The following is a 57,671-nucleotide window of genomic DNA, read 5'->3' on the forward strand; positions in this document are numbered from 1 at the left end:
GATAAATTGTGTATGTCCGTCTTCTACGGAATAATAAAAATAATCTTTTCCAATATGAGCATCCCCTCGTACTTTGTAATTTCCACTCCCCCCATCTACGATAATATTTTTAAAAGCAGATTCTTCTTTTGCAAAGCCAATTGTTGGAATGAGCATAAACATGATGGTGAGCATAAAAAGCAATTTTTTCATGATTTTCCCTCCTGTAGTTATTCTTTTCGAAAGAAACCAAAGATCCCTGCTGTTTGAACAATATTAGTAAAGGCATTGGGATCAACTGACTTAATGATTCGTTCGAGATCAAATAATTCATAACGAGTAATGACTGTTATTAGCATTTCTTTATTTTCGTTTGTAAATGCACCCTTTGCAGGTACAGTTGTAATCCCTCGAACAAGCTTTGAATGAATGGCTTGTTTCATTTCATCCGACTTTTTAGTTATAATCATGGCTGTCAGCTTTTCATGACGAGTGTGAATGGTATCTATCACCCTTGTAGAAACATATAAAGTGACTAGCGTGTATAAGGCCTTTTCCCATCCATATAAAAAACCTGCGGTTACAATGATTGCGCCATTTAAAATAAAGAAATACGTTCCTACGGGCTTATCCTTCATTCTCGATAAAACCATCGCGACTATATCCATTCCTCCTGTAGACGCTCCCCACTTTAAGGTAATCCCTGTGCCAATAGCCGCAATAACTCCTCCAAAAACCGCATTTAGTAAAATATCTTTAGAAACATTGATGATTGGGACAATTTCTAAGAAAAAAGACATTAGAAATACACTAATAAAACTGTAGATGGTGAACGATCGACCTACCTTTTTCCAAGCTAAAATGGTCACAGGAAGATTAAGAATAAATAACCAAACCCCAGTTGTCATGAAATTTCCAAAGACACTTGATATTAGCTGTGCTACTCCCACGAAACCACTGGAGTATACATTAGCCGGGATTAAGAAAAAATTCATTGCCACTGCATTTAATATAGCTCCGATGGTCACAATGATTATTTTTTTCGTATGCAGATAAATCAATGACATTCCCCTCCTCGAAAACTCTATTTTCCCTATTATGAGCAAACTCCCCCGCATTTAATTGTAATTCACTTATAATTTCTTTAAACTAAAGATAAGATTACATAGTTATTGGAGTGTGATAGGCATGTCGATTAAATTAATGGCTGATTCTGCTAGCGATTTGCCGCTTAACTTTTTTGCTGAACATAATGTAACCATGTTACCGTTAAAGGTACATGTAAAGGAGCAGGAGTTCGAAGATTTACTAACCATTAATCCCGAAATGGTTTACGAGTCCATTCGAAACGGAGATATACCCAAAACATCTCAAGTGTCTCCATCTATATTTGAAAAACACTTTACCGAGCTAGCCATCAACAAAGAATCTGGTCTATACATCGCTTTTTCTTCCGAATTATCGGGAACCTATTCAACAGCAGTGATGATACGTGACCAAGTGAAAGAACAATATCCTGATCTGGACTTGACTATTATTGATACAAAATGTGCTTCACTTGGATGTGGATTGGTTGTTATGGAGGCAGCCAAACTCCTAAAAAATGGTGCTACTAAGGAACAAGTCATTGCGTCTTCAGAATTTCTATGTAAGCATATGGAGCATCTCTTTTCAGTTGATGATCTTGACCATTTAGCTAAAGGCGGAAGGGTTTCTAAGGCTTCTGCTTTCGTTGGAGGTCTGTTAAATATTAAACCGCTCTTAAATGTGGAAGATGGGAAACTCGTACCTATTGAGAAAATACGAGGAAAGAAAAAATTAATGCGTCGAATCATTGAAGTTATGAAAGAACGAGGAGTGTCTTTAGATAAACAAGTTATTGGAATTAGTCATGCCGATGACAAAACAACCGTGGAAGAAATGAGAACCATGATAATTGACGAATTCTCACCTCAAGATGTTTATATCTCAGATATTGGGGCTGCAATTGGGTCACATACAGGGCCAGGAACGATTGCCATATTCTTTCTAAATAAGCTTCATTCGTAACTTGCATACTTCTCTTTTTCCAACAGAAACTAAAAGAAGCCTTGTATTATGAGGTAGATTGTTTTATCTAGGAAAGGGGATTATTATGCCACATACTTCAGATAATGATAAAAAAGCACAAGACAAAAATGCACTCAGACATGAGAAAAACATGGTAGAAGAAAAGAACAGAACAGCAGGAAAAAAATCATTTTCAAAGAAGACAGATCATTTGTAAATAGAAAAATGACGTGGTTACTCCACGTCATTTTTCTCTTCTTTTTTATATGTCCAAAAATCCTCTTGATAAACTAACCCATTCTTCATCAATTTTCCTAATGCACGCTTAAAAGCAGCTTTACTTAATCCAAATCGTTCTAGAATGTCCTCTGGCATGCTTTTATCACTATAAGGCATTGCCCCATTTCTTAGTAGGAGATACTCATAGATCTTATTTGCATCCTCGTCGAGTGCTTCCTGTTTACGAGGAATTAAAGAGATATTAACGGTTCCATCTTCTTTTACATCAATGATTCGACCTTCTACTTTTTCACCTAGTCTAGGCTCCACTTTCCGCTGCGACTCATGAACAAAGCCTTTAAACCCTTCAACCGTATATACCCAAGTGCCAACCTTTGCTGTTCTGTAGACATGTCCTTGTATATTTTTATTAAAGTCCTTTGATGTAGCTTTAATACTTATATCTGTAATAATAGGATCAGTCGCAGCTTTTACATAAATTCGGTTATTTTTATTTACACGAAGTGAGATGTATAAAAGATCATCCACATTTGGCCAAACAGATGTATGTACAGGAAGGTCCTCTTCTCCTAGTAACACATCCTTTTTTATACCAATATCAAGAAACACACCAATTCCAGGCTTAACTTCGACCACCTTCGCCCAGCCATACTTGCCGACTTGAACTTCTGGTATGTAAGTGGTTGCTGTAATACGATCACGAGAGTCGATATAAAGGAAAACCTCAATTTCTTGGTCCTCCGATAATTCCGCATTTTCAACCATTTCATTTTCATGTAAAAGAACGTCTTCTTCCCCATTAGTTAAAAAGTAGCCAAACGCAGCCTGCCTTGCTACCGTCAGGGTTGTGACCTGTCCAATGTAATCAGTTAGTGACATACACTACCTCCTAAAATTTATCTATATCTATACATTAACCTTATCTATCGTTTATAAAACGGCGAGAAAGTTGTTTGAACTGCTATATTTTACTATAATGAACCCATAAAGGGAAACTGAATAAAAGATACATAAAAATTTTTTGATTGTAGGAGGCTCATATGTCTAAAGAAAGTTCATTCGATATTGTATCAAAAGTTGATTTTTCAGAAGTAACAAATGCCATTACCCAAACGATGAAAGAAATTTCTACTCGCTATGATTTTAAGGGTAGTAAAAGTGAAGTATCACTAGATAAGGAAGAATTAGTACTTATTTCAGATGACGAGTATAAGCTAGATCAACTCAAAGATGTGCTTCTAAGTAAATTAATCAAACGTGGAGTTCCAATCGGTAATCTCGATTATGGGAAGCTGGAAGGGGCTTCTGGCGGAACAGTCAGACAACGTGCGAAGCTCGTTCAAGGAATTGATAAAGAAAATGCCAAAAAAATTAATACGATTATAAAAAATAGTGGCGTAAAGGTAAAAAGCCAAGTTCAAGATGATCAAGTTCGCGTCACTGGTAAGAATCGTGATGATCTTCAAAAGATTATTGCTCTTGTAAAAGAAGCAGACCTAACAGTAGAAGTACAATTTACAAACTATCGCTAGTATAATAAAATCTGCCGACAACTCCGGCAGATTTTTTTCGTATGTCTTACATTATGTATCCTTTTTTAATATCAAAAAGTTGTATACTAAATATAAGAACATGTTTTGGAGGCTCTTCCTTTGAATTACAAAAAGATAAAACCGAAAAAAATTTATGAAGAAGTTGCCGATGCCATACACGATATGATTAAGGCAGGGCAATTTAAGCCTGGCGATAAGCTTGATTCCGTCCAGCAACTAGCCGAAAACTTTCAGGTTGGACGCTCAACAATTAGAGAAGCATTAACCGCTTTACGTGCTATGGGATTAATAGAAATTCGACAAGGCGAAGGAACATATGTAAAGGAGTTTGAATCGGGACAAGTAAGTCTTCCCCTCTCTACCGCAATATTAATGAACTTACAGGATACTCAAAATTTACTCGAGGTCCGAAAAATTTTAGAAGCAGGAACATGTTACACAGCTTCCCAAAAAAGAACAGAGGAACATCTGCAAACCATCGAAGCCGCTCTTAAAGAAATGCAGCTCGCTAGCGGCAATGAAGAGCTTAACGAAAAAGCAGATCTTGCCTTTCATATGTCCATAGCCGAAGCAACTCAAAATCCTTTACTTGTAAATTTAATGAACCACGTATCAGGACTTATTGGTGAAACCATTAAGGAAACACGTCGTCTTTGGCTCTTTTCTGAACAAATCACTGTTGACCGTCTATATGAAGAACATCGCAAAATTTATTTAGCCATAAAAGAACAAGACGGAGAAAAGGCACGTGCACTTATGCTTGATCATCTTGAAAATGTAGAAAGTGTTCTTTATAAATACTTAAAATAATCTTCATGCACTTCTATTAAAAAATGAATGAAGTGCATTTTTTTAGAAAATTTCGTGTAATCCCTTTCAAGAAATACTATAAATATAGTATTATTGTTATTAAATAATCTATTTTGAACAGGTCATCAGATGACCTGATTTTTAAAAGGAATAGGAGATAAACAATCATGAAAGTTACCCTTTTTGCCACATGCCTTGTTGATATGTTTCAAAGCAATGTAGGAAAAGCAACGGTTGAATTGCTAGAGCATTTAGGCTGTGAAATTGATTTCCCAACTTCTCAAGTTTGCTGTGGTCAGCCCTCCTACAATAGCGGATATGTAAAAGAATCGAAGGAAGCAATGAAGACAATGATTAACACGTTTTCACATGCTGAATATATCGTTTCACCTTCTGGCTCCTGCGTTGCCATGTTTCATGAGTATGAGCATATTTTCAAAGATGATCCGGTTTGGGGCCCAAAAGCAAAAGAACTCGCTTCCAAATCATATGAATTAACTCAATTTATTGTTGATGTATTGAAAATAGAAGATGTTGGTGCTCGCTTTAAAGGAAAAGTTACGTACCATACTTCTTGCCATATGACTAGATTACTAGGTGTAAAAAAAGCTCCGATGGTCCTTCTATCAAATGTGAGAGATTTAGAGTTTACTGAGTTACCAGGAAAAGAGCAATGCTGTGGATTTGGTGGAACATTTTCTGTAAAAATGGCACAAATCTCTGAACAAATGGTCGATGAAAAAGTAGCTCACGTGGAAGAAACCGGAGCAGATTATTTAATTGGTGCTGACGCTGGTTGTTTAATGAACATTGGCGGGCGTATTGAACGGAATTTAAAACCAATTAAGGTGTTACATATAGCCGAAATATTAAATAGTCGCTAATGGTGAACAAGGAACCTTGGGGAGGGATAAAGAGATGTCAATGAAAATTAGCACAACTGACTTTAAAGAGCGAGTGGATAAAGGAATTCAAGACTCATTCATGCGAGGAGCAGTAGTTGGAGCTCAGGAAAGAATGGGTACACGCAGATTAGACGCAACAATCGAACTAGGAAACTGGGAAGAATGGCGTAACCACGGTGAGGAAATTAGAAAGCATGTACTTGACCATCTTGACTATTATTTAGAACAGCTTAGTGAAAATGTTGCTAAGCGAGGGGGCCACGTATTTTTCGCCCAAACAGCTGAACAAGCCAATGAATATATCAGTGGAGTTATTAAAGAAAAGAACGCCAAAAAAGTGGTGAAAGCTAAATCGATGGTTACGGAGGAGATTCACCTTAACCAGTGTCTTGAAGATGCGGGTTGTGAGGTAATCGAAACCGACCTTGGAGAGTATATTTTGCAGGTTGATGACCATGACCCTCCTTCTCATATCGTTGTTCCCGCTCTTCATAAAAACAAAGAGCAAATACGTGACGTGTTTTCGGAAAAGCTGGGCTATAAAAAGACTGAAAAACCAGAAGAACTCGCCTGGCACGCTAGAGAAATGCTTCGTCAAGAATATTTAACAGCTGATGTAGGAATTACTGGTTGTAATTTTGCCGTTGCAGAATCAGGATCAATCAGTCTAGTCACGAATGAAGGCAATGCGGATCTTGTCACTTCCCTTCCGAAAACGCAAATTACCGTTATGGGGATGGAAAGACTTGTTCCGACCTTTGAAGAAATGGAAGTTCTGGTTAGTCTTCTTACTAGAAGTGCGGTTGGTCAGAAACTGACTAGCTACATTACTGTGTTAACTGGCCCTCGTGAAGAACATGATGTTGATGGTCCTGAAGACTTCCATCTCGTTATCGTAGATAATGGCCGCTCTAGTATACTCGGTGGTGAATTTCAATCTATCCTTCAATGTATTCGCTGTGCAGCTTGCATAAATGTATGTCCTGTCTATCGACATGTTGGTGGCCATTCATATGGATCCATCTATTCGGGACCAATTGGTGCTGTATTATCCCCTTTATTAGGCGGGTACGATGATTATAAAGAATTACCATACGCATCAACACTTTGTGGAGCATGTACTGAAGTTTGCCCAGTAAAAATACCTTTACACGAGCTGTTGCATAAGCATAGACAAACGATTGTTGAAAAAGAAGGCAAAGCACCAATTTCCGAAAAGTTAGCTATGAAGGCATTTGGTTTGGGTGCTGCGTCCCCTTCCCTTTACAACCTGGGATCTAAGTTCGCACCGACGGCCATGCTACCTTTTACTTCAGGTGACAAAATCTCTAAAGGTGTTGGTCCTTTAAAGGCATGGACAGAAATTCGGGAGTTCCCTGCACCAAACAAGGAAAGATTTAGAGATTGGTTTAAAAATAGGGACAAAGGTGGAGAACCATCATGACTGGAACAATACAAAATAAAGATGTTTTTTTAAATCAAATAGCTACCTCACTTGGTCGCGAAAGACGTATCCAAAACGCACCTGTTCGTAACTGGAAGCATCAGCCCCAACACCTCGTGTTAAAGGAAGCATCCGTTGATGACTTAGTAGAAGTTTTGAGGTTACAATGCGAAAAAATTCATACTACTCTCGTTGAAACAAATCTCAAGGAACTAGAGAATACACTTAAAGAAACGGTTGCCGTTCATGGCGGTGGGCCCATTGTATCTTGGAAGGATGAACGTTTTTCAAATTGGGGTCTTTCTCCTCTTATGAATGAAACTTGGCCGAGCGAAGGAGTTTCTATTCATGAATGGGATTACACAAAAGAAATGGAAAACATCTCTCTTGCTGAAAAAGCAAACGTAGGAATCACAATTAGTGAAATAACACTTGCAGAATCAGGTACGGTTGTTTTACTAAGTGACAAGGATAAGGGGCGGACCGTTAGCTTTCTTCCTGTTACACTCATCGTTTTAGTTCCTAAAAGCACTCTAGTACCGAGAATGACGCAAGCTGCGCAAAAACTTCGTTCCATACATGAACAAGGTAAGCAAGTTGCTTCATGTGTAAATTTTATTACTGGCCCAAGTAATTCTGCTGATATTGAATTAAATTTAGTAGTTGGAGTTCATGGCCCCGTTAAAGCTAGCTATATCCTTATTGACGATTTATAAATAACTTTTAGCAAAACAAGTAAAGCCGAACCCCAAGTTTTTGGGTGTTCGGCTTTTTTCGAAAGGATTTTTCACAACTACTAACGTCTACCAAGGTATTTGTTTCCCATCTTTAAAGAACCCTCCGTTTGGTCCTTCAGATCCAATCGTCGCTAACCACAGGATAGACTCGGCTGCTTCCCTTGGTGTTCTTGGGGCAGATGGTCCCCCCATATCTGAGCTTACCCATCCCGGATCAACTGCATTTATTTTAATATCACCTTTAGTTTCTGCAGCTACTAATCTTGTCAAAGCATTTAAGGCAAATTTGGACAACTTATAGGCGCCAACTCTAGGAGAGGACATTTCGCTCATCGCCCCATATTCTGAGGAAATATTAATAATTCTCCCATATCCTTGTTTTTCCATTAAGGGAATAAAGGAACGCATGACATGGTAGACACCCAAGAAATTAGTTTCCATTGTTTTCTGGAGAATGCTAGGATCCATAGTCAATAAATTTTCATTCTCATCTAAATACACGCCTGCATTATTAATTAATACATCTAATCTTCCATATTGCTCATTTAGAGTAATTGCAGCTTGGGTGATGCTTTCGTGATTTGAGACATCCATCTCAATACACGAAACATCCAGGTTTAACTCCTTAAGTTTTTGCACAGCCTTATTACCCATTTCATGATCCCGACTTGCCAAAACGACATTAAAACCAGACAAACTCAATTGTTTGACCAGCTCATACCCAATTCCTCGATTCCCTCCAGTTACAAGCGCCACTTGTTTATCATGTGTCATTTAAATCCTCCCTTTCTCGTTCTTTGATTGAGTTAACATTCTTATATGGAGAGTTGTTTTGTAGAACTATACATATAATTTCTTAGAAAAATAGATATGGAACCTAGTAGCAATGATAGGATTCCCACTAATACAACGTATTCTGTACCCAAACCTGATATAAATAATCCACCTATAGCTGCTCCAATTGTTGTTCCTAGATTAGCCGCTGTTAAAAATAATCCATTAGCGAAATCAGGTGCTTCGGGAGCTGAAGACATAATCCAATATTGATTGATATTTCCTCCTACTCCTGCTAAGATTCCCCAGAATAAAGTAATGATTGCCATAGGTACGGATAAATGTCCAAAAAGGAATAATAAGATATAAACTGCTCCTAATACGAAAGGAAATAACACTACAGAACTTAAGGCATTTTTAGTAAGTAGCTTCCCTGCCAAAACATTCCCAATAATATTGGCGCCACCGAATACAAATAACATAATCGTAATTGTATTCGAAGACATATTCGTAACAGTTTTTAAATACTCAGCCAAATAACTATAAACCCCGAATATGGCTGAGTTCAGAAAAATGACTGCTACAATGGACTGCCAAGTAACGAATTTTTTTAATACGGATAATTGTGCTCCATAAGAAAGTTTTTCAGTTACAGGCATAGATGGTACAAATAGAAAGGTAGCAAAGAATGCAATAGCATTTACAACAGCAAAGAATACCATCGCCATATGTAAAGAAATTGTACTGGCAATAAAACTAGCGATTGGTACGCCAACTACCATACCAGCGGATACACCTATAAATACTTTAGAAACAGCTTTAGGAGCTTCTTCTTTGCTAACTGAGGCAGCAGCCACTGAAAAAGCCAATGAACAATAAATGGGATGAAAAAGGGCTGGTATCACACGAGCAATTAATGCAATGCTGAAGTTAGTTGTAAATATAGAAACAATGTTCCCTACAACGAAAACACCAAGTACGAGTAACATAACCTTCTTCCGATTGATACCTGAAAACAATAAAGGCATCGTTGGACCAGAGACTGCAATCACTAGGGCAAAAAGACTCACCAGCAAACCAGCTTTTGATACACTAACATTAAAATGTTCAGCAAGGGAAGGCAGTATACCGATAACTCCCATTTCAGTATTTAAGATACCGAATACTCCTATTGTTAATATGAAAATCAACAAATTATTTTGTTTAGCCAAAAAAACAACTCCTTCCAATAAATAAATAGCCCCATTCTTAGGGGCCATTTTTTTTAAGTTTTATCTCAAATAATCTCACTGTTTACTCATCCTCGTATGCGAGAGAGGTAGACAAGTCACGATAGGCGTTGATCTGATGTTGAAGTTCTACAACTTTTTGTTCTGCACCAGCAAGGGCATCTGCACCAGCGATCCAGCGAGACGGTGGTTCCTCCTGATTTACGATGGTGATCAAAGCCTTAGCAAGTTTGGTAGGATCGCCTTCCTGCTTTCCATTTTTTTCTTCCCAAAAAGCATGGTATTGTGCATTACGCCCTGCGTAATCATCAATAGATGCCTCAGCAAGGAATTTTGATTCTAGCTCTAAAAATTTAGTACGGAAGAAACCTGGTTCTACAATGGTCGTTTTAATACCAAAAGGGGCAACATCATGATGTAACGACTCCATAAAGCCTTCAAGACCGAACTTCGAAGCACAGTAAGCAGCATTGTATTCAAATCCAGCTAATCCTGCAAGAGAAGAAATTGATATAATATGTCCAGAACGAACCTTACGCATAAATGGCAACACGGCACGGGTGACGTTCATAGGGCCATACAGGTTGGTCGTGATTTGACGTTCAATCTGTTGTGGTGTCAGTTCCTCGAAGAAACCACCATAGAAGCTACCTGCGTTGTTGACCAACACATCAATACGGCCAAAACGGTCGACGGCTAACTTCACGGCAGTCTCGGCATCTAATGGGTCAGTAATATCCAACTTCACAATCAACAGATTTTCGTGATTGCCAAGGGCTTTGGCTACCTTGTCAGTATTACGACCAGTGGCGACAACCTGGTATCCTGCTGCAAGTGCTGCTTTTGCGAAATCAACACCCATTCCACGTCCAGCACCTGTGATAAACCAAACATTTTTATTGTTAGTCATACTTATTTCCTCCCTTTCACACTACTTGATATTTATTCGGTGGTTATCCCTACCCCCATATTACTTCCTTGTTATTTATTCTAACGCGCTCTATTTTACATATCCAATACTTATATCATATATCGTGATATGCTTGATAGGCATTTCTGTGTTGTATATACTAAAACATGATAAAGGAGGAGTAAAGAATGGAATTAAGAGTTTTGCGATATTTCCTTACGGTGGCAAGAGAAGGAAGCATGACGGCTGCTGCTGATTTTTTACATGTCACACAGCCAACCTTGTCCAGACAAATAAAGGATCTTGAACAAGAGTTAGAGAAAAAACTATTTATTCAGTATCATTCTCACAGATGAAGGAATGCTCCTGCGAAAAAGAGCAGAAGAAATTAGGTTATCCAAATATACGGTATCACCTCTACAGCGGAAACGAAGACGATGTGACTGTACGGCTTGACAAGGGATTGCTTGACTTTGGTATTTTAATTCAAGCAGCGGATTTATTAAATGTTCCTCTAATTTGTTCAAGACAGGCTATAAAACAGGCATTTTCTAAAAATGAATTTGCGGATTGGTTTGGTGAAGATTTTGAAAAATTAAACGTTGTGACTACTTACAATCTTGCATTTAATGCTTCCCTTATGGTTAAAGAGGGCATTGGTTATGCCATAACCCTTGATAAAATAGTGAATACATCTAGTGATAGTAACCTTTGTTTTAGACCGCTAAAACCAAGACTTGAATCTGGCCTAAATATCGTTTGGAAAAAACATCAGGTATTTTCCGCTGCTGCTGAGATGTTTTTAAAAGAAATTCAGGCGAAGTTTACAAATTATTTTTAAATAAAAATATGGTGAAATTTACTAATAAGTACCATGAATATAAATTGGACAGCCCCTTTTTTTATTATTGTGATATCTGTTTATACTTGTCCATCTTTTTTACATAGGATGTATTTTGTAAGGGGCCTCTTACAGTATTTCTTTTGTAGAAAGGAGGCAAGAAAAATGGCGTTAATTCCTGATAGCACAATTGGAGGAATTGTCCAAGGACTTCTTTGTGAAATTGGAAGACTTGTTTTACAGATTCTAATTGCGGTTGCTATCGCAGTTGCAAATTTATTTGGTTTTACAGAGGTTGCAGCTAGACTTGCACTAGCTCAAGAAGCACTTAATGATGTTAACTGCTTCTAATCCAGCCTACTCGCGCAATTAGCGAATCAATTTGGACCTAGCTTTCTAGGAAACCCTAGAGATTATTTTAAAATAATCTTCTAGGGTTTTTTATTTATGCGATTTAGATGACTTGAACAGAGATATTAACACACTACATTTTTAATTAAAAAGCATAAGATGGAAAGAATTTAAATTTATTGTTAAATAAAATGAATAAGGTGGGAAAAAAATGAGTGATAACATAAATGAAAACAGAGAACAGAATACAAGTAACAATATGGACAAGGATCCTAAGAATATTGCTAACCAACTTCTTAAAAATCAAAATACGCTCGATTTAGGATCTATGATGCAACTGGCATCAACTCTTCTTAATAATGATGTTATTATGAATTCGGTTACCGAACAACTTAGTAAAAATAAGCTAATCGCCGCTACCCAAGCATCAAAAGTATCTGAGAAACCAGAAAATGTGCAGATGTCTACTTCATATGAAAAATTAGTAACTATCTCTAACGAAATCTCCGAATTAAAAGAAGAATTCAGAGGTCTAGCTACTCTTTCTGAAAAGATTGAGAATCTCACTAATGAAATTTCCGAATTAACAAAGGTACTTAAAAAAGTAAAAGAATAAGAATTAGATCATAATACAGAAAAACTATAGTATAACAAATAAAAACCTTGAGAAAATCAGGGTTTTTTCTTGCTTGATGCCTTTGTATAAAAATCAGTATTTCTCCTATTTCCTTCATACGCTCATTGGATTATTTTAATCCTGAGAGAAACATACTCTCTATTGAAATTGGAAATAATACTTGGGAGGTGAAGATATGGAAAAGTTGAAACTTACTTCCTCTGAAATAGGTTCCTTATGGGGGGAGTATGTAAACGGAACAGCGACACATATAGTAATTACATATATGTACTCAATTATTGAAGATGAAGAAATAAAAGCGGTATTCAAAGATGCAATCCAGACATTCGAAAAACAAAAGGAACAAATAAAGATTTTTATTAAAAATGAAGGATTTCCCGTTCCGGTTGGATTTAATGAGACTGACCTGTATACAGGAAAAGAGAGATTGTTTTCAGATGCATTCTGCTTGAATTATTTACACATAATGACTTTACATGGTTTATTAGGGCATAGCACTTCATTATGCATTTCTGTAAGAAAAGATTTAAGGGATTTTTACGACTCATGCGATAACGATGCGAAAAGGATGTATCATCAAACTATAGAGTTATTGCTGGAAAAAGGGCTTTTTCAGAGAGACCCAATATTTTATGCATATGAACATCCTGAATATATTTCAAGTAAAGATTTTAAAGATGGTTTTTTTGGAAAGGGTAGAACTCTTGCAGCGACTGAAATCATCAGTATATCTTTAAACCTTAAAAAAAGTATTATGGCTAAAACCCTTTCTATTGGATTCAGCCAAGTGGCTCAATCGCAAGAGGTTAGACAATTTTTAAGTGAATCTGAGAAGACTGCTGATGATCAAATAAAAGCATTCGCAAAAATACTGCAAGCTGACAATTTACCAGTTCCTAAATCTTTGGAAACAGAAATAACCATTTCAACAGACTCTCCATTTTCTGATAAGTTATTAATGTATCACATGGGTTTTTTGTTTCAAGCTGCACAAACTTATCATGGCGCAGGTCTTGCGGCATCCATGCGAACAGACCTCGTGGCCACTTTTGAGACAATTATTTTACAAAACCTTTTGGTTACAAAAAATTGGTTTGATGTTATGGTAAAAAACAAATGGTTAGAACAACCTCCACTCGCACCTAATAGAAAAGAAATTTCAAAAGAAAAATAATTCACATGCCCCTCTTAATCAGTCGGGCATTTTTATATTCCAGAAATCATTTCTCGATTAAACTCCCTTTAGTAAATAAGAAAAGGTGATCGTTCATTTTGGAAGAATCCCCTATGTTGAACAGGATATTAAAAAGCAGATGGGGTGACCGAAAATAGTATCGTAGCCTTTGTAGAAAAATTATTTTCCCATTTATGCTTCATATGTGCTGGTATTTTTACACTATCACCTGTATCTAATATATATTCTTCCTCATTTAAAAACACTTTAATTTTCCCTTCTAACACAAAAGCAACCTCTTCTCCTTTGTGTTCCAAAAGACTCTCTGAAGAATATGTATTTGGAGGAACATTCATAATCGCAGTCGAGATTGTTCCTGTAAAATCAGGCGACAATAACTCGTACGATAAGTTGTCAACTACCATTTTCTTGCGCTCATTTGACCTAACAACTAAATCTTTTGTATTCGTTTCTTCAAGCAAAAAACTAAAGGTGGGAACATCAAGGGCTTTAGCTAAAACCTTTAGCGTTTGGATTGAGGGATTTGCCAGCCCCCGTTCAATTTGACTTAACATTGATGGAGTGATTTCAGCTATTTTTGCTAATTCTCTACTACTTAAACCTTTAGCTTTTCTAAACTTCTCCACTTTTTTCCCAATATCTATATTCTCCAATATATCACTCCTTAAGGATGTAGTTAAATTTTATTTAACTTTATTAAATTAAACTTAAAAACGAATGATAGCTATGTTAAACTGTATTTAATACAATAAAAGTATATTTTATAAAATAGCCTTTTACAAGTCAGTAAGGAGTGGAGAAAATGAATGATTTCTATACGTTTTTAGTCCTTTCATTGTTCGTTGTGATGAGTCCAGGGATTGATACAGCACTAATTACAAAAAGGACTATTTCAGATGGAAGAATTGACGGCTATAAAATGGCTCTAGGTATTACAACTGGTTCATTGGTGCATACATTTGCAGCTGCGTTTGGTCTTTCAGCTATATTAATGCAGTCCGCCGTTGCTTTTGAAATCGTTAAATACGCAGGTGCCGTCTACTTGATATACCTTGGATTATCCTCTTTTATCACTAATAAAAACAAATACGTTACTCATATTGAAAACCAGAATAATTCTGAATTGAAAAAATCAGCCTTTAAACAAGGGTTGTTCTCAAATGTGCTTAATCCAAAGGTTGCCATGTTCTTTCTAACATTTTTACCCCAATTTGTGAAAACAGGAGCAGACGCGACACAACAATTTATTATGATGGGTGTTATTTATACAGTGCTATCTATTACTTGGTTTTTTGTTTATGTCTTTTTTATTAACTATTTACGTGAATGGCTTATGTCTCCAAAAGTACAAAGGATCATGGATAAAGTAACGGGTCTTGTATTAATTGGATTTGGATTAAAGTTGGCTTTAGATAAGCAACATTAAAAAAGCCGATTATTAAATTATCGATAATTTATAACCAAAATTCATGAAACGTTAAACAAAAATACGCACGGTAACTATTGGCTACCGTGCGCTTCTCATCTTATCCACCTAAAATACGTTCTTGATGTGTGTATACATTAAACCCTTGACCGCGAATGAATCCAACAGCTGTAATACCTAGTTCCTCAGCCAAATCAAGTGCTAGGTTTGTAGGAGCTGATTTTGATAATACAATTCCAACTCCAATTTTTGCAGCCTTCAACAATACCTCTGAAGAAATTCGTCCACTAAATACAATAATCTTGTCTTTCAACGGAATGCGATTGATTAGGCAATATCCAAAAATTTTGTCTAAAGCATTGTGGCGACCAATATCCGTCCGTGAAACTATGATCCCTTCTTTTGAACACAAAGCTGAATTGTGCACGCCGCCCGTTTGCTGAAAGTGAGATGAACTTTCTTGCATAAGGTTCATCAACCTCTGACAGTCTTGGCCAGTTATAGTTGTCTTACTCATGACTGTTTTTGCCGTTTTCATATCATTGTAAAAGTAAAACTGACGTCCTTTCCCACAGCATGAACCAATAAAGCGTTTGGAGTGATGGTGGTTTTGTATTTCCTTCTTAGTCACTAGCTCCACATATGCAAACCCTTTAGAGTCGTCAATTGTTAACGATTGAATCTCATCATACCTTCGAATGACACCTTCTGAAGCTAAAAAACCGACAACGAGTTCTTCCATATTAGCAGGGGTACAGACCATGGTAGCAAATTCCTGACCATCCAACATCACCGTTAGCGGGAATTCAACAGCTATTGTCTCCTCTTGTTCATAGAAGTCCTGGCCGTCAAATCTCATGATGCTTCTAGTGGTGGTCACTTCATCTATTTCATTGTCCATTTCTGTACCCTCCTAAATTATTAGCTTACTTCCGTCTCTAGATCTGGAATTGGTTTCTCCAGGTATTGTGTATCTTTACGAGCATTAAAACGTTCTGCTTTCTCTACTTTTACCGCAATATTATAATCTGGAATACCAGCAAATTTTTCATATTTTCCTTTGGGTAATAAGAAGTTTCCTTCAGGGAAGTGAACACCAAGGTTCCCTGTTGTGATATCAGCATACTTTGCACGTCCTTGAAACACTCCGTGCTGATTATAGACAACAATCCCTTCTCCATCTGCAATCCTATGCAAACGAGCTTCTTCAGCGTTAATCAAGACATCATAACGGTCAGACCCATTCAACGGATCTTTTTCACTAAACACCATGGAATTGAATTGCTTTCCACGGCGAGTCGTTAGTAAAAACTGTCCTTCTTTTTTACCCATATTTGGAATATCGACTGTAATTAATGTCCCTTTCCCATCTGGAGTTGGACAGATTCCATCTTCACATAGCCATGCTCCGCCCCATTGGAACACATCACCTTTTTTCTTTAGATGCTGGATACCGTCGTAATTTGGATTTGCTAATGCGATCTCGTCACGGATCGCCTGTGCATCTTTAAAATCCACCTGATGTGCCATTGTAGGATTTACACGCTTTGCTAGATCAATGTAGATTTTCCATTCTTCACGAGCTTCTTCAATTCGGTTTTTATTTCCTTCGATTTCAGGAGAATAGTAAACCATTCTTTCAGTGGAAGTTGACGTTCCGCCACCTTCTTGCTCATATCTGGTTTTCGCCGGTAGCACGATAACTGCTTCTTTTGCATCTACTAGAGTAGAAGTATTTAAAATAATATCTTGGTGGACACGAATATCTAATTGAGATAATGCTTTTTCGACAAAATTGGGATCAGGCATGGTTTCTAAGAAGTTACCACCACTCAAATAATATAACTTCACCTTTCTCTCATGATCTTCCGGAAGCATAATATTTTCAAGAGTGACACCAACAATATCCCCTTGCCAACGCGGAAGTTTAAAGCCCCACAGCTTTTCAATACGCTCAATATTCTCACCGTAAAAATCTCCACCTGGTAAGACAAAGGGATCTGCTCCCATTTCCCCAGAACCTTGTACAGAGGAGTGACCACGAAACGGCATTAAACCAGAGTGCTTGCGACCTAGGAAACCACGTAATAATGCTAGATTAGCAACTTGGGAGATGTTGTCTGTTGCAAATGAATGCATCGTTAAACCAAGAGCCCAGGCAAAGACAGCATTTTTTGCTTTTGCTAAAATTTCAGCAAGCTCGATGATACGCTCTTTTGTTACACCTGATGATTCTATAATATGTTCCCATGTTTGCTCTTGTACCTTTGCTTTAAGTTCTTCGTAACCATTCACATGTTCTTGTACAAACTGATGATTAATTGCCGAACCATGTTGCTTGGATTCCATATCAAACCAGTGCTTCATGATTCCATGCATAAATGCAATGTCTCCGCCGATATTAACTTGGTAGAAATCATCTGCTAGTTTGGTTCCAAATAGGGCTGATTCTGGGTTGGAAGGAATCCAATAATTTTCCATTGCTGGCTCACGATATGGATTAATAACAATAATTTTTGTACCCTTTTTCTTAGCTTCTAACATGTATTTAGAAGATACCGGTGAAGCATTTGATGCCACACTACCCCAGAATAGAAGTACATCTGTACCAATCCAATCTAAATAGTTCGAAGTGGATGCTCCTACACCAATTGAACGTTTTAATGCCGTTTTACTTGGAGAGTGACAAATTCGTGATGCATTATCGATATTGTTTGCTCCTAAAAAGCGTGAAACTTTAGCTGCTACATAATAATTTTCATTGGTAATTCCACGTGATGTTAAGTAGAAAGCATATTGCTTAGGATTTAGCTTTTTCATCTTTCCGGCAATCATATTCATCGCATCATCCCATGTAATGCGAGAAAACTTACGCTCACCTTTGCGACGAATCATTGGATATGGGATACGACCAAGTTTCCGAAGTTCCGTACTGTCATATTTTTTAAGTTCGTCAATATCTGCATGAAGAATCTCTGGTTTAATTGCTGGCATGGTGTTTAGTCTTAGAACATTTAAACGGGTCGTACACAGATGTGGACCGGTTAAGGTTTGGTCGTACAAGCCAGATACTCCAAGCGCACAACCGTCACATACGCCCTCTGTAATGATTCGAGTGGCATAACCTAAATTGTCTTTATTATCATAAGCGACCTTCATCGTATCGCGGATATGTTTTGGTTTAATCTTTCCTAATCCAAATGGGATGGGACTAACCCAGTACTTCGGTGCGGGTAGTAAGGCTTTCTTTTGTGGTCCTGGATGTTTTGTTTTCCCCATAATTTATTCCTCCATTTACACTTTTTTCATATAAAAAACCACCAGAAGAAATCCTTCCTTTTTATTAGGACGAAACTTCAGGTGGTTAGTCTTTAACAGGTGCGCTGCCAAGTTCCAACAAAATAAATCTGCTTGCAACAGTTATTACATATTAAATTTCTCTTCAATGTTATCTTCAAATACAAAGATCGACATACCTATGTCTAACTCAATATCGATATCGACAAACACACGGACGAATTTTGTGCCAAGCAATTCTTCCAACTCTGTAGGATGATTTTTTTTATAAATCTCCTTCACCATTTCTGTACGGGCAGAGCGAAGCATTTGGCGCCCATCTTCTGCTGTGGCAATGAATTTTTCAATAGGGGATAGATTCCCCTCCAGTTCACAGATGGCCCAGTTTTTTGAGAAAGTGGTTCGAACTTGACTTGGACCTTTTCCCATATGCTTTTTACGAAAGGCTCGAACAATATTGCTAAACTCAGCTTCGTACTTATTCACTCGTTTCAACTCACTTACCGTTTTTTCCCTATCTTACACTATTTTTGTTAGATATTATACTGCTTCTTTAGAATGTCCTACCTTTCCGGCATTCTCTGCTTTTAATCTATTAATATCAAATCTTATTAAAATTGATATCACTAATGCAACTACAAATAATCCGGAAAAGAAGGTTAAACTTCCTGCATAGCTGCCAGTCGTATCCTTAATCCATGCAGCGAATAAAGGACCAACTAGTCCTGCAGCTGCCCATGCCGTTAAAATATAGCCATGGATGGCCCCAAGTTGCTTTGTACCAAACATATCTCCAATATAAGCTGGAATAGAAGAAAATCCACCACCATAGCAAGTATAAACGACAATAAGCATAGCCATAAATAACCACTGAATGGACACTTGTGGTAAAAAGAAAAACATGACAATTTGTAGAACAAAAAAGGCTGTATAGGTATTTGGACGTCCAATATAATCAGATAAGGAAGCCCAACCAATTCGACCTAAACCATTAAAGATACCAATTGCACCAACCAATGCTGCAGCCGCTGTCATGTCAATGCCGATGCTTTCCATCGCTAGTGGTTTCGCTACCGCTAAGATGGCAATTCCACAAGTGACATTAATGAATAACATGAGCCATAAATACCAGAAGCGTTTTGTTTTTACTGCTTCATTAGCCATTAGCTGTGACAATTCCAAGGTTGGTTTTGCCTTTCCACTTTCAATTTTCGCTTGAAAACCTTCTGGTAACCAACCTTCAGCAGGCTTCTCTAAATATAATGAAGAAAGAGTCATAATAGCAAAGTATGATACACCTAAAATATAAAATGTATTCGCTACACCTACAGTTTCAATCAATGAGTTCATAATTGGGCTTGAAATGGCTGCTGCAAACCCAAATCCCATGATAGCAAGGCCGGTGGCTAAACCTCTTCGATCAGGAAACCATTTTACTAGAGTAGAAACAGGTGCGATGTAACCAACTCCAAGTCCAATTCCACCTAGTGCTCCGTAACACACATAAAGCATATACTTTGAACCAAAATCGACTGCTAAACCAGAACCAGTAATACCAATTCCAAAGAAAATGGCTGCTAGTAATCCTGCTTTTCTTGGACCATACTTTTCTACAAAATGTCCCAAAAATGCAGCTGAGAGACCTAAAAATAAGATAGCGATACTAAAAGTAAGTGCTACCTCTGAATCCGACCACCCAAACATGTTCTTTAAGGGAGCGGTAAAATTACTCCATGCATATACCGAACCAATGGAAATATGTATTCCAACTGCTGATAATGCAATAAGCCAACGATTTTTTGTTGTTTTCATTTGTTTTCCCCCTACATCAATCGCATAGATGCTCCAATAGAAAACAAAAAACCGTTGTAATTAATCCAAATTTAGACTCCTATATAAGGAACCTTCACCTGAATCATTACAACGGTTTGCCTTATACAGGAGCGCTGCTAAGTACCAACTGTCATAAACAAAATAAATAAAGATTTTTCAACCGATCAACAGGGTCGCTGTTTTCGTATCAAAAATATAATTATTATTATTCACAAATATGTCACATTTGACCTTTTAAACTTATCACGAAAGCGCATCCATGACAATAGTTTTTCACTTTTTTGTTTTGATAATAGTGATAAAACATATATAAATAAAATAAATATAAAAAAAGGCCAGTATTGGCCTTTTTCGAAAATTTCAATATCTATTTATTATTTTGACTCTAAGATCAAAGTAGCTTCAGGTGTTGTTACTTTATCATAGAATTCTACAAATTTATCTCTATCGGAACTATCACGGTATGCCATTGCGATACGTGGATGCTCATTAAGTACACCAGAGATCATATAAGGGATGATATAGCCCCATTCCCATCTCTTACGCATGTCTAACATATGTTTTTCGATAACGCCAAGAACTGGTTTCAGCTCATAGCTTGGTTTTTGAATATAGCTAACGAGAAGCTCTGTATTGCAGTTACCTGCCGCACGTCCCATCCCATAAACAGATGAATCAAGGAACGTAACCCCATTTTGAAACGCAGTTAACGTATTGGCAAATGCCAGTTGCATATTGTTATGAGTATGAATTCCTAGCTGTTTGTTAGGAATCAGTGCTTGGAATTTTTTCACTTGATGCTCAATATCTCTAGGATCTAAGCTTCCGAATGAGTCAACGATATATACCACATCTACTGGGCTCTCTTTTACCAACTCAAACGCTTTTATAAGCTGTTGCTCTGGTACACTAGATAACGCCATAATGTTGAGTGAAGTCTCATAGCCTAAATCATGGAACATTTGTACAAGTTCCAATCCTTTATCCACTTCACGAACATAGCACGCTACTCGGATCATATCCAAGATACTTTCCTCACGAGGAAGGATGTCATTCGGGTCTACTCGTCCAATATCCACTAAGGCAGATAGCTTCGTGAATTTTTTCTCTGGAATAATTTCTTTTAGGAAGTGATCGTCGAGAAATCTCCATGGATTGGGCTCTGATACGTTCAGTAACCTGGCTGAATTTTTGTATCCAATTTCCATATATTCAACTCCAGCCTCACTTAAACCATTATACAAGTCCTGAACAAACTCTACGCTAAAATCCCAATTGTTGACTAAGCCTCCATCTCGAATTGTACAGTCTATAATCTTACTACGATGTTCCATAAATGTCACTTCCTCCAATTGATTACGTTCATTAGAAAATATTTTTAATATTATAGCTTATATCATAATTCATATAAATCCGTCAAATTTTTCTCCTATTCTGAATTGTTCCGTTTGCATATAAATCCCCTCATTTAACCTATACTACAAAAATGACAAAGATCATTTGAAAGGATGGATATGCTTGTCTAAGAATAACAAACAAACTTTTCCACCTCAACATCAAAATCATCAACCAGGTGTTGAGGATGAAATGAACCCCATTCCAATTCATGTTAGTGAACAGTATAAAGGCTCCAATAAATTAAAAGACAAGGTAGCGATTATTACAGGTGGTGATAGTGGAATTGGGAAGTCAGTGGCCATCTATTTTGCTAAAGAAGGAGCTGACGTTGTAGTTTCCTATTTAAACGAAACAAAGGACGCTGAGGACACGAAAAAGCAAGTTGAGGCAGAAGGCAGACGTTGTATCCTTGCCGCAGGAGATATTGGGGATGAGGAGGTTTGTAACCAAATTGTAGATGATACAATAAAAGCATTTGGCAAAATTGATATAATCGTCAATAACGCTGCCGAACAACATCCACAACAAAGTTTGCTTGATATCACATCAGAGCAGCTTGAACGAACGTTCCGAACAAATATCTTCTCTTATTTTTATTTAACTAAGGCTGCTCTTCCCCATCTGAAGAAAGGGAGCTCCATTATTAACACAGCTTCCATAACAGCCTATCAAGGAAACGAGCAACTACTTGACTATTCCGCTACTAAAGGAGCAATTGTTACCTTTACCAGATCTCTTTCAAAGTCACTTGCTAAGGATGGAATACGAGTAAATGGAGTGGCACCGGGACCTATCTGGACTCCTCTCATTCCTTCCACCTTCCCAGCCGAACAAGTAGCAGAATTCGGATCTACGACACCAATGGGAAGAGCCGGACAGCCGTATGAACTTGCCGCGAGTTATGTTTTTCTCGCATCAATTGACTCCTCTTATGTTAGCGGTCAAATGATTCATGTTAATGGTGGAACAGTCGTCAATGGATAAGGATAAAAAAAGGGACTTTTCAACTGAAAGTCCCTTTTTGAGGCAACAATACTCTTTCTTCATTTGGATAAGAACAAGAGAAGCGTTTAACAATTTGATGTGGAATAATAATTCTCTTGATTGGTTCTTTTGGGTTTTCTATCTTTTGGATCAAGCTACGAGCAGCTTCAAACCCAAGGTCAAAAATATTAATATCCACACTTGTGAGAGGTGGCCTGGACATCTCTGACACTAGTACATTATTGAAACTGATGATCGAGATATCTTCAGGTACTTTAATTCCCAATTCATCTAATGTATTAAGAACCCCTAATGCCATTAAATCATCCGCGACAACCAGTGCAGTGGGTGGAACCTTTAAAGAAAGCAATTCCCTTACAGCTTCTTGTCCACCTTCTCTTAAAAATTCTTCATGTACAATATAATCATCATTTAATGGAATTCCTGCTTCACGAAGTGCCTTTTCGTATCCAAGTAAACGCTCAACCGTTACAACAAGATTTAAGTTTCCACCGACAAAAGCGATATGATCATGTCCAAGCTGAATGAGATATTCCGTTACTTCCTTTGTTGCACGGAAGTTATCATTATCAACATGAGTAATTTCCTCCACATGCTTAAAAGGTTTGCCAATAACTACAAATGGAATGCCTCTTTCCTGCAAATACATTAACACTTTATCTTCAATTTTCGAATAAAGTAGGACGACTCCGTCAACGCGTCCACCTTGGACCATCTGTGTAACTCCGTCTAGAATTTCATTGTCAGTCTTTCCTGTTGTCATATATAAGGCGTAGTGTTTTTCATGCGCCCCTTCACTAAGTCCTCTAAGTACCGTTGGAAAAAAGGGATTCTGAAATACTACGTCAGTAGAGCTCGGCATGACGAGACCGATTGCCTGTGTGCTTTGACTCGCTAAACTTCTTGCAATAAAGTTAGGATGATATCCTAACTCATCCATGGCTTCTCTAACCTTTTTCTTCGTTTTTTCACTTATTCGAGGATTATTTGCAATTACACGTGATACGGTAGATGGTGCGACCTTTGCTAATTTAGCAACATCTTTAATTGTAACAGCCATCTTACCCACCTCATTTCCTAATAACTACATTTTCTGAATAGCATTAATAATTATTCAGGTTTTCTTTATTCCTTATTCTACCCTAACTATCCGATACTTTTGTAGTATATTTTTTATCATTGATTCGGGAGTTTTTTCCTTTTCGATCTTTTCCATAGCAAATAGATAAATATAATAAACGCTACGTACACAGCTCCCATTATAAGTATATATGGGATATTCAACCCTGTTTTCTGGCCTAAGATAAAAATTTGCGCTTGGTCACGGTCGAGCACGATCGTATATTCCTGGCCTTTTCCACGGACAATCTCATCACTGAGTACACCTCGAAGTTCTTTATCCTTTTCAAGCCCTTCTGTAATGGTTACTGTTTGTGTTTTTGATGTGTTATTAATTGCTACAACAGTGGTTTCACCATCATACTCCCTTTTATATACAGCCATTCCCTTCTCTTCATATAGAAACTCGAACGTACCACGAGTTAAGGACGGAAGTGTTTGTCTAGCAGCTCCAATTTGAGAAATATAATCCACCAATTCTTTATCTGTTCGGAAATCCATTTGTCTACGGTTATCAGGGTCTTCCCCACCATCAAGAGCAATCTCACTACCATAATAAACGATCGGAATACCAGGCGTCGTATACAAGTAGGTAAGGGCAAGCTTCCAGCGAGGACCAGGATGCTCATTGTTTTGCACCGCATCTCTTGTAAAGCGCGGAGTATCATGATTATCCATAAAAGTACCCATTAAATAAGGATCTTCATAAATGGTTTTGTTTCGGTCCGCAGACGTATACAACCAATAAAGAGATTGATCAGGTTTAGCAAAAGCCGTACGTAAATGTTCGTTTAAGGGATAATCCACAAAGCCATCAATACCCGCTTTGTCATACTGGGCTATATAATTTGGGTCATTGTCCCAAACCTCACCGAGTAAGTAGAAATCATCCTTTACACTTTTTACTTCTTTAGAAAATGTTTCCCAAAAATCAACTGGTACATGTCGTACCGTATCGAGTCGATAGCCATCGATATCTGTTTCTGTGATCCACCACTTTGCTGCCTCTAATAGATAATTTGACACTTCAGGATTTTCCGTATTTAAATCAGGTAATCCATAAATCCAACCATTATTGAGTTCATCTTGATCTTCCCAATTTAAAATTTCCTTATTTTCATGAAACCAATCCTTTTTCTCACTGTCTGTCAGCCACTCGTGCTCAGGGGAAACATGATTGACAACAAAGTCAAGGACGATCTTTATGTCTCGTTTATGTGCCTCTTCTACTAATTCTTTAAACTTTTCTATCGTTCCAAAATGTTCTTCTGTGTTGTAAAAGTCAGTAATCCAGTATCCATGATAGCCCTTTTCCGCATTATCAAAAACCGGGGTAAGCCAAATAGCGGTGAACCCCATGTCTTTAATATAATCCAATTGATCGATTATACCTTGAAAGTCACCGCCATGATATGATTTGGGATCATCCATATTTACTTTAAAATCATTGCTGAAATCGCTATTATTAAAGCGATCGATCATAATAAAATAAAAAGTCTCATCCTGCCATTTTCGCTCTTCTTTTTCCACTGCACCTACCGGTAGGGAGTAAAAAAGAAGAAACGGGATTAAGATGAAAGAAAGCATTTTCTTTTTCATCTCCGCTCCTCCTTTTCCTGTTAGAAATCCTTCCCTACAAGATTATCCTTTTGTTCCTCCAGCCGTCAAACCAGAAACGAAATATCTTTGGAAAACTAAGAATAATGCAGCGATTGGTATAGCAATTAATACAGAACCTGCAGCAAACTTTGTAAATTCGTTACCGAACTGTTTCGCAACCAGTTCATATAGGCCAACTAATAATGTAAATTTATCTTCTGATCGTAATAAAATACGCGCTAAGATAAAGTCTCCAAAAGGAGCAATAAATGAGAATAAAGCAACTACTGCTAATATTGGTTTTGCAAGAGGCATAACAATTTGGAAGAAAATTCTTAAATGTCCCGCTCCATCCATTTTTGCAGATTCATCAAGCTCTTTCGGAATCGTATCTAAATATCCTTTCATTAAATACGTATTCATAGGAATTTGACCACCGACATACACAAGAATTAATCCTAAGTGTGTATCAATTAAACCTGTACGGTTTGCTAAAACAAAGATTGCAATAAGTGCAGCAAAGTTTGGAATCATTTGTAGAATTAAGAATGTGATTAGACCATTCTTTCGACCAACAAAACGGTATCTTGAGAATGAGTATGCGGTTAATGCCACACTCGCAACAGTTAACACCATTGTAATAATACTGATTTTTAAGGAATTTTTATACCAGATAATATAGTCACTCTTGTCAGCATCAAACAGATGCTTATAGTGTGCTAGTGTTGGGTTTTCTGGAAACATCGTTGAGCCCGAGAGACTATTCCCAGGATTAAACGAAGATCCAATAATCCAAAGCAATGGGTAGAATACAATAACTGCCATGACCGCAATGACTAAGTATGACAGTGTAAGTCTTATGATTTTATTCTTTTTCATACTCATATTACATCATATCCTCTTCTTGGAATGATTTTGTTCTTCTAAATTGCCATAAAGCCACTGCAATAATAATGAAGGATAGAATCATTGTGATGGCAGCCGCTTTTCCATATTGTGCTGAAGTCATCGTCAATCGATAGATCCATGATATTAAAATATCTGTTCCCCATGCGGTTTGCCCTGGCACAGCTGGTCCCCCGTTGTTAAAGAGGAAGATAACATTAAAGTTATTAAAGTTAAACGTATATTGTGTAATCATGATCGGTGCAGTTGCAAACAATACAAGTGGTAAAGTAATCTTTGAGAACTTTTGCCAAATACTTGCACCATCTACAGTTGCTGCTTCATATAAGTCCTCTGGTATAGACTGAAGCACACCTGTTACCATTGCAAAAATGAATGGGAAACCTAACCACCCTTGAATTAAAATCAATGCTAGACGTGTCCAGTTGGCTTCTGTCATCCATGGCTGCGGATCTAACCCTAGAGCTGGTAATATCATTTTATTAATCGCACCGAAAGTTTCATTGAACATTCCAGAGAAAATCATAATGGATACGAAAGCTGGTACCGCCCAAGGTAAAATTAAAATGGTACGAATAATCGCTTTACCTTTAAGATCTTTCTGGTTAACAATAATTGCAAGAAACATTCCTAAAGCAATTTGGAACGTAGTCGCACCAAATGTCCAAACAATTGTCCAACCTAATACTTTAAAGAACGTATTTCGCCAGATATCAATTTTAAAGATATCGATAAAGTTCTGTATCCCAATCCAATCAACTAGCTTAGCTGGTGGTGAGTGGTATAAATCGTAGTTTGTAAACGCCAATAAGATGACGAAAATAATCGGAAAGATTACAACAAAAATTAATAACAAGAACCCTGGTGAAATCATTAAATATGGAAAACCACCGTCAATTAAGTTGTGGTATTGTTCTCTAACTGAATTTAGTTTTAAACCTAGATCACGTTTTTTTCCATTAGAGTGTGCATCGTAAAGGTTAAATGCATACACCCCTAACCCTAGTACTGTAACAATCAATGCGATAATTCCATCAATCAAAAGAAAGATCGAATGGTCAACTTTAGGTATTTCACCTAGTGTAAACAATCCCCAAAATCCCATGTTCAATATGTCGCCAAACACAATACCGAATGAAGCTGCTAATACAAGAAAGATTATTCCTTTTAAAAACTGACGATTATAAAATTGCCCTAATCCTGGGACAATTGAAAGCAATGCAGCTGTCTTTGCATGCTTTGTTGTTCCTACTTTTTCCGCTTCCATTTGACTTCTATCCCCTTTCTAACTTGAGGAGGAATGTATTTTTATTGCGCAACCGTTTGCCTAAATGAATGTAATGATAGGCAATACCGGAGGTACTGCCTATCGATTGTACCACAAATTATTTTGCGTGGTTCGTCTCAATCTGCTTCTTAATTGTATCTACTGCAGAATCAAGAGCTGCTTTTGGCTCTGATTTTTGAGTTGCAATTTGTTGTAATGCTGATGCCATTGGAGACCAAACCTCAGCCATTTCTGGAATATTAGGCATTGGAATCGCATATGAGGACTGAACAGCCACTGCTTTTGCAGCTTCGTTATCAGCAATAATTGGATCCTCGATTAAAGTTTTAACTGGTGGAATTTCTCCAGTTGTTTCAAAACGAGTTTTTGCACTATCTTCATTTGTTAAGAATTCAACAAGCTTTGTAGCCCAATATTGATTTTCAGTGAATGCTGTTACATGCCATCCTTTAACACCCATGAATGTTTTTACATTTTCACCATTTGGTAAAGTTGGTAGCGGTGCAACACCGTAGTCAATTCCAGCATCCTTCATTGCTTGGAATGCCCAAGGACCGTTCATAACAGAAGCAACTTTCCCTTCGTTAAATAGCCCGTCCATAGCAGATCCACCAGATTCACCGATGATTCCTTTAGGGAAAAGTCCTTCTTTATACCATTGTTGAATGTACGCAGCACCTGTTACAGAACCTTCGTTATTTAGACCGATATCATCGCGGTTTAACGCGCCATTTTCTTCTTTAAATACGTAAGCACCGTTTCCACCCATAATACCATGAGCGAAGTAATAGTTATCCCAAAGAGCTAAGAAACCGTAGTTATCGCCTTTAGTGAAATCCTTTGAGAAAGCATATAACTCATCAAAAGTTTCAGGAGCTTTTTCCATTAACGCTTTGTTGTAAATAAAGACTGGTGTTTCTGTAGCTTTTGGTAGTCCATAAAGCTTTCCATCATACATTTGAGCTGAAATTGAAGATTCAGTGAACGTATCAAGTACGTCTTGCTCTACTTCGATTTCTGAGATTAATCCCTCAACAACTACTTGACCGATTTGGTCATGTGGTAGAGTTACAACGTCTGGAGCATTTCCAGCTGGACCATCTAGACGAAGTTGGTCACGAATTTTGTCTGCCATTCCTAATGTTTTATACTCAACCTTAATACCATATTCTTTTTCGAAAGCTTCGATAGCAGGCTCTAATGCAACCTCTTTATCTGTATCTTCCCATACTACTAATTTCTCTGGCTTTGCTGGTTCTTCTCCAGCCGTATTGCCACCTTCATTTTCTGTTGAAGTACCTTCCTCTCGATTTGGTCCACATGCAGCAAGGACTCCTAGTACTAACATGATCATCATGAAAAGCGAAAATGCTTTTTTCATTATTGACCCCTCCAAAAATGTATGTTTTTAATTTCTGCTAGCTGTACAAACGATTGCACAAATCTACAAAAACAGCACTCTATGAAAACGTTGCCACAATTAGTTGAAAATAAGTAATTCATTGGTCTTATACGTTCGACTGAAACAATAGAGTTGTGAAAACGATTGCACAAACTATATTTTTTATTATACCTAGTTTTTTTGTTTTGACAACTATTTTCACATAAAAGACAAAGAAAAAAATTTATAAGTGTTTTACCATGTATTTGTTGAAGGGTTTTCACATATCTGCTAACGTAAAGAAAGTAGAATTAAATGCAATCGATTGCACAAAGGGAGGAAAATATTATGATTACTCGTTCTTCTATCTATCATCGTCCTACAGATGAATACGCATATCCCATTGATGAACATACATTACATATAAAACTGCGTACTCGTAAAGAAGAGGTACAAACGGTTCAACTTTTATTCGGTGATCAATATGAGTGGAAAGATGGGGCTTGGATTTCTCAGCAGACAGAAATGGAGAAAGTCGCAACAGATGCTCTTTTTGATTACTGGCTTCTAAGCATACAACCTGCCTATAAGCGAATTCGCTACGGTTTCTTTATTAGTAATGGAGAAGAAACCATTTTATATACAGAAAAAGGGTTTTATGAGAAGGCTCCAAAGGATCCGGGCTATTACTTCTCTTTTCCCTTCCTTCATGCGAGCGAAGTATTTCGTGCTCCAAGCTGGGTAAAGGATACTGTCTGGTATCAGATATTCCCAGAAAGATTCGCCAATGGTGATCTTACCAATGATCCGGAAGGTGCACTACCTTGGGCAAGTGAACCTCCATCACCGAAGAATTTTTTTGGTGGCGACTTTAAAGGTATCATCGATCATATTGATTATTTAGTGGATTTAGGGATCACTGGAATTTACTTTACTCCTATTTTCAAGGCATATTCGAATCATAAATACGATACGATTGATTATATGGAGATTGATCCTCAGTTTGGGGATAAGGAAACCTTTAAGGAACTTGTGAAAATTTGCCACAAAAATGGAATAAAGGTAATGCTTGATGCTGTGTTTAATCATAGCGGATATCACTTCCCTCCCTTTCAAGATGTTCTTAAGATTGGAGAGAACTCAAAATACGCAAGCTGGTTCCACGCGAAGGAATTTCCTTTAAAAGGTGGCGAGCTTCCAAACTACTCTACATTTGCCTTTGAGCAAACGATGCCTAAGCTTAATACACAAAACGAAGAAGTAAAGCAATACCTGCTCGAGGTGGGAAGGTACTGGGTTCGAGAGTTTGATATAGATGGATGGCGATTAGACGTAGCGAATGAAATTGACCATCAGTTTTGGAGGGAGTTCCGCCTTGCCGTTAAGGATCTCAAGCCTGACCTATATATTCTAGGTGAAATTTGGCATGATTCCATGCCATGGCTGCGAGGAGACCAATTTGATGCAGTTATGAACTATCCTTTCTTAACAAATGTATTAAATTTCTTTGCAAAAGACCAGATTTCAAAGCAGCAGTTTATTGAGAACATGACATCTGTAATACAAATGTATCCTAGCAATGTTAATGAAGCTGCTTTTAACCTCGTTGGAAGCCATGATACACCACGTATTTTGACAGAATGTAAGGACAGCACAGATAGAATGAAGCTCATCTACACCTTTATGATGACATTTATCGGGACACCTTGTATATATTATGGAGATGAAATTGGCTTAAGTGGAGTCATGGACCCTGGTTGTAGAGAATGCATGCCGTGGGAGGAAGAAAATTGGAATAGTGAGATGCGACAACATATCCAAACATTAATTAAGCTAAGAAAAGAAGAAAAGCTTCTCGCAAACTCAGGAACCTTCTCCTTCCTTGCTAATTCCGATGAAGATGTGTGTATTGCCTACTCCAAAAAGGATGAAAACAAAGCAATTATAGTTATTTTAAACCCAACGTCCAAAGAGGCTACGTATTCTTTACCATTTCATTTAAAAGGGAGAAAACTTACAGACTTATTAAAAAATAGTGAATTTGCTGCTGAGTCTGATCAACTTTCAGTTACAGTTGCTCCTTTCGGCTTTGAAATCATCTCCTTTTAAATTAATACTTCATCTGTTAAAATGAATTGTTTACGAAATAGTCTTAAGCATTCTGCTTAAGACTATTTCCTTTTATTATGTTAGGGGGTCAAGTAGTCATGAGCACGAAAAGCAAAAAACAAAAGATGACCCTTGTTGCTTTAACATGGCCCATCTTTATTGAAATCTTATTGTATATGCTTATGGGTAATGCAGATACATTAATGCTCTCTCAATACTCTGATGAGTCCGTTGCCGCTGTTGGCGTATCGAACCAAGTCCTTTCGCTAATCATCGTTATGTTTGGTTTTGTTGCAACAGGAACAGCTATTCTTGTCACACAGAATTTAGGGGCAAAGCAGGAAAATACAGCTGCAGAAATTTCAATCGTTTCCCTTGGAGCAAATCTTGTTTTTGGAATCCTTTTAAGTATAGGAATTTTTCTCTTTAGTAAACCTATTTTATTAATGATGGATTTACCTCCCGAACTATTGGATGAGGCGAACTCTTACCTGTTAATTGTCGGAGGATTTTCTTTTGTTCAAGCGTTTATTATGACGATTGGTGCAGTCATTCGTAGTTATGGGTTTACGAAAGATGTTATGTATATCACGATTGGAATGAATATTATTAATGTGATTGGAAACTACTTTTTCATTTTTGGTCCTTTTGGTTTTCCGATTCTCGGCGTGGAAGGAGTAGCTATCTCAACTACTGTTAGTAGATTCATAGGTTTGGTTATAGCCATCATCGTGATGATTAAAAGAATTCCTGTACAGCTGCCGTTTCACCTGCTGTTCCATTTTCCAAAGGTGCATGTTAGAAACTTGCTTAAAATTGGTATTCCTTCCGCTGGTGAGCAACTTTCCTATAATGGTTCCCAGATGGTCATTACGTTCTTTATTGCCACACTTGGTACGGAAGCACTAACTTCCAAAGTATACGCTCAGAATCTTATGATGTTTATCTTCCTTTTTAGCATTGCGATAAGTCAAGGTACACAAATATTAATAGGTTATTTGATTGGTGCAAAGAAGTATGAGGATGCCTATCATCGATGCTTAACAAGTCTACGTCTAGCTATTATTATTTCCTTAAGCGCAGCCGTACTCTTCTCGTTTTTTGCAAAAGATTTAATGAAGATATTTACAAGCAATGAGGACATCATTGCACTGGGTAGTACGTTGATTCTGTTAACGATCATTTTAGAACCAGGACGCTCGTTTAACTTAGTCATTATCAATTCTTTAAGGGCGACTGGTGATGTAAAATTCCCAGTATATATGGGGATTCTTTCTATGTGGGGGGTAGCTGTCACCTTAGCTTATTTACTAGGAATTACCTTTGGTCTTGGACTCGTTGGCATTTGGATTGCTTTTATTGTAGATGAATGGCTTAGAGGCTTACTCATGCTTTGGAGATGGCGTTCAAAGGTATGGGTTCGACATTCCTTTATAGAAGAAAAAGCTGTTTAATAGGAGATATAAAGAAGCAAGGCATTTCGCCTTGCTTCTTTATAATGCTGCAAGAATTTGCTCCTTTGTGTCTGACCCGATAAAACTCCGATATTTAAAAATATTATATCCATTTTTCCTAACTTGATCGAGAATGGCTTTATACATTAAAGCCGCACCCTTTACGGGAATCCTTGAGTATTCTGGATAATAATTGATAGTTAGTAACGCTTGTTCATAGTAATACTCAGAAATTGCCGCAATATCTTCCCACATCCTAATAAATCGATCATTCACCTCGTAGTGAAGAAGCTCTTTATACGAGTAATGATGCTTTAAGAACATTTCTTTTGGTATATATATTCTTCCCATGGAAAGGTCCTCACCAATATCTCTTAATATATTTGTTAGCTGCATTGCTAAGCCTAGTTGAATGGCACCCTCCCTTAAAACATCGATATTTTTTGGGGCCAAAACGGGTAACAGCATTATTCCTACAGTACTAGCCACATAATAGGAGTATTGTAACACTTCATCGAATGTCTCGTATTTCGTCCGTTGCAAATCCATCCTTTGGCCTTTTATCATATCTTCAAAAGGAGTAACTTCCATCTCAAATTTTTCGAACACATCTGATAAAGCAATCCACATAAACTCAAACTGACTGCCTATTTGTTTCCCTTTAAACAATTCAAATTCCTTTTCGAATTGTTTTATTCCTTCCTCTGGAACTCTTTCTTCATCAATGATATCATCGATAATCCGACAAAAAGAATAGATGGCCCAAACCGCTTTTTTTTGTTCTTTCGGCAAATATGAAAATGCTTTATAAAAAGTTTCTGAATGTGCTTGAATCACTCTTTCGCAATGTAAATACGCCTCTTCAATAGTTATCAACACTCTTCACTTCCTTTCCTATTTTTTCATTCGTTTCATCACATATATAATCAACAAGTAACTTGGCTCCTTGCATGACAATGGGAATTCCACCCCCTGGATGTATTGATGCTCCAACTGCAAAAATATTCTTCTCATGAAAAGGCTTTACCTGTGGTCGATACATACCTGATTGAAAAAGTGTAGGGGCAATACCAAAACTTCCTCCTTTATACAATCCTTCCCGCATAGCGTCTGCAGGAGTTCGAACCTTTGACCATTCAATATGTGCCTTTATACCTAGAAAGCCTTTGTGATTCATTTTCTCAATAATTCTATCAACTAATTTCGGCGCTTCTATATCCCAATCAATATGATCCCCAGCCGGTACTGGAACAAGCGTATACAGAACACTCTTACCTAAAGGGGCAAGAGTTGCGTCAATTGCTGAAGGATAGAAGGTGTAAAACGATGGTGATTGTGGAATAGTTTCTTCCTCAAAAATCTCCTTCATCGATCGAGCAAAGTCATCTCCGATAAAGAATTGGTGAAGGGATGAAGACTCAAACGTCTTGCTAAGACCCAAATAGATTAATAGACAAGCAGAAGACGGTGTAAATGATCGTTCTCTATTTAATAACCTCTTTTGCTCCACCGGAAAATCACCGTTTATAATATACGAATCATAGATTTCCTTTCTTCCATTTACCATTAAATACTCTGCTTTGTTCCCACTTGATATAATTTGCTCTACATGACAGGAGGTATAGATGTTCACCTTACGCTTTCTAAGCTCCTCCTCCAGTACCGCTACCAAACTGGCGTATCCACCTTGTAAATAATAAATCCCATGATCATGTTCGCTAAACGATACCAAACTATAAATGGCAGGTGTCGTAAATGGATTTCCTCCGATATAAAGCGTTTGTAAAGCATAAGAAATTCGCAATTTTTCATTTGTAAAGTAAGTTGAGAGTTCCTTATATACACTTCTATAAGCCTTTAATTTCGCTAGTAGCATGACCGTGCGATAGTTCCAAAACTCTTGAAAACTTAGAAAAGGCTTTTCTAGAAAATGAATTTTACCTAGTTGAAATCTAGTTTTCATATCAGTAATAAATTGATTAAACCCCTTTACATCCTCAGGGAACATCTTCGCAATTTCCTTTTCCTGTTTCAATCGGTCGCTATACTTTGTGTAAGTAGATCCATCTGAAAAATGAATCTTATATAATGGATCACATTTTAAAAGCTTGTAAGCAGAAGGGGAAATACCTCCTTCTGATAAAATGGTTTTTATCATATCCGGTAAAAGGACAATGGTAGGACCTTGATCAATTCGAAACTCATCGTTCCCTTCAAACGCTAATCTTCCCCCTAATTTGTGGGACTTTTCATAGATAGTCACATTGATTCCTTTTTGGGATAACAGTAGAGCGGTTGTAAGACCTCCAATCCCTCCACCAATAATCGCTACTCTCATTACGAATTCCCCCAGGCAATTTCTGAATGAGACGGAAACTTAATCCCGTCGGCTTTTGACATCAATTTTGCTGTGATTCTTGCAGATTCCAATATGGTCGGGAGTCCGCTGCCTGGGTGGGTACCACCGCCAACTAACCAAGTATTCTGTAATTCTTCAAACTTATTATGTGGTCTGAATACCATCATTTGCGAAAGCTGATGCCCTAAACTAAAGGTTGCCCCTTGAAACACGTTCATTTCACTTTCCCACTGTACAGGTGATATAACCTTTTCGAATTCTATATATCTTTTTAAGTCTTTAAAATCTGTTCGATCTTCCAAAATCGCATAAACAAGCTCCTTAAATGCTTGTTCATTTAATTCCCAGTCAATCTGGCTCATATTATTCGGTACAGGTGCTAGTATATATAGAGTAGATTTTCCTTCTGGCGCTAAGGTTGAGTCAGTAACAGAGGCATTCTGAATATAAATGGACGGATCTTCTGATAAAACCAGCTCTTTCGTAATTTCTTCTACATTTTTCTTATAGTCTTTTGCGAAACAAATCGTATGATGAGAGGTATCGTATCGCTTATTTAAACCTAGATAAATCATAAATGTAGAACATGAAAATTTCTTTTTATTCATTTTTTCTTTGCTATACTTCTTCAATATCCCCTCAGGCACTAAATGGGTCATTACATGAGCAAAATCCCCATTAATAATGACTTCATCCGCCTGAATCCGTTCTCCCGTTTTTAAAATGATTCCTTTTGTCTTTTTTCCTTCTAACCAAAGCTTGTCGACCTCAGCCCCCAGGTGAATGACTCCGCCTAATTCCACTGTAACCTTCGCCATTGCTTCTGACAGTTGATTTAGCCCTCCAATCGGATGATACACTCCATATTCGTGTTCCATATAGGACAGAATGGAAAATGCTCCAGGACATTCCCACGGTGACATACCTAAATACTTGGATTGAAATGTAAATGCAAGCAAAAGCTCCTTATTAGAAAAATAATCACTTAAGACATCGTATAAGCTCCTCCCAAGAGAGAGATGTGGTAATGCCTGTAAAACCCTCCACGAAACATAATCAAGATATCGATCCATTTTGTTTTGTAAAAGAGGTGTTAACATCTCAAACTTCTTTTTTGTATCGCTCATAAATCGAAGGTATCCTTCTCCATCGCTTGGAAAATATTTTTCTATTTCTTTAATCATTAAATCTCTGTCACGGTACATACGTAATCGTCTCTTATCAAATAAAAGTTCGTACATGTTTGTAAGTTCAATGAGGGTTACATAGTCATGAAGATTTCTGCCTGCCGCTTGAAAAAGCTCTTCAGCAATATGAGGCATACTAAAAAAAGTTGGGCCAATATCAAAGGTAAATCCCTTTTCATGCATAGCTCCATTTCTTCCCCCTACCTTCCCATGTTTTTCAAAAACTTCTACATGGTAACCAAGGCTAGACAAAAGCATAGAAATGGCTAAGCCTCCTGGACCCGCACCAATAACAACTACTTTTTTACGCATAAATTTTCTCCTCTTATAGTTATACAAAACCTATATATTATATATACAAACAATATACCACTTGTGTGTATCAAGAAAAACTTTAAACTCTCTGAAATGCAAAAAGTCTATACGTCACACGTATAGACTTTTTGCTCTCTTATTTACGACTCAACAATATTAATATTGTAATCTTTAAACCAGATGTGAATTTGGGCTAGATGAGCAAGAAGCTGTGGTCCAGTCATTAATTGGCCGAACCAAGGTTCTTTAAAGGCTGCACCTTCAGTAGCGATTATTTCCTTTAGTTTTGCTTCATCAAAGAATTCATAAAGAACTGAACCTCTATCCGTCATAATCTCTGCAAGCATCTGCTGTACTGCTTTTGTATACTTCGGATTATGCGTTTTCGGATACGGACTTTTCTTTCGATACAATACTTCCTCTGGGAGAATTCCTTCTAATGCTTTTCGTAACAATCCTTTTTCACGATTCTGATAATTCTTCATCTCCCAAGGGATATTCCAGACATATTCAACTAGTCGATGATCTGCAAAAGGAACCCTTACTTCAAGACTTGCTCCCATACTCATTCGATCCTTTCGATCAAGTAAGGTGGTCATAAACCAAATCATATTCAGATAAAACAACTCTCGTCTTTTTGCTTCTTCCCTCGTCTCCCCCTCTAAAACAGGAGTTTCTTGAACAGTCTTATTGAATTGTTGAAGCATATAGTCCTTAAGCTGTAACTTTTCCCGCCATTCTGTTCGAAGCAAACCCTGTCTTTCTTCAATCGATCTCATCCACGGAAAACCTTCACGTGATAAGTCAGCTTCACGTCGGAACCAAGGGTATCCACCAAAAATCTCATCTGCACATTCCCCCGATAAACTAACAACAAAATCCTTTTTAATTTCACGGCAGAACCATAAAAGAGATGAATCTACATCAGCCATTCCTGGTAAATCTCTCACATGAACGGCTTCAATTAAATGTTCAGCAAGAAGCTCTTGAGAAATAATGCTATTGTGATGAGTGGTCTGAAATTCATCAGACATTTTTTGTATATAGATTCCATCCGAATTCGGCTGAAATTCATTTGCCTTAAAGAACTGGTCATTTCCTTCATAATCAATTGAATACGTATGAAGGCTCCCTTTTCCTTCTTTTTGATATTCCATCGCAGCAATGGCTGTAATAGCACTAGAATCTACTCCGCCTGATAAAAATGTACAAAGAGGAACATCTGAAACCAGCTGGCGTTTAACCGCATCCGTAAAGAGGAAGCGAACCTTATCAACGGTATCATTCAAGCTGTCCGTATGCTTCTCACTTTTTACATTCCAGTATCGCCAAATATTTAGTCCTTTGCTTTTGGATAGAGTAAGTGCATGAGCAGGCCTTAGCTCAGATATCCCTTTAAATACCCCATTTCCTGGGGATCTTGATGGACCTAGAGCAAAGACTTCTGCTAATCCTTCTCGGTCAATTTCTGTTTTCACTTCTGGATGAGCAAGAATCGCTTTTAATTCAGAGCCAAATATAATTCCTTTTTCTGTTGATAAATAAAAAAGCGGCTTAACGCCAAGTCGATCTCTTCCTATAAAGAGCTGTTCCTTCTTCTCATCCCAAATGGCGAAAGCAAATATGCCATTTAAATGTTCAACACAATTTTCTTCCCATTCTATATATGCAGTTAATAGAACTTCTGTATCAGAATGACCGCTAAAGGAATATCCTTTTACTAACAGTTCTTTTCGAATATCTTCGGTATTATATAGTTCACCATTATAACAAATCGTATATTTGTGATTATTTTTTGATTTAGACATTGGTTGTTTTCCGCCCTCAGGGTCAACAACAATTAAGCGTTTATGTCCGAATCCTGCATGAATATCCGTCCATACATTTGTATCATCTGGACCGCGCTTTGCCAAGGTTTCAGCCATTTTCGTAATAGAGTCACGTTCTTTTCTCATATCTCTTTGGAAGTCAATCCAGCCTGTTATGCCACACATATTTTTTTCATCCTTTCAAAGTAGTGCGTTTGTTTGGTCAGTCCGAACATATACCCATACTATGCTGGGCGCGAAAAATGGTTAATTGTCCAAATTTTAAGCGCGGGCGTTTAAAATACAAACAAGATGTCTACAAAGAATGAAGATAGATCTAAAAAACTTTTATACCCTTTAGCCTTTAACGGAGGTCTTATCATGAATAGACAGCAACGACTAAAACTTTTTGAGTATCAAACGAGAGCATTTATTGAAGGTACGGTAGAGCATATAAACAACCAGTGGATTTTTTTCGATGAGGAAACAGATGAAGCCTCCATTTTGGATGATTTTTTACACCAAGAAATTGAGGTATTTCGATTCAATCGGTGGAAAAAGGGAATTTTATTTGAGGATGGGAAAGTAACATTTGGAAGTGAAACTCTTCATTTAAAAAATCAAGATGTAGTAAGAATCCGCAAACACTTAATGTATTCCCTTGAACGGTTGCTAGAAGAGATCAACGATGATTCGTTTTATCAGTTTATTTCTCATTTAAATTCGCTTGGTTTTTCAATCTTTGATTGTATTTATTGCTACAATCATCTAACTTTTTTAAAGGATGCGGAAAGAAAAAGTGGTGTGAATTTTATTATCTTTGATAATCAAGAGGATATTTGTAATGTTCAACATCATTTCTGTTATTATAAAAAGCAAACCGACCGTTTTGAATTTACACTTAACGCTGGTAAGAGAACGGTGATTGAAAAATTTATATAATAAAACCTGCTCCGAGATTAAGGAGCAGGTTTTATTTAAAATAGTTGAAAACCAAGTGGTAAGCGAAGTCCTAATAAGATTACTAGAACAACTGCAACATAAAATTGTATCCAAAGCGACTTTGTTTCTTTTCCTTTTACCGTACGAACGAGAACCATCTCCATCGCTGCGATTACCCAAAGTCCAATTAAAACTTTAGCTATATACTCAACTGGCTGCATGGAGAATAACGTATGAACGAGCATTCCACCTGTTGCAAACACAATGATATACAAAACTCTCAAAATCATATGAACGATTTTCGCAGCCTTTGCTTTTCCACTCTTATGTAATGAGTTTGCTACAAAAAATAGGACTAGTGCAAGAACCCATGCGGTAATATGGGCATGTGTGTTAATCGACATAAATTAGCCTCCCTATTAAATATCGACTTTATCATACCACAACAGTGTTAAAAAAACTAAAAAGAACGTCTCTATTGAATTTCTTGATTCATCATTTGTTCACAAAGTTTTCAAATTTCCTCACTGACTTTATTCGTTAGGGTTCCAATACCCTCAATCGTAATTTCAATTTGATCGCCTGGCTTTAGAAAGCGCGGTGGGTGAAATCCTTTACCTACACCTGCTGGAGTACCCGTAGCAATCACATCTCCTGGTTCAAGTGTCATCCCCATTGAAAGTGTCGAGATCATTTCTTCAACCGAAAAGATAAAGTGCTTTGTATTAGAGCTTTGGCGAACCTCTCCATTTACTTTCGTTTCAATATGTAATTGATTGGGATTTGATAGGCTCTCTTTATAAACAAGAAATGGTCCCATCGGGCAACTGGTATCAAGGCTTTTTCCGAGAAAGAACTGCTTATGCTTCGCCTGAAGATCGCGTGCCGTTATATCGTTTACAATCGTATAACCAAACACATAGTCAAGGGCATCTTCTTTTTGAATATTCCTTCCCTTCTTTCCAATCACGATCGCTAGCTCCCCTTCATAGTCTAACTGCTCCGTAATGGATAGATGATTCTCAATTTGTTCATTTGGACCAATAATCGTAGTTGGAGCTTTTGTAAAAACCATCATATGCTCAGGAATGTCATCCTTACTTCCCATCTCAATCGCATGGTCCACGTAATTTTTCCCTACACACAAAATGTTTTTCGGAGGTTTTGTAATGGGCGAAAGCAAGGTAACCTCTTCTAAAAGGAAATACTCCTCCTCGCTTGCTGCTTGGATTTTTTCGTTAATCTCCTGTAGAAATTCTTCTCCCTTTGCAATACATTCGACCATTGAATCCGTTTCGTTAACAGAAAGAACCTTTGTTTCTGTTGAATCTAAAACACCAATAAAAACTTTGTTTTCTCTTTTTCCGGTAATAAGCTTCATTTGTTTTCTCCTTTTTTCATTAAATTCTGCCATTCCCAGTACGAAACTGTTCTCCACACCCACTCAAATGGGCCTATATAAAAATACTTTATCCATATATGACTAAAAATTAATTGAAATAGAAATATCGTTAAGGCTAATACCGTTCCTTCGACAACTGATACTTGTCCATACAGTCCAAGTCCGTAGGAATAAAATATCATCGTCGATACGATGGATTGTACTAAGTAATTTGTGAAACTAAGCTTCCCAACAGGTCCAAAGAATTTTAACACCTGTAAGCCTCGTTCATGATTCGTACCAAGTGCGATCAGTAGGATGTATGATATAGATAAAAGAGGACCACCAAGCATATCTTGAGAATATTCTGTTGCCCAGTTTCTTGTTAACCAATAAGGAGCGCTCTTAATAACCAATCCAATGAGTAATGTTACCCCTATTGCTACTAGAAACGGTCTCTTTAATTCTTTTACTCTTCTTAACCAGTTCTCTTTCGCCGCTCCTCCCCCGATTAAAAACATCGGAAAGATTGAAAAGAGCATAAAGAATAGATTACCTGGATTATTTACTAAATACCAATCCATAAATCTTTGCTCCCGTATTTCCTCATAAGTACCATTTTGATAAGCTTTATACGACGCTAGTGCACTTGTCTCATCTGCCAACGTAAATTCCCCATTACCAGCAACCATTGACGCTAAGATCATCATTACCGTAATGATGACATTAGGTACAAAGTATAAAATCATCCCCAGTAACATAAGTACTTTTCCTCTAAGTCTGATAAAGAGTAGCAGGAGGATGCCAAACAAGGAGTAGGTAAAAAGAATATCTCCATGCCAAATATAGTTCGCATGCACCCAACCGATAATGAACAAAAAAAGTAATCTCCTTATTGCTATGGTCGGAAAGTTTCCACCCTTTGCAATCGTTCTCTCTCTTAAAATCACAAAACCATATCCAAAGAGAAAAGAGAATAAAGGATATATACTTCCTTGGATGAACAAATCTATCCACGAGTAAAACAAGCGGTCACTAGTTGTCGTCCATGTAACAAATGGGTCAATATAAAGGATTGGAGTATGAAAAGATAGCATGTTTACTAAGAAAATCCCCAATATGGATAATCCTCTCATTATATCAATGGAAACAATTCTCTCCTGGTTATTCATTTCTTATATATATCCCTCCCTATTTCTACACTCCCCCGAAACCTATTATACTTGAAATATTCCCAATAAACACCAAAACCGTTCCCTAAATAGGGAACGGCTACTTCTTAATTAACAAATTTACCTGCTTTTCCATGAGACTCCCAATAATCATTTCTAAGATGGACTTTTTGAATTTTTCCTGATGCGGTTTTCGGTAATTCTTTAACAAAAGTAACACCGGTAACTGCTTTAAAATGAGCAAGCTTTTCACGAGAAAAAGAGATAAGATCCTTTTCTTCCACCGAATGACCTGATCTAACCACTACGAAAGCATGAGGTGTTTCTCCCCACTTCTCATGCGGAACAGCAATAACTGCTGCTTCTAATACACTCGGGTGCTCATAAAGTACTCCTTCAACTTCAATAGAAGAAATATTCTCCCCACCACTTATAATGATATCCTTTTTCCTATCGACAATATCAATATTCCCGTACGAGTCCACTGTTGCCATATCACCCGTATGAAGCCATCCATCCCTAATGGTTTCCATCGTAACCTCTGGATTTTTCCAATACCCCTTCATGACGCCATTGCTTCGCGTGACCACTTCACCAATTTCCTTCCCGTTCTTTTCCACTTCCTGTCCCTTTTCATTAATAACACGCACTTCACATCCGATCATGCTCACCCCAGCCATAGCCTTCATACGGTATTGGTCCTTTAATGGAAGATCAGCCAAATGAGAACGAATGGTTGAGATGGTACTTAAAGGAGAGGATTCGGTCATTCCGTACACTTGTATAAACTCCCACCTAAGCTCTCTTTCTACCCTTGTCACAAATGCTGGTGGTGGAGCAGAGCCTGCTATGACCACTCTTACCTTATGATCAATTTGCGGGATGTTTTGCTCATAGAATTGAAGCAGGCTATTTAATACAGTTGGTGCCATATGCATGACGCTTACTTTATATTTTTCTATCGCCTTAAAAATAGCCTCTGGAGTAGCCTTTCGCAAACATATTTGAGTAGATCCATTGGCTGTATAATAAAAAGGGGACCCCCAACCATTCACATGGAACATCGGGAGAATATGAAGCAGAACATCTTGATCACTTACCCGTAAATGGTGCATCGTCGTAAGAGCATGTATATAATTATTACGGTGTGTGAGCATCACTCCTTTTGGATGCCCCGTTGTACCACTTGTATATAACAAGCTACAAACATCATCCTCATGTAGCTCAGCTCTAGGAAACGCTTTCTTTTCTTTGGTCGCTAACCATTCGTCGTACCCTATCTCTTGTGTTACCTCATTTTTGTAATGAACAATTATGGTCTCAACTGTTTCTAATTTTTCCTTAATAGGGAGAATAAGATCAAAGAGCTCTTGATCTACAAATAATACCTTTGATTCACTATGATTTAATATAAACAAATAATCTTCTGGCTTTAACCGAATATTAAGTGGCACCATCACTCCACCCAACAAGAATACCCCATAAAAACCTTCTAGCATTTCAACACTGTTAGGAGCTAAATAGGCCACCCGATCACCTTTGTTCACTCCTAGATCCTTTAATCCATGTGCCAGCTGATTTACTCTTTCTCCCAATTGACCATATGTAAAGCTCCGTTCTCCACAATATACTGCTTCTTTTTCACTATAAAGAGATATCGCACGGTCCAAAAACTGAGTTAACACCAAAGGTACATTCATTTCAACATCTCCCTTTGTTAAAATATTACTAATTATATAAATATTTTAACATACCACACAATAACATTGAATAATTCTGTTATAGTACAAAACACATAATTCAACTTTTTTCATAAATAAATCACATCTAGTTTCTAGGCACATACAATGTAAGGAATCTTAAACAAAGGGTGTAGTGTATGCCAGCAATAGTCGGTGTAGCTCAAGTAATCTCGATTGGAAGTAGTTCCATTTTTCATATTGGAGATGTATATAAAATCATGCCTATTTCTAATGCCAAGACATACTCAGGGGCAGGTTCCTTTAATACAGGGGATGGGTTACGTGTTTATAACAAGTTTAGTTCTACCAACGCGTATGACCATGACGGCATTGACCAAGGAAATATTTTAAATGCTTAATAAGCAGGTGATGATATGAATTTCTATATTCAACAAAATATATCTATTAATCTTCTACGTATTGATGCGATTACGAATTCATCCGTATTACAGATTGGCAGTGCTGGAGTTATTCGCCCAACCTCCCATCTATATAATACTGGAGGTTTCGCAGGACCTGCACCTGAACCTATTCATCCCGGCGGCACAATCGTAACTACTCAGGATTCGGCTGAACTTACAGGAAGTGATACTGGATCGTATATAGATTCTCCAGCTGTTCCGTTATCCATTTCATAAAAGGAGGGAAGGTGTCAGTATGAATAATGATTTCTACGAATACTTAAGACAGCTTCACCAACTTGTTGAAAGCCAAGAACACCGGATTCGAGCTCTTGAACGAAGTGTATTACAAATGCAAAAAGAAATATCTCAACTCAAAGAAAGACCACCTGTTCATGTGGATCGAATTGAATACAAATTTGATCAACTCAAGGTAGAATCCCTTGATGGTACTTTAAATATTGGACTCAATCCATCGGATCTACAAGGAATCGATGAGTTCTCTGTTCCAAATCAATCCATCAAGACTCCTTCCCCTCCAAAGCAAATGTTCCAAAGAACAATGGAACTCGAGGATATAGTTTATGAATATATGGGCAATCATTTACCTGCTATCTTTGAGAAAACCCAAGCAAAACTGCAAACAAATCTCGATGATTCGTATTATCACTTTATAGAGGAAGATATAAAAAAACAAATACCAAAAAGAGTAGAACATTATATACGCGAGTTTTCCTCAGGAGTTATAGAAACCGAGGACCGTTCACGGTTAGAGAAAACGATAACTGACCAGTTTCACAAGGAAATGGAGCATGGAGTTGAGGTTTTTATTAAGAATTTACCGGAGAATGTGAAAGGGATGAAACAGGAATGATAAATTATCAAGTATACAATCGTGATATACATGTGGGAGATATTCGAGTGGTCGGTGTATCGAGTTCTTCTATATTAATGGTAGGAGACGCGGAAACCATCCAACTGGCATCAACGTTCGATACTCCTGCTGAATCTCTAATCATTGGCCCCTTTGTACCCTTAGCCGTGGAAGGTAGATAGCATGCTTCAACGGTCAAGTTCTGTTAAACATATTCACATTACAAATGCAGCTCTATCATCCGTCATTCAACTTGGGGATTCAAAAATTATTAATGGTCTAAGTAGAGCGATTGCTGTGCAACGGGAAAAGCAGTTGTTTATTGGTGATGAGGAGGATTTCTCAAAATATCCCATCTTTCAACGCCCCATTATTTTTCCTCAAGATAACGAAGAAGTGATGGTCACTTCCTTTCATCAAAATCCAATGATTCATGTGAATAGCATTAATGTCATTGCCTTTTCCTCCTCCTCAATTCTTCATGTTGGAAATACAGATTCAATCAATATGGAAGCAAGAGTAAAGCATATTCGTCAGCTTTTACCAAGACATAATAGAAGCTGACTTCTTGAAAATATTATGCAAAGGATGTTTTTTGATGCCAGCTATTATCGGTCCTGTTCAAATTACAACGGTGAGTGGGGGAATTGTCCAATTTGGCGATGCACTCTACATCTCACCCAAAAGCAACTCTAAATCTGTCACTGGTGCCGGTGCTGTAAATACAGGGGGCATTATTATTACTAATAACGGATTGTCAGCTAGCAATGTGTTAGATACTAACTTAATAGATCAGCCAACATTAGGAAATAACTAGGTGGAACTCTGTTTCACCTCTTTTTTTGCCTTCTATCCTTTGATTTCGAAACAGTAATAAGCTTGGAAGCTGGTTGTTTCTGAATCCATTTCACAAACTTTTTAATCGTTTCGTCATCACGTAGTCGTTCAATGGTGTTCATACGAGCAGCCAATTCCTCATTTGTATAAAGGGCATGAATTTGCTTATGACACGGGAGACATAGCTTGGCTGTCGGTAAAAAAGCACCACCAAGCTCCTTCGGTGTTAGATGATGGATAGTAATCTCGACATGGTTGCGCAAACAAAGCTCACAATCACCAAGAACGATTGGTTTCTTCCCCATTTCCTTCCCTCCTAAAAAAAATAGCCAGCAAGAGTAATGTCTCCTGCTGACTATCCATTTAGTCCATTTTCATGATATGTGCACCATCGAAGAAGAATAAATACGATTCATTAACTTTCTTCTTCCATATTTCCTCTATCGCTCTTCTATATAATTCAATTTGGACTTTGTAACGATCTTCAAGAATCAACTTCGCTTCTTCATATCCACCCTTGTAACGATCATGAATTCCATCCGTTTTAAAATCAAGTAGGACGAGTCCATTCTCATCTTCAAAAACACAATCAATGATACCTTGAAGGAGAACGGCCTCTTCCTCTCCCTTCCAATCTGCATACACAACGCTTGCAGGAAGAGATAAACTGAAAGGGATCTCACGTAGGACCGTGTTTGCACTTAGTAATCTAACACCAAGCTCCGATTCAAAAAATTGTACCACCTGGTCAATATCTATTACCTCCAGCTGCTCAAGCGTTAACAGTTCACGTTGAACCATTTCATTTAATTGGCTCGTAATGCTATCAAAGGTGATAGGTTTATTTAAATCAATCTGCTGCATCACCGCATGCATAGCCGTTCCTCGCTCGGCTGGAGTTAAGGATTTTTCCTGCATAAAACGTGGACGATTAATAAGTGGTTTCCTGAATTTTTTTTGCAATTCTATTCCACTTTCTTCATCCTGCAATTCTCTTTGCCTTTTCACTTCAGAGACAGACTGCTTGGAACGATGAGTGGAAGGTGCGAAGTATTCATATTTGAACTCTAATTGTGAAAGCACCTGTTCGTTCCGCTCTGATTTAACCGGAAGTTCTTTTCCCTCTATTACAAGTTCTAATAAATGATCCTTTTCTTCTAAAACCGTTTCCTTTATAGAAGCCAACTGTACTCCATCGATTACTTCTATCTTCCAGCACGATGAATGGTTCGAAATCTCTTCTGGGACTAAGTATCCGATTTCCTTTCCATTTCGCAACTCCTGACAGTCTTGATGTCTAATTAAGGATGGCCCAATCCAGTCTAGGTAGCCCTTCGCTGATTGACGGTCGTACTCTTTTAGCAGCCATTCCGAATGGGTTGAGAACTGCTCCCAATCCTCAAGTTTCTTTTCTACATTCTTTACGGTTCCTAGTAAATATAAGTACTCTTTTGCACGGGTTAATGCAACATACAAAACACGCATTTCTTCAGCTAGCATCTCAAGTTTCTTTTTGCGTTTAAAAGCAAGCTGGGGCAACGATGGATAAGATATTCTCTTTTTAGGGTCGACATACTTTGCAGAAAAGCCAAGTTCCTTGTCCAGCATATAGGATTTCCTGATATCCATCATATTGAACTGACGGCCCAATCCAGCCACAAACACGACTGGAAATTCTAATCCTTTGCTGCTGTGAATAGTCATGATTCGAACAACGTCTTCACTTTCCCCAAGTGCGCGAGCAGCACCTAGGTCGTCCCCACGTTCTCTCATACGCTCGATAAACCGAAGAAATCGGAACAACCCACGGAACGATGTTTCCTCATATTGTCGAGCACGGTCATACAGAGCACGTAAATTCGCTTGCCTCTGCTTCCCGCCTGGCAAACCGCCCACAAAGTCAAAGAATCCCGTTTCGCGAAATAACTGCCAAAGTAACTCTGATAAAGCACCTTGTCTAGCAGACGTCCGCCATTTTGATAAATTCTCCATAAAAGGAACAATTTTCTCATGCGCCTCTTCATTCATTTCCGTTGGCGCTTTTCTATAAAAGGAAGTTAGAGCTTCGTAAAAAGAACCTCTTCGATCCTCCATGCGAACACAAGCAAGATCTTCTTCTGTTAATCCCACAATCGGAGAACGAAGGACAGAAGCAAGTGGGATATCCTGATATGGGTTATCAATGACGTGTAACAGAGACATCATAATAACGACTTCTGTTGCTTCAAAATAACCCGTTGAAAGGTTTGCATAAACCGGAATTCCCTGATCTTTTAACTCCTCCATAATCTGCGGAGCCCACGTCATAGATCGAAGCAAAATGACAATATCTTTATACGAAGCCGGCTTAGAGCTTTTTGTTTTAGGACTGTAAACAGGCTTTCGTCCTTGAATCAGATCGTGTATTTTGCCCGCAATAAGCTTGGCTTCAAGCTGAGATTGTTCCAGTTCTTCTTCATCAAAGGAGTCACCTTGGATCTCATTATCTCCTTCTTCACTCGAAATTTCCTCTTTACCATCACTATTAATAATCAACAACTCAACTGGAACAGCTTCCTCTGGGTAGGACGCACCAGTAATTAACTCAGCTGCTTCATCATAGTTGATTTCTCCAACTAATACACCCATGATCTGCTTGAATAGATAGTTGGTTCCATGAAGGACTTCCTTTCGGCTCCGGAAATTCCGAGCTAAATCAATTCGAAGCCCAGATTCGTCACCCTGTGAGGTAAATCGATTATATTTACCCAAAAATAAATTCGGCTCTGCTAAGCGGAAGCGATAAATCGATTGCTTTACATCTCCCACCATAAACAAATTCCCTGTATTCTCTTCGTCTTTAGTTACTAAATTTAAAATCGCTTCTTGTACCATATTTGTGTCTTGATATTCATCCACAAGAACTTCTTTAAATTGACGGCGATAGGACATTGCTTCCTCAGAAGGTTTGAACTCATGGTCCGTACTTTCTTGTGGGTCTGATAAAATCTGGAGACAATAATGCTCTAAATCAGCAAAGTCGACGAGTCCTTTTTCCCTCTTTATAAAATCGAATCGTATAGAAAATTCTTCGACAAGTCTAACCAATGTTTGAATATATGACTTCATTTGTTTCATATCATGAATGAAGCTTTGCGGTTTTCTCGAAAAAAGCTCAGCTTGTAAGGCTTGAACCATTTTCTTTCCTTTGTCTCGAAGTTTTTGGGATTTTTCTAATAGAACCTCATCATACTCCGTTTTTTTACATGGTTTAAGCTTTGAAAAAGATTCACTTAGCAATGTGTTATATAACTCATCCCACGATTCGTTACTAGCTTCAAGTAGTCGGTCAATTATTCTTATATCATCAGTAAAAGTTTCCGCTCGAGGACTTGGTCCTTCTGGAAGCTTCGTTATTTCAAGAGCTGCTTCAAATAAGCCCCTTGCTCCTTGAAGCTGGAGTTGAATATCGAAAAGAAGTGTCTGATAAAAGGGCAATGATTCGATCGTTGTTTGTTCATCTACATCATACATATCAATAATTGATTGTAGATAGCTCTTGGGCGATGGATTTGAACGTGCAAAGTCATAAAGCTCCCGGATAATCACTTGAAGGGCCGCATCACTGCGGTCATTTGAAAACATATCAACTAAATCAAAAAATTCAGTATTAGCTTCCTTCCCGTACTCTTCTTCGAATAAAGTATCTAAAACCTCATCTCTTAAGAGCTGTGCTTCCGTTTCGTCAGCAATTCTAAAACCGGGATCAACTTCAATTTTATAATAAAACTTCCGAATTACCTCTAAGCAAAAGGAATGAAGAGTTGATATGCTTGCCTTATTTAGTAAACTTAGTTGCTTTCGAAGATGTCTCGATGTGGGATTTTCATCAATCGCCTTCTCGAGCGCCTCTCCCATACGGTGCTTCATTTCTGCCGCGGAAGCATTTGTGAAGGTAACGACTAGCATCTCATCTACGTCCATCGGATCATCTTCCGAAACAATTTTCTTGATCATTCTCTCAACAAGAACGGCCGTTTTTCCTGACCCTGCTGCGGCAGCAACTAATATATCCTGTCCGTTCGCAACAATTGCTTTCCACTGGTCATCTGTCCAAGTCACATCACTCGGCTTCGGTGGAAGTTTCATGCTCGCCATTTTCAACACTCTCCTTTCGCATTTTTTCTATTACAGTCTCCTTATCTTCAACTTTCAGCATCCTATATTTATTGGTCTGTAATGACTCATCAAATTGACAAACAGACTTGAAAGAACAAAAAGTACAAGGTGTTTTCTCCTTCATTTTATAAGGAGAAATTTGAACGGCACCGTCGACTATACTATTTCCTGTTTTTACGTACATACTTCTAACATACGAACGCAACTGATTAAATTCTTCCTTACTAGCCACTTTTGATCTTTTCGTTAGCGACCCGTCTTTTTTAATTCCTGCAGAGATAATCGTCGATTCACCAGACTCTAATGTTTGATCCATAAGTTTGATCACATTTTCTTCGCCTAGCAATAAACCATTCATCTTAAATTTTTTGAAAAGCTCTATTTCTATCTCATCTAACGTAAGCATTTTGCTCGTACTTATCATCGGATTATGCACATGGAAATACACAACCCCTGCTGGGCTAGCCTTAGTACCAATCAAAGATTCAGAGTTTGAAATAATGATATCTAAATACGTAAGCATTTGCAGGGCCAAACCATAATAAATTTCGTTTACATTTACGTCTTTTGCACTGGATTTATAGTCGAGTATTCGCAGGAACACTTCACCGTCATGAGCGGCTTTGTCTACTCGGTCAATACGGCCCACTAGCTCCATCTTTGTTCCATTTTTCAAGGTAAATGGTGCAGGCTTTATTTGTTCCGTTGGTCCAAATGGTAATTCAAGTCCTACCGGTGCAAACCCACTTGCCTTCGCATGGTCACGTAAAATAAGCGAAGCCCGCTGAATAATTTGTTCTAGCTTTCGTTTAATATAATGGTGGCGATTCGAGCTTAATAGAATTTCATTTTGTAGTTTTGGTGCAAGTAAATCCACTGCTTGTTTTGCCAAATTTTCCATTTCATCCTTTGACACATCTGACCATGACAATTTGCTGGCCACAATTGTTTCGGTTATATACTTTAATGCCGCGTGAAAGAGCTCTCCAATATCCGGTGCTTCCAGCTTAAATACTTGGCGTTCTCTAAGCTTTAACCCATGCTGGGAGAAATGTGAAAACGGGCAGCTATGGAACATTTCCATTCGGCTGACACTCGATTGGATTTCTTCTCCATACAAATCCTTGCTTGTCTCCTCGGACAGCTTAGATGTTCGATTTTCATAGGTTAAGCTGGAAAGTACTTTCCTTACGTCCCTTTGAAAATGCGGTTTTGACTGGTAATAGTTATACACATCCCACCATAAGTCGTAGATAGGGTAATTTCTTTTCTTTAGTTGAAGCTGTGAAGTTAAATAAGCCAAAGCCGTATTTTGATGTGCTACAAATTTTAATTGTTCCAACTCAGCAAGCTCCGAAGGCTCAGTCATGAACGATAGAGCTTCACCATCTGGGAACATATCAACCATTCTCTTAATATATGGCGAGGCTATTAATGCCTTTCCTTCAGAATTTGCTAGTGGATAAGAAACATACAATCGCTCAGACGGAGTGGTAAAAGCCTTGTAGGCGATAAATTCCTCATCCAATAAACGGGTTTTACTGCTCGCGGAAATCTTTAAACCATTTTGTAATAACTGCTCCCGGTCCTCATCGGCAAATATTCCATCCTCCGAAAATTTAGCAGGTAGAACCCCTTCTGTTATTCCAATAATAAAAGCTACTTTCACATCGGTTAGACGGGATTTTTCAAGATCAGCACCCAGCACTTGGTCCATTGCCGGGGGCACTAAAGAGAACTGCAGTGCTTCTAATCCTGCATCCAAAACATTTGAAAACTGCTTTGGAGAAACTTTTTCATCCCCTAACATTTCAACAAACTGATCCAAAAGCTCAATCACACCGTTCCATGCTTGATCATGCTCTCTTGCTTTTGTTAATTCTCCCTTTTCCTCTTCAGCAATTTTCCATCGCTCAAGCTTTGCAGGGATTTCTAATTCCTCCAGATAAAGAAAGAGTGCCTCCGCTAATTTGCTGCCATTCTCAGCTTTTTTCAATCTTCTTGATAAGCGAAGGATCGGTGCTGAGATCATCAGTCGAAGCTCGTTTAACTTTTGTTCGAGGTCTTTTTCCTTATTCGTTTGGGCAACCGATTCTAATTCAAGTCCTCTCATTCGGCGATATACCCAACGATCACGTCTTGTCCACTTATCTCCTTGAATTCCAAACGCGAGGACAAAGTTTTCAAGCTGGTCCATTTGCTCTCTCATTTTATTAGAATCGACATGAAGCGGATAAAGAAGCTCTGTTTTTACCGCTCGAAACACAGGTTCATACCGCCAGTATCCGTTGATCACTTCAAGCGTGGAGCGAATAAGTTCGATAACAGGATGATGAAGCATCGTACGTTTTTGATCCACAAAGAAAGGAATTTCGTAATCATCGAAGACCGTTTCAATTAAATCCTTGTATTCATGACCATTTCTCATCATAATGGCAATGTCTTTGTATCTATAATTATTTGTTCGAACAAGTGATAGAATTTCGCGTGCAATTCCTTCAATTTCCGCTCGACGATTAACTGCTTGTCCAATCGTAACAGCAGTTTCCCCTTTAAATACAATTGTAGGACGCGTATCAAAAAATGTTTCCAAATGCTTAAGTGATGGATGCTGCCATCTCTTTTGCTCAGATAAAATGGTTTCTCTTATTTCTAATTTTTCTACTCTAGCAATCTCATAAAGACTTTGACAAGTCTCAGCATTCATACGGAATAAATGCAATTCATCTGGATATTTTTCATTGTACGGCTCATCTAAAGTAAGAGTGATCGTTACTTTTTTACAATGCTTCATGAGCTGACTTATGATGAAATACTCTTGTGGTGTAAAACTATAAAATCCGTCAATATATATTTCTGCATCCTTAAGATAATGAGATAACGGAATTTTTTCAGCTAATAATTTGAAATAATCCTCAGAGTCCACGTATGAACCAAAAAGGGCATCTTCAAAATGTTTATAAATCAACTCTAAATCATGTAATTTATCACGAAGGACTTTATTCATTTGCTCAGATTGCTGTTGAATGAGCAATTCTTCTGGTCTGACTAAGTATCTTTTAAATTCAACCAACATTTGTTCGAGCTGCTGGATAAACCCATTTTTGTCAGCAGAAAGATTAAAGAGCTTTAATTCTGCTTTTCTCTCCTCAACAATCTTACGAATCAACATATTAATACCAACACTATTTAAATGGTACCTAGTATTCCCACCAGTTTCCTGCAACACTCGCCAGGCTAGTCTTGAAAAACTAAAAACCTGAGTTCGAATCATTCCCCCAAGCCCAGGTGTTGTAATCAATTTATATTCAGAAGAAAATGTCATTTGGTCAGGTACTAAGTAAACAATTGGATCTCCCACTGGGCGTTGCAGCATTTCTTCTCTTATCTCATCTAAACACAATTGCGTTTTTCCAGTTCCAGATCTCCCGATAACTAAGTGAACTGCCATAAGAAAACCTCCCTCGTACGTTCCTTATCTATCCTATTATCTTACCATAGGTACTCCCGGAAATAGGGTAATAACCTACTATCCATGAACCGCTTTTTCCTTCCATTTTTAAAATCGTAATTTAAGAAATGAAATAGGCCAACCAATATGGTTGACCTTTTATATCTTGGTTGTCACGCCTTGCAATCAAGTTACGCCAACCATGGATATCTATTTTTTTAGGAGACGATAGATAAAATGAGCAACTCCATGTTCATGATTTTCAAGAGTTACCTCATGTGCTTTTTCTTTTACTGCATCATCAGCATTTCCCATGGCAGCACTTCTTCCTACCATCGTTAACATGGATATATCATTGTAATTATCTCCCACTGCTGCCATTTTTAGAAGTGGAATTTGTATGATTTCTCCTAATTTTTCTAAAGCCTTTCCTTTTGAGGAGTTTTCATGTATAAATTCAAAATTATGTTTACCCGACGAAACAATATTCAACCCTTTTAATCCTCGGAAGTTTTCTTTTCCTCTATTTAATTTTTCATCATGAAAGGAAAAGGCAAGAATATTATAAATGTCTGCATCGTTACTAATGATATCTTGATAGGAGGGGACAAATTCAAATCCCGTTTGACTGTACTGAGTCGCTAATGCTCGCTGTATATCCTCTTCTTTGACAGAGGGATTTTCCGTTCTCAGTTTTTCTGCTTCCATTGATAGTAGCTCTCTCCCATGCTGTGGTGTAAGCAAAGTATTGTCGGCAAACACTTCATAATAAAAGTTTTCATCCTCAAGCCATTTCAAGATTGGTTCTGCTGCATCTTTATCAATGGGAACCGAGTGAACTTTCTCACCGTTCGGGTGATGAATGGTTGATCCATTCGCTGAAATAATCCATGGAGTAATGGGAAAGTTACAATCATTAAGTATGTTTTTGACATCGTGATAAGAACGTCCTGTTGCAATTACGACCATTACTCCTTGATTATGGGCAAAAGTCAACGCCTCCATGTTTTCAGCACTGATGGTATTTTCGTGGCTCAATAATGTACCATCTAAGTCAATTGCGATTAGATTAGTCATTTTCTTCTTCCTCCCCCTCGCCAGCTATGACTAACTCTACATCTTTCTCTTGTAAGAGTTGCATAAAGTCACCACTAGGCATACGATCCGTGATTAGTACATCTATATCTGTAAAACTTCCAAATTGAAAGAAACCATTTACTCCAAATTTTGTATGATCTGCTAATACAATCACTTGTCTAGCCTGCTGCATCATTTTTTTCTTTAACATCCCATCCTCTTCATGAGCACTTGTCAAACCCATTTCGGATATACCCACTGCTCCAATAAAAGCTTTATCAACAGAATACTGGGCCAATTTCTCAATCGCCTGTGATCCAAACAAATAACGATGCTTTTTGTGCAGCTCTCCTCCAACAAGATGAATGGAGATGAGTGGATGCTTTGATAAAATTTCTGCAGAGTTAATGGAATTGGTAATAATCGTACATTCCATATTTTCTACATGCTCGGCACATGCTTGAACTGTAGTCGAAGCATCTAAAATGATGGCATCTCCTGTTTTTAGGAATGTTGCGGCTTTTTCCCCAATCACCTGCTTTTCACTTGAAACCACCTTTAAACGATGGTTATAGTCCATAACCATCTGATGTTCGGTTGGAAGCAATGCTCCTCCTCTTGTCCGGATAATTCGCCCTTCCTCTTCAAGGCGAACCAAGTCTCTTCTAGCGGTATCTCTTGAAACCTCTAGTTCTGAACAAATTTCTTCAACAGAAATTCGTTTATATTCTTTTAAATAACTAAGAATAGCTACTAAACGTTCTTCTTGATACATGATTTTTTCAACTCTCATTAATTATTTATAAGTAATTATAAGTAATTACACGATAAGTTTCAATAATTTTAAGTAATTTTAATTACAACTAAGTAATTAGGCAGTTTTTATAATTTTATCAACTGGTATTTTATTCCTACTTTGAACACCATTCACTATTCACATACTATTCATAAAGAAACATGGATAGGAGATACTGCATGAAGAGCATTGTAAGTAATGATGAACGTATCTGTTATGAAGATATCGGTGAAGGAATTCCTATTATTTTCCTTCATCCTCCAGGCATGGGAAGGAAAGTTTTTTACGAGCAAAAAGCTTTATCCAAGCATTTCCGTATTATTTTGCCCGATTTACCTGGACACGGGGACAGCTCATACAATGTGGAAAGAGAAGTGTCCGTCAAACGATTTGGCGAGGATATCATTGAGTTAATGAATCAGTTGACTATTACAGCGGCTGTTATTTTTGGTTATTCCTCTGGTGGAGCAATTGCTCAATATTTGGCTATACATCATCCAAACAGAGTCCATACTCTCATATTATCTGGTGGTTATCCTATTGTTGATCATTGGATGATAAAAAATGAGCATCGATTAGGTGTGTTTATCGCAAAAAATGGTAAGAAGCTTTTATCTACTAGCCTTGCCATAGCTCACACAAAAGATAGACAACTTCGCCGTGAGTTAAAAGAGCATATGCTTAAAGCAAACCCGAACGTCTGGTCAAAATACTACTATGATGTTATGCATTTTAACTGCAAAGATGATTTAGCAAAAATCACTGCACCTGTTCTGCTAATGTACGGAAGTAGATCCGATTCGTTTAATACGTACATTAAAACGTATAAAAAAGTACTGGCTGATGTCGAGATCTTTGTTATAAAAGGAGAATCACACCAGCTGCCAACCAGACAGCCTAGTTATGTTAATCAGATCATTACGGGGTATTTGCTGAATAGGCAGTAGGTGAGGAATGGAAGGAGTTTGGCTGGCGGTTCTATTTGACCGTTCCTTGGGGGATTTGTTTGGGCGGGCAATTAGGACCTCCCTCTCTTCCCATCCATTCGCTTTTACGCGAAAGTTACACAGGAAAAAACGCAAAAAAACTAGCCCAAATATTTGGACTAGCTTCAAATTACATCATGATTCCTCCATCAACATGTAGCACAGTTCCATTCACATAATTGGATTCATCCGATGCTAAGTATAGGTAAGCATTCGCAATGTCTTCCGGATTTCCCAGTCGACCAAGTGGGACCATCATCTTCATTTGCTCTAATACTTTTTCCGGTACCTTGGCTGTCATTCCTGTAGAGATAAAACCTGGGGCCACTGCGTTTACATTGATTCCTTTACGCCCAAGCTCCTTGGCCCATGTTTTTGTCATACCAACCACGCCTGCTTTGGTGGCAGCATAATTGGTTTGACCCACATTTCCGTATACTCCAGAGACAGATGACGTATTAATGATTCTCCCTTTTCCGTTAGAAACTAAAATAGGTAGTACGGCTTGTGTACAATGAAATACTCCAGTTAAATTAACATCAAGCACTTGCTGAAAATCTTCTACCGCTAACTTCGACAGCATCGCATCGCGAGTAATACCAGCATTATTCACTAGAATATCAATCCCACCAAAACGACCAACTACTTCCTCCACCATTGCATTTACACTATCACGATCAGCCACATTTACTTGAAAAAAAGCCACTTTATACCCCTTTGCCCTTAATTCCTCTGTCTTTGTTTCTCCTAAGCTGGCATCGTAATCCGCTAAAGCCACCTTTGCGCCTTCTCTCGCAAATAAACTCGCTGCCGCAAAGCCAATTCCATTGGCCGCCCCTGTAATGATTGCTACTTTCCCCTGTAATCTCATACTTTTCCTCCTAGTTTGCTATCCGTCCTTTATTTTGATCTTTGCGGTTCACTTACTCTCGTTTCAACACGGTTGAGACGGGCCTCAATTCTTTTTCCTATAAACCAAAGCAATATAATAACAAAACCAACGATCGCTGTACGGACGGGTTGAGTAATCAAAGAATGTATATCGTAGCCAACAAAACTAATCATAAAAATCATCACCATTTTCCCGGTCAAAACAGCTAGCATATATTGAGCAATACTTATTTTAGATAAACCAGCTACAATGTTCACAACAGCTGATGGTGTAAAAGGAAAGCATAAAAGTAAAAACAGTGGTCCAAATCCATGGTTCTCCACCCAAACCATGAGTTTTTGTACTTGGGGATGCTTTTTTAAAAAGTTTAATATTCTCTTTTGACCAAACTTCCTAACTAAGAGAAAAACAATTAATGCTCCACCAGATGCACCTATCCAAGAAAATAAAAATCCAAACCATAATCCAAATGCACTTGCATTTGCCATCACAAAAAGGAAAAGTGGTAAAAACGGAAGAAACGCTTCTAGTAATGGAAGTAATATTCCCGGTAGTGGGCCAAAGGAACGGTATTTTTCTATTAAATCCATAATATTTTCAAGAGTAAACCAAGCTTTGATTAATTCTACATCCATTACTTAATCTCCTCACGTAAATAAGCTGCATATTATTCTAACATGGTCCTTTTTTTCATATTGTACACCTCCTAATTGAAAAAGAGAACGGATTCGCCCATTTTATGACAAAAATACCCACAGGACTCATTTCCCATGGGTACTTACTAGATTATTGAATATATTCTTTAAACCATCCAAGAATATGGT

Annotated in this window: 54 protein-coding genes and 2 pseudogenes (1 of these 56 running past the window's edge); 23 read left to right on the top strand and 33 right to left on the bottom strand. The window is 37.8% G+C overall.

Translation table 11 applies throughout. From position 1 onward, the window contains the following. Together ACGLXV_RS04760 and ACGLXV_RS04765 are read right to left on the bottom strand one after the other, a co-directional pair. Positions 1–192: pseudogene (locus tag ACGLXV_RS04760) on the bottom strand (Gmad2 immunoglobulin-like domain-containing protein); the annotation flags it as partial. 17 nt (positions 193–209) lie between these two features. Then, positions 210–1,040 carry a YitT family protein gene (locus ACGLXV_RS04765; protein ID WP_391557734.1) on the bottom strand — a complete coding sequence of 277 codons (831 nt, stop codon included), beginning with the start codon at positions 1,038–1,040 and terminating at the stop codon, positions 210–212. A gap of 127 nt (positions 1,041–1,167) precedes the next feature. On the opposite strand from ACGLXV_RS04765, the gene ACGLXV_RS04770 reads away from it, so the two are divergent. Both ACGLXV_RS04770 and ACGLXV_RS04775 read left to right on the top strand, forming a co-directional pair. Beyond that, positions 1,168–2,028 carry a DegV family protein gene (locus ACGLXV_RS04770; RefSeq protein WP_391557735.1) on the top strand — a complete coding sequence of 287 codons (861 nt, stop codon included), beginning with the start codon at positions 1,168–1,170 and terminating at the stop codon, positions 2,026–2,028. A gap of 85 nt (positions 2,029–2,113) precedes the next feature. Beyond that, positions 2,114–2,245, top strand: coding sequence for a DUF3941 domain-containing protein (locus ACGLXV_RS04775; protein ID WP_391557736.1), 132 nt, complete (start codon positions 2,114–2,116; stop codon positions 2,243–2,245). A 17-nt stretch (positions 2,246–2,262) separates the two neighbouring features. On the opposite strand, the gene ACGLXV_RS04780 is transcribed toward ACGLXV_RS04775, so the two are convergent. Then, the gene (locus tag ACGLXV_RS04780; protein WP_119707213.1) at positions 2,263–3,147 is read right to left on the bottom strand and encodes a CvfB family protein; all 885 of its coding nucleotides are present in this window, start codon (positions 3,145–3,147) and stop codon (positions 2,263–2,265) included. 161 nt (positions 3,148–3,308) lie between these two features. Here ACGLXV_RS04780 and ACGLXV_RS04785 point away from each other — a divergent pair, with 161 nt between their 5' ends. The 5 genes from ACGLXV_RS04785 (at position 3,309) to ACGLXV_RS04805 (ending at position 7,696) form a co-directional block, all read left to right on the top strand. Further along, positions 3,309–3,800, top strand: a complete 492-nt coding sequence (locus ACGLXV_RS04785; protein WP_119707212.1) for a YajQ family cyclic di-GMP-binding protein — start codon at positions 3,309–3,311, stop codon at positions 3,798–3,800. Between the two features lie 120 nt (positions 3,801–3,920). Further along, the gene (locus tag ACGLXV_RS04790) at positions 3,921–4,631 is read left to right on the top strand and encodes a FadR/GntR family transcriptional regulator (protein WP_391557737.1); all 711 of its coding nucleotides are present in this window, start codon (positions 3,921–3,923) and stop codon (positions 4,629–4,631) included. Between the two features lie 167 nt (positions 4,632–4,798). Continuing rightward, complete coding sequence (locus ACGLXV_RS04795) at positions 4,799–5,515, top strand: (Fe-S)-binding protein (RefSeq protein WP_391557738.1); 717 nt, start codon at positions 4,799–4,801, stop codon at positions 5,513–5,515. Between the two features lie 34 nt (positions 5,516–5,549). Beyond that, the gene (locus ACGLXV_RS04800) at positions 5,550–6,980 is read left to right on the top strand and encodes a LutB/LldF family L-lactate oxidation iron-sulfur protein (RefSeq protein ID WP_119707209.1); all 1,431 of its coding nucleotides are present in this window, start codon (positions 5,550–5,552) and stop codon (positions 6,978–6,980) included. Continuing rightward, on the top strand, positions 6,974–7,696 hold the full coding sequence (locus tag ACGLXV_RS04805) for a LutC/YkgG family protein (protein ID WP_391557780.1): 723 nt from the start codon (positions 6,974–6,976) through the stop codon (positions 7,694–7,696). The genes ACGLXV_RS04800 and ACGLXV_RS04805 overlap by 7 nt, the downstream gene beginning before the upstream one ends. Before the next feature lie 87 nt (positions 7,697–7,783). Here ACGLXV_RS04805 and ACGLXV_RS04810 read toward each other — a convergent pair whose 3' ends face one another. The 3 genes from ACGLXV_RS04810 to ACGLXV_RS04820 form a co-directional block, all read right to left on the bottom strand. Continuing rightward, entirely contained in the window at positions 7,784–8,491 is a 708-nt protein-coding gene (locus ACGLXV_RS04810; protein ID WP_391557739.1) for an SDR family oxidoreductase, read from the bottom strand. A gap of 41 nt (positions 8,492–8,532) precedes the next feature. Further along, on the bottom strand, positions 8,533–9,702 hold the full coding sequence (locus ACGLXV_RS04815; protein ID WP_391557740.1) for an MFS transporter: 1,170 nt from the start codon (positions 9,700–9,702) through the stop codon (positions 8,533–8,535). A gap of 82 nt (positions 9,703–9,784) precedes the next feature. Next, positions 9,785–10,630 (bottom strand): SDR family NAD(P)-dependent oxidoreductase, encoded by an 846-nt coding sequence (locus tag ACGLXV_RS04820; protein WP_391557741.1) that lies wholly within the window; start codon positions 10,628–10,630, stop codon positions 9,785–9,787. Positions 10,631–10,818: 188 nt separating this feature from the next. Between ACGLXV_RS04820 and ACGLXV_RS04825 the strand changes: the two are divergent. The 4 genes and pseudogenes from ACGLXV_RS04825 to ACGLXV_RS04840 all read left to right on the top strand — a co-directional run bounded on the left by ACGLXV_RS04825 (position 10,819) and on the right by ACGLXV_RS04840 (position 13,633). After that, positions 10,819–11,471 (top strand): annotated as a pseudogene (locus ACGLXV_RS04825) (LysR family transcriptional regulator). Between the two features lie 165 nt (positions 11,472–11,636). Beyond that, a complete protein-coding gene (locus ACGLXV_RS04830; protein WP_391557742.1) occupies positions 11,637–11,822 on the top strand; it encodes a hypothetical protein in 186 nt (61 codons plus the stop codon). Between the two features lie 211 nt (positions 11,823–12,033). Next, complete coding sequence (locus ACGLXV_RS04835) at positions 12,034–12,438, top strand: hypothetical protein (protein ID WP_391557743.1); 405 nt, start codon at positions 12,034–12,036, stop codon at positions 12,436–12,438. A gap of 196 nt (positions 12,439–12,634) precedes the next feature. Then, positions 12,635–13,633: a DUF3231 family protein gene (locus tag ACGLXV_RS04840; RefSeq protein WP_391557744.1), complete on the top strand. Its 999-nt coding sequence runs from the start codon at positions 12,635–12,637 to the stop codon at positions 13,631–13,633. Between the two features lie 128 nt (positions 13,634–13,761). Here ACGLXV_RS04840 and ACGLXV_RS04845 read toward each other — a convergent pair whose 3' ends face one another. Next, the gene (locus ACGLXV_RS04845; protein WP_391557745.1) at positions 13,762–14,307 is read right to left on the bottom strand and encodes a helix-turn-helix domain-containing protein; all 546 of its coding nucleotides are present in this window, start codon (positions 14,305–14,307) and stop codon (positions 13,762–13,764) included. Between the two features lie 149 nt (positions 14,308–14,456). Here ACGLXV_RS04845 and ACGLXV_RS04850 point away from each other — a divergent pair, with 149 nt between their 5' ends. Next, positions 14,457–15,080 (top strand): LysE family translocator, encoded by a 624-nt coding sequence (locus ACGLXV_RS04850; protein WP_391557746.1) that lies wholly within the window; start codon positions 14,457–14,459, stop codon positions 15,078–15,080. Positions 15,081–15,180: 100 nt separating this feature from the next. On the opposite strand, the gene fdhD is transcribed toward ACGLXV_RS04850, so the two are convergent. The 5 genes from fdhD to ACGLXV_RS04875 form a co-directional block, all read right to left on the bottom strand. Then, positions 15,181–15,981 carry a formate dehydrogenase accessory sulfurtransferase FdhD gene (gene fdhD / locus ACGLXV_RS04855; protein ID WP_391557747.1) on the bottom strand — a complete coding sequence of 267 codons (801 nt, stop codon included), beginning with the start codon at positions 15,979–15,981 and terminating at the stop codon, positions 15,181–15,183. Between the two features lie 20 nt (positions 15,982–16,001). Then, positions 16,002–18,359: an FdhF/YdeP family oxidoreductase gene (locus ACGLXV_RS04860; protein WP_391557748.1), complete on the bottom strand. Its 2,358-nt coding sequence runs from the start codon at positions 18,357–18,359 to the stop codon at positions 16,002–16,004. Between the two features lie 144 nt (positions 18,360–18,503). Continuing rightward, a complete protein-coding gene (locus tag ACGLXV_RS04865; protein ID WP_391557749.1) occupies positions 18,504–18,863 on the bottom strand; it encodes a Na-translocating system protein MpsC family protein in 360 nt (119 codons plus the stop codon). 54 nt (positions 18,864–18,917) lie between these two features. Then, entirely contained in the window at positions 18,918–20,189 is a 1,272-nt protein-coding gene (locus ACGLXV_RS04870) for an L-lactate MFS transporter (RefSeq protein WP_391557750.1), read from the bottom strand. A gap of 395 nt (positions 20,190–20,584) precedes the next feature. Next, complete coding sequence (locus ACGLXV_RS04875) at positions 20,585–21,544, bottom strand: aldolase catalytic domain-containing protein (protein ID WP_391557751.1); 960 nt, start codon at positions 21,542–21,544, stop codon at positions 20,585–20,587. Between the two features lie 184 nt (positions 21,545–21,728). Between ACGLXV_RS04875 and ACGLXV_RS04880 the strand changes: the two genes are divergently transcribed. Continuing rightward, complete coding sequence (locus tag ACGLXV_RS04880) at positions 21,729–22,592, top strand: SDR family oxidoreductase (protein ID WP_391557752.1); 864 nt, start codon at positions 21,729–21,731, stop codon at positions 22,590–22,592. Positions 22,593–22,611: 19 nt separating this feature from the next. Here ACGLXV_RS04880 and ACGLXV_RS04885 read toward each other — a convergent pair whose 3' ends face one another. The 5 genes from ACGLXV_RS04885 to ACGLXV_RS04905 form a co-directional block, all read right to left on the bottom strand. Beyond that, entirely contained in the window at positions 22,612–23,673 is a 1,062-nt protein-coding gene (locus ACGLXV_RS04885; RefSeq protein WP_391557753.1) for a LacI family DNA-binding transcriptional regulator, read from the bottom strand. 116 nt (positions 23,674–23,789) lie between these two features. Next, positions 23,790–25,331: an alpha-amylase family glycosyl hydrolase gene (locus ACGLXV_RS04890; RefSeq protein ID WP_391557754.1), complete on the bottom strand. Its 1,542-nt coding sequence runs from the start codon at positions 25,329–25,331 to the stop codon at positions 23,790–23,792. A gap of 42 nt (positions 25,332–25,373) precedes the next feature. Further along, positions 25,374–26,216, bottom strand: coding sequence for a sugar ABC transporter permease (locus tag ACGLXV_RS04895; protein WP_119707192.1), 843 nt, complete (start codon positions 26,214–26,216; stop codon positions 25,374–25,376). 1 nt (position 26,217) lies between these two features. After that, positions 26,218–27,504, bottom strand: coding sequence for a carbohydrate ABC transporter permease (locus ACGLXV_RS04900; protein ID WP_119707191.1), 1,287 nt, complete (start codon positions 27,502–27,504; stop codon positions 26,218–26,220). A gap of 118 nt (positions 27,505–27,622) precedes the next feature. Continuing rightward, the gene (locus ACGLXV_RS04905) at positions 27,623–28,906 is read right to left on the bottom strand and encodes an extracellular solute-binding protein (protein WP_119707190.1); all 1,284 of its coding nucleotides are present in this window, start codon (positions 28,904–28,906) and stop codon (positions 27,623–27,625) included. A gap of 351 nt (positions 28,907–29,257) precedes the next feature. Between ACGLXV_RS04905 and ACGLXV_RS04910 the strand changes: the two genes are divergently transcribed. Next, positions 29,258–31,015: an alpha-glycosidase gene (locus ACGLXV_RS04910; protein ID WP_391557781.1), complete on the top strand. Its 1,758-nt coding sequence runs from the start codon at positions 29,258–29,260 to the stop codon at positions 31,013–31,015. 98 nt (positions 31,016–31,113) lie between these two features. Continuing rightward, positions 31,114–32,469: an MATE family efflux transporter gene (locus tag ACGLXV_RS04915; protein ID WP_391557755.1), complete on the top strand. Its 1,356-nt coding sequence runs from the start codon at positions 31,114–31,116 to the stop codon at positions 32,467–32,469. Between the two features lie 39 nt (positions 32,470–32,508). On the opposite strand, the gene ACGLXV_RS04920 is transcribed toward ACGLXV_RS04915, so the two are convergent. From ACGLXV_RS04920 to asnB, 4 genes are all read right to left on the bottom strand, one after another. Next, entirely contained in the window at positions 32,509–33,348 is an 840-nt protein-coding gene (locus ACGLXV_RS04920) for a phytoene/squalene synthase family protein (protein ID WP_391557756.1), read from the bottom strand. Further along, positions 33,332–34,807 (bottom strand): phytoene desaturase family protein, encoded by a 1,476-nt coding sequence (locus tag ACGLXV_RS04925; protein ID WP_391557757.1) that lies wholly within the window; start codon positions 34,805–34,807, stop codon positions 33,332–33,334. Before ACGLXV_RS04925 ends, ACGLXV_RS04920 begins: the two co-directional genes overlap by 17 nt. Further along, the gene (locus ACGLXV_RS04930) at positions 34,807–36,327 is read right to left on the bottom strand and encodes a phytoene desaturase family protein (RefSeq protein WP_391557758.1); all 1,521 of its coding nucleotides are present in this window, start codon (positions 36,325–36,327) and stop codon (positions 34,807–34,809) included. The genes ACGLXV_RS04925 and ACGLXV_RS04930 overlap by 1 nt, the downstream gene beginning before the upstream one ends. 143 nt (positions 36,328–36,470) lie before the next feature. After that, positions 36,471–38,324, bottom strand: coding sequence for an asparagine synthase (glutamine-hydrolyzing) (gene asnB / locus ACGLXV_RS04935; RefSeq protein WP_119707185.1), 1,854 nt, complete (start codon positions 38,322–38,324; stop codon positions 36,471–36,473). A gap of 195 nt (positions 38,325–38,519) precedes the next feature. Between asnB and ACGLXV_RS04940 the strand changes: the two genes are divergently transcribed. Next, positions 38,520–39,080 carry a DUF2777 domain-containing protein gene (locus ACGLXV_RS04940; protein WP_119707184.1) on the top strand — a complete coding sequence of 187 codons (561 nt, stop codon included), beginning with the start codon at positions 38,520–38,522 and terminating at the stop codon, positions 39,078–39,080. A gap of 35 nt (positions 39,081–39,115) precedes the next feature. On the opposite strand, the gene ACGLXV_RS04945 is transcribed toward ACGLXV_RS04940, so the two are convergent. From ACGLXV_RS04945 to ACGLXV_RS04960, 4 genes are all read right to left on the bottom strand, one after another. Continuing rightward, positions 39,116–39,484 (bottom strand): YisL family protein, encoded by a 369-nt coding sequence (locus tag ACGLXV_RS04945; RefSeq protein WP_119707183.1) that lies wholly within the window; start codon positions 39,482–39,484, stop codon positions 39,116–39,118. Between the two features lie 110 nt (positions 39,485–39,594). Beyond that, positions 39,595–40,461 carry a fumarylacetoacetate hydrolase family protein gene (locus ACGLXV_RS04950; RefSeq protein WP_391557759.1) on the bottom strand — a complete coding sequence of 289 codons (867 nt, stop codon included), beginning with the start codon at positions 40,459–40,461 and terminating at the stop codon, positions 39,595–39,597. Then, positions 40,458–41,633: a DUF418 domain-containing protein gene (locus ACGLXV_RS04955; protein WP_391557760.1), complete on the bottom strand. Its 1,176-nt coding sequence runs from the start codon at positions 41,631–41,633 to the stop codon at positions 40,458–40,460. Before ACGLXV_RS04955 ends, ACGLXV_RS04950 begins: the two co-directional genes overlap by 4 nt. Before the next feature lie 107 nt (positions 41,634–41,740). Then, positions 41,741–43,333, bottom strand: coding sequence for a long-chain-fatty-acid--CoA ligase (locus ACGLXV_RS04960; RefSeq protein ID WP_391557761.1), 1,593 nt, complete (start codon positions 43,331–43,333; stop codon positions 41,741–41,743). 179 nt (positions 43,334–43,512) lie between these two features. On the opposite strand from ACGLXV_RS04960, the gene ACGLXV_RS04965 reads away from it, so the two are divergent. Genes ACGLXV_RS04965 through ACGLXV_RS04990 form a run of 6 tightly spaced genes read left to right on the top strand, consistent with a single transcriptional unit; the run spans position 43,513 to position 45,467 of the window. Continuing rightward, positions 43,513–43,734, top strand: coding sequence for a spore germination protein (locus tag ACGLXV_RS04965; RefSeq protein ID WP_119707179.1), 222 nt, complete (start codon positions 43,513–43,515; stop codon positions 43,732–43,734). Positions 43,735–43,749: 15 nt separating this feature from the next. Beyond that, complete coding sequence (locus ACGLXV_RS04970) at positions 43,750–44,013, top strand: spore germination protein GerPB (protein WP_391557762.1); 264 nt, start codon at positions 43,750–43,752, stop codon at positions 44,011–44,013. A 19-nt stretch (positions 44,014–44,032) separates the two neighbouring features. Next, a complete protein-coding gene (gene gerPC, locus ACGLXV_RS04975) occupies positions 44,033–44,650 on the top strand; it encodes a spore germination protein GerPC (protein WP_391557763.1) in 618 nt (205 codons plus the stop codon). Continuing rightward, the gene (locus ACGLXV_RS04980; RefSeq protein WP_391557782.1) at positions 44,650–44,832 is read left to right on the top strand and encodes a spore gernimation protein GerPD; all 183 of its coding nucleotides are present in this window, start codon (positions 44,650–44,652) and stop codon (positions 44,830–44,832) included. Before gerPC ends, ACGLXV_RS04980 begins: the two co-directional genes overlap by 1 nt. Before the next feature lies 1 nt (position 44,833). Then, the gene (locus tag ACGLXV_RS04985) at positions 44,834–45,214 is read left to right on the top strand and encodes a spore germination protein GerPE (protein WP_391557764.1); all 381 of its coding nucleotides are present in this window, start codon (positions 44,834–44,836) and stop codon (positions 45,212–45,214) included. Positions 45,215–45,248: 34 nt separating this feature from the next. Continuing rightward, positions 45,249–45,467: a spore germination protein gene (locus ACGLXV_RS04990; protein ID WP_119707175.1), complete on the top strand. Its 219-nt coding sequence runs from the start codon at positions 45,249–45,251 to the stop codon at positions 45,465–45,467. A gap of 13 nt (positions 45,468–45,480) precedes the next feature. Here ACGLXV_RS04990 and ACGLXV_RS04995 read toward each other — a convergent pair whose 3' ends face one another. From ACGLXV_RS04995 to ACGLXV_RS05015, 5 genes are all read right to left on the bottom strand, one after another. Beyond that, entirely contained in the window at positions 45,481–45,792 is a 312-nt protein-coding gene (locus ACGLXV_RS04995) for an HNH endonuclease (RefSeq protein ID WP_391557765.1), read from the bottom strand. 58 nt (positions 45,793–45,850) lie between these two features. Next, complete coding sequence (addA, locus tag ACGLXV_RS05000) at positions 45,851–49,624, bottom strand: helicase-exonuclease AddAB subunit AddA (protein ID WP_391557766.1); 3,774 nt, start codon at positions 49,622–49,624, stop codon at positions 45,851–45,853. Then, a complete protein-coding gene (addB, locus tag ACGLXV_RS05005; protein WP_391557767.1) occupies positions 49,590–53,096 on the bottom strand; it encodes a helicase-exonuclease AddAB subunit AddB in 3,507 nt (1,168 codons plus the stop codon). Before addB ends, addA begins: the two co-directional genes overlap by 35 nt. Positions 53,097–53,306: 210 nt before the next feature. Continuing rightward, entirely contained in the window at positions 53,307–54,173 is an 867-nt protein-coding gene (locus tag ACGLXV_RS05010; RefSeq protein ID WP_391557768.1) for a Cof-type HAD-IIB family hydrolase, read from the bottom strand. Further along, on the bottom strand, positions 54,166–54,948 hold the full coding sequence (locus ACGLXV_RS05015; protein WP_391557769.1) for a DeoR/GlpR family DNA-binding transcription regulator: 783 nt from the start codon (positions 54,946–54,948) through the stop codon (positions 54,166–54,168). The genes ACGLXV_RS05010 and ACGLXV_RS05015 overlap by 8 nt, the downstream gene beginning before the upstream one ends. Before the next feature lie 200 nt (positions 54,949–55,148). On the opposite strand from ACGLXV_RS05015, the gene ACGLXV_RS05020 reads away from it, so the two are divergent. Further along, positions 55,149–55,916: an alpha/beta fold hydrolase gene (locus ACGLXV_RS05020; protein WP_391557770.1), complete on the top strand. Its 768-nt coding sequence runs from the start codon at positions 55,149–55,151 to the stop codon at positions 55,914–55,916. A 169-nt stretch (positions 55,917–56,085) separates the two neighbouring features. Here ACGLXV_RS05020 and fabG read toward each other — a convergent pair whose 3' ends face one another. From fabG to ACGLXV_RS05035, 3 genes are all read right to left on the bottom strand, one after another. Next, the gene (gene fabG, locus ACGLXV_RS05025; RefSeq protein ID WP_391557771.1) at positions 56,086–56,826 is read right to left on the bottom strand and encodes a 3-oxoacyl-ACP reductase FabG; all 741 of its coding nucleotides are present in this window, start codon (positions 56,824–56,826) and stop codon (positions 56,086–56,088) included. A gap of 29 nt (positions 56,827–56,855) precedes the next feature. Then, entirely contained in the window at positions 56,856–57,482 is a 627-nt protein-coding gene (locus ACGLXV_RS05030) for a TVP38/TMEM64 family protein (RefSeq protein WP_119707168.1), read from the bottom strand. 151 nt (positions 57,483–57,633) lie between these two features. Further along, positions 57,634–57,671 carry the final stretch of a S9 family peptidase gene (locus ACGLXV_RS05035; RefSeq protein ID WP_391557783.1) on the bottom strand. It continues 1,960 nt past the right edge of the window, so only the last 38 of its 1,998 coding nucleotides appear in the window; its start codon lies off the right edge, out of view — the gene reads right to left on this strand; its stop codon occupies positions 57,634–57,636.

It is taken from the genome of Robertmurraya sp. (assembly GCF_036676585.1).
GTDB lineage: Bacteria > Bacillota > Bacilli > Bacillales > Cytobacillaceae > Robertmurraya_A.

Coding starts and splice junctions, on each gene's coding strand:
- ACGLXV_RS04770 (WP_391557735.1), top strand. CDS start 1,168: ATGTCGATTAAATTAATGGCTGATTCTGCTAGCGATTTGCCGCTTAAC.
- ACGLXV_RS04775 (WP_391557736.1), top strand. CDS start 2,114: ATGCCACATACTTCAGATAATGATAAAAAAGCACAAGACAAAAATGCA.
- ACGLXV_RS04780 (WP_119707213.1), bottom strand. CDS start 3,147: ATGTCACTAACTGATTACATTGGACAGGTCACAACCCTGACGGTAGCA.
- ACGLXV_RS04785 (WP_119707212.1), top strand. CDS start 3,309: ATGTCTAAAGAAAGTTCATTCGATATTGTATCAAAAGTTGATTTTTCA.
- ACGLXV_RS04795 (WP_391557738.1), top strand. CDS start 4,799: ATGAAAGTTACCCTTTTTGCCACATGCCTTGTTGATATGTTTCAAAGC.
- ACGLXV_RS04800 (WP_119707209.1), top strand. CDS start 5,550: ATGTCAATGAAAATTAGCACAACTGACTTTAAAGAGCGAGTGGATAAA.
- ACGLXV_RS04810 (WP_391557739.1), bottom strand. CDS start 8,491: ATGACACATGATAAACAAGTGGCGCTTGTAACTGGAGGGAATCGAGGA.
- ACGLXV_RS04820 (WP_391557741.1), bottom strand. CDS start 10,630: ATGACTAACAATAAAAATGTTTGGTTTATCACAGGTGCTGGACGTGGA.
- ACGLXV_RS04830 (WP_391557742.1), top strand. CDS start 11,637: ATGGCGTTAATTCCTGATAGCACAATTGGAGGAATTGTCCAAGGACTT.
- ACGLXV_RS04835 (WP_391557743.1), top strand. CDS start 12,034: ATGAGTGATAACATAAATGAAAACAGAGAACAGAATACAAGTAACAAT.
- ACGLXV_RS04840 (WP_391557744.1), top strand. CDS start 12,635: ATGGAAAAGTTGAAACTTACTTCCTCTGAAATAGGTTCCTTATGGGGG.
- ACGLXV_RS04850 (WP_391557746.1), top strand. CDS start 14,457: ATGAATGATTTCTATACGTTTTTAGTCCTTTCATTGTTCGTTGTGATG.
- fdhD (WP_391557747.1), bottom strand. CDS start 15,981: ATGGACAATGAAATAGATGAAGTGACCACCACTAGAAGCATCATGAGA.
- ACGLXV_RS04860 (WP_391557748.1), bottom strand. CDS start 18,359: ATGGGGAAAACAAAACATCCAGGACCACAAAAGAAAGCCTTACTACCC.
- ACGLXV_RS04870 (WP_391557750.1), bottom strand. CDS start 20,189: ATGAAAACAACAAAAAATCGTTGGCTTATTGCATTATCAGCAGTTGGA.
- ACGLXV_RS04875 (WP_391557751.1), bottom strand. CDS start 21,544: ATGGAACATCGTAGTAAGATTATAGACTGTACAATTCGAGATGGAGGC.
- ACGLXV_RS04885 (WP_391557753.1), bottom strand. CDS start 23,673: ATGGCTGTTACAATTAAAGATGTTGCTAAATTAGCAAAGGTCGCACCA.
- ACGLXV_RS04890 (WP_391557754.1), bottom strand. CDS start 25,331: ATGAAAAAGAAAATGCTTTCTTTCATCTTAATCCCGTTTCTTCTTTTT.
- ACGLXV_RS04895 (WP_119707192.1), bottom strand. CDS start 26,216: ATGAGTATGAAAAAGAATAAAATCATAAGACTTACACTGTCATACTTA.
- ACGLXV_RS04900 (WP_119707191.1), bottom strand. CDS start 27,504: ATGGAAGCGGAAAAAGTAGGAACAACAAAGCATGCAAAGACAGCTGCA.
- ACGLXV_RS04905 (WP_119707190.1), bottom strand. CDS start 28,906: ATGAAAAAAGCATTTTCGCTTTTCATGATGATCATGTTAGTACTAGGA.
- ACGLXV_RS04915 (WP_391557755.1), top strand. CDS start 31,114: ATGAGCACGAAAAGCAAAAAACAAAAGATGACCCTTGTTGCTTTAACA.
- ACGLXV_RS04925 (WP_391557757.1), bottom strand. CDS start 34,807: ATGAGAGTAGCGATTATTGGTGGAGGGATTGGAGGTCTTACAACCGCT.
- ACGLXV_RS04930 (WP_391557758.1), bottom strand. CDS start 36,327: ATGCGTAAAAAAGTAGTTGTTATTGGTGCGGGTCCAGGAGGCTTAGCC.
- asnB (WP_119707185.1), bottom strand. CDS start 38,324: ATGTGTGGCATAACAGGCTGGATTGACTTCCAAAGAGATATGAGAAAA.
- ACGLXV_RS04940 (WP_119707184.1), top strand. CDS start 38,520: ATGAATAGACAGCAACGACTAAAACTTTTTGAGTATCAAACGAGAGCA.
- ACGLXV_RS04945 (WP_119707183.1), bottom strand. CDS start 39,484: ATGTCGATTAACACACATGCCCATATTACCGCATGGGTTCTTGCACTA.
- ACGLXV_RS04950 (WP_391557759.1), bottom strand. CDS start 40,461: ATGAAGCTTATTACCGGAAAAAGAGAAAACAAAGTTTTTATTGGTGTT.
- ACGLXV_RS04955 (WP_391557760.1), bottom strand. CDS start 41,633: ATGAATAACCAGGAGAGAATTGTTTCCATTGATATAATGAGAGGATTA.
- ACGLXV_RS04960 (WP_391557761.1), bottom strand. CDS start 43,333: ATGAATGTACCTTTGGTGTTAACTCAGTTTTTGGACCGTGCGATATCT.
- ACGLXV_RS04965 (WP_119707179.1), top strand. CDS start 43,513: ATGCCAGCAATAGTCGGTGTAGCTCAAGTAATCTCGATTGGAAGTAGT.
- ACGLXV_RS04970 (WP_391557762.1), top strand. CDS start 43,750: ATGAATTTCTATATTCAACAAAATATATCTATTAATCTTCTACGTATT.
- gerPC (WP_391557763.1), top strand. CDS start 44,033: ATGAATAATGATTTCTACGAATACTTAAGACAGCTTCACCAACTTGTT.
- ACGLXV_RS04985 (WP_391557764.1), top strand. CDS start 44,834: ATGCTTCAACGGTCAAGTTCTGTTAAACATATTCACATTACAAATGCA.
- ACGLXV_RS04990 (WP_119707175.1), top strand. CDS start 45,249: ATGCCAGCTATTATCGGTCCTGTTCAAATTACAACGGTGAGTGGGGGA.
- ACGLXV_RS04995 (WP_391557765.1), bottom strand. CDS start 45,792: ATGGGGAAGAAACCAATCGTTCTTGGTGATTGTGAGCTTTGTTTGCGC.
- addA (WP_391557766.1), bottom strand. CDS start 49,624: ATGGCGAGCATGAAACTTCCACCGAAGCCGAGTGATGTGACTTGGACA.
- addB (WP_391557767.1), bottom strand. CDS start 53,096: ATGGCAGTTCACTTAGTTATCGGGAGATCTGGAACTGGAAAAACGCAA.
- ACGLXV_RS05010 (WP_391557768.1), bottom strand. CDS start 54,173: ATGACTAATCTAATCGCAATTGACTTAGATGGTACATTATTGAGCCAC.
- ACGLXV_RS05015 (WP_391557769.1), bottom strand. CDS start 54,948: ATGTATCAAGAAGAACGTTTAGTAGCTATTCTTAGTTATTTAAAAGAA.
- ACGLXV_RS05020 (WP_391557770.1), top strand. CDS start 55,149: ATGAAGAGCATTGTAAGTAATGATGAACGTATCTGTTATGAAGATATC.
- fabG (WP_391557771.1), bottom strand. CDS start 56,826: ATGAGATTACAGGGGAAAGTAGCAATCATTACAGGGGCGGCCAATGGA.
- ACGLXV_RS05030 (WP_119707168.1), bottom strand. CDS start 57,482: ATGGATGTAGAATTAATCAAAGCTTGGTTTACTCTTGAAAATATTATG.